At 44.0% G+C, this 57,671-nt stretch carries 43 protein-coding genes (2 of these 43 only partly in view); 24 read left to right on the top strand and 19 right to left on the bottom strand.

What is annotated here, in order from left to right:
• From ZX61_RS11540 to gloA2, 6 genes are all read left to right on the top strand, one after another.
• Nucleotides 1-865, top strand: partial view of an Lcl domain-containing protein gene (locus ZX61_RS11540; protein ID WP_049844770.1) — the 3' portion only. Its footprint begins 623 nt before the window's first position; the window shows 865 of its 1,488 coding nt (coding positions 624-1,488); the start codon falls outside the window, past its left edge; the stop codon is at nt 863-865.
• A 73-nt stretch (nt 866-938) separates the two neighbouring features.
• Nucleotides 939-2,108: a MerR family transcriptional regulator gene (locus tag ZX61_RS11545; protein WP_049844771.1), complete on the top strand. Its 1,170-nt coding sequence runs from the start codon at nt 939-941 to the stop codon at nt 2,106-2,108.
• 81 nt (nt 2,109-2,189) lie between these two features.
• The gene (locus ZX61_RS11550; protein ID WP_049844772.1) at nt 2,190-2,726 is read left to right on the top strand and encodes a GNAT family N-acetyltransferase; all 537 of its coding nucleotides are present in this window, start codon (nt 2,190-2,192) and stop codon (nt 2,724-2,726) included.
• Between the two features lie 167 nt (nt 2,727-2,893).
• A complete protein-coding gene (locus tag ZX61_RS11555; protein ID WP_049844773.1) occupies nt 2,894-3,511 on the top strand; it encodes a hypothetical protein in 618 nt (205 codons plus the stop codon).
• Nucleotides 3,512-3,523: 12 nt separating this feature from the next.
• Nucleotides 3,524-3,952, top strand: a complete 429-nt coding sequence (locus ZX61_RS11560; protein WP_049844774.1) for a VOC family protein — start codon at nt 3,524-3,526, stop codon at nt 3,950-3,952.
• A 7-nt stretch (nt 3,953-3,959) separates the two neighbouring features.
• Nucleotides 3,960-4,346 carry an SMU1112c/YaeR family gloxylase I-like metalloprotein gene (gene gloA2 / locus ZX61_RS11565; RefSeq protein ID WP_049844775.1) on the top strand — a complete coding sequence of 129 codons (387 nt, stop codon included), beginning with the start codon at nt 3,960-3,962 and terminating at the stop codon, nt 4,344-4,346.
• On the opposite strand, the gene ZX61_RS11570 is transcribed toward gloA2, so the two are convergent.
• The 4 genes from ZX61_RS11570 to ZX61_RS11585 form a co-directional block, all read right to left on the bottom strand.
• Nucleotides 4,343-5,143 carry a Cof-type HAD-IIB family hydrolase gene (locus ZX61_RS11570; protein ID WP_049844776.1) on the bottom strand — a complete coding sequence of 267 codons (801 nt, stop codon included), beginning with the start codon at nt 5,141-5,143 and terminating at the stop codon, nt 4,343-4,345. The genes gloA2 and ZX61_RS11570 overlap by 4 nt on opposite strands.
• A 166-nt stretch (nt 5,144-5,309) precedes the next feature.
• On the bottom strand, nt 5,310-6,434 hold the full coding sequence (locus ZX61_RS11575; protein ID WP_049844777.1) for an HDOD domain-containing protein: 1,125 nt from the start codon (nt 6,432-6,434) through the stop codon (nt 5,310-5,312).
• The gene (locus ZX61_RS11580; RefSeq protein WP_049844778.1) at nt 6,415-8,451 is read right to left on the bottom strand and encodes an MHYT domain-containing protein; all 2,037 of its coding nucleotides are present in this window, start codon (nt 8,449-8,451) and stop codon (nt 6,415-6,417) included. The genes ZX61_RS11575 and ZX61_RS11580 overlap by 20 nt, the downstream gene beginning before the upstream one ends.
• A gap of 53 nt (nt 8,452-8,504) precedes the next feature.
• Nucleotides 8,505-9,680 (bottom strand): HD domain-containing phosphohydrolase, encoded by a 1,176-nt coding sequence (locus tag ZX61_RS11585; protein WP_049844779.1) that lies wholly within the window; start codon nt 9,678-9,680, stop codon nt 8,505-8,507.
• Between the two features lie 282 nt (nt 9,681-9,962).
• Here ZX61_RS11585 and ZX61_RS11590 point away from each other — a divergent pair, with 282 nt between their 5' ends.
• The 10 genes from ZX61_RS11590 (at nt 9,963) to ZX61_RS11635 (ending at nt 23,653) form a co-directional block, all read left to right on the top strand.
• Nucleotides 9,963-10,931 carry a helix-turn-helix domain-containing protein gene (locus ZX61_RS11590; protein ID WP_049844780.1) on the top strand — a complete coding sequence of 323 codons (969 nt, stop codon included), beginning with the start codon at nt 9,963-9,965 and terminating at the stop codon, nt 10,929-10,931.
• 258 nt (nt 10,932-11,189) lie between these two features.
• Nucleotides 11,190-11,762, top strand: coding sequence for a hypothetical protein (locus tag ZX61_RS11595; protein WP_235431334.1), 573 nt, complete (start codon nt 11,190-11,192; stop codon nt 11,760-11,762).
• Between the two features lie 89 nt (nt 11,763-11,851).
• On the top strand, nt 11,852-12,370 hold the full coding sequence (locus ZX61_RS11600; RefSeq protein WP_235431335.1) for a hypothetical protein: 519 nt from the start codon (nt 11,852-11,854) through the stop codon (nt 12,368-12,370).
• The gene (locus ZX61_RS11605) at nt 12,367-15,186 is read left to right on the top strand and encodes a CS1-pili formation C-terminal domain-containing protein (RefSeq protein WP_049844782.1); all 2,820 of its coding nucleotides are present in this window, start codon (nt 12,367-12,369) and stop codon (nt 15,184-15,186) included. The genes ZX61_RS11600 and ZX61_RS11605 overlap by 4 nt, the downstream gene beginning before the upstream one ends.
• The gene (locus tag ZX61_RS11610; protein ID WP_049844783.1) at nt 15,173-15,886 is read left to right on the top strand and encodes a hypothetical protein; all 714 of its coding nucleotides are present in this window, start codon (nt 15,173-15,175) and stop codon (nt 15,884-15,886) included. The genes ZX61_RS11605 and ZX61_RS11610 overlap by 14 nt, the downstream gene beginning before the upstream one ends.
• On the top strand, nt 15,852-16,940 hold the full coding sequence (locus ZX61_RS11615; protein WP_235431336.1) for a hypothetical protein: 1,089 nt from the start codon (nt 15,852-15,854) through the stop codon (nt 16,938-16,940). The genes ZX61_RS11610 and ZX61_RS11615 overlap by 35 nt, the downstream gene beginning before the upstream one ends.
• A complete protein-coding gene (locus tag ZX61_RS11620) occupies nt 16,903-17,667 on the top strand; it encodes a LysM peptidoglycan-binding domain-containing protein (protein WP_049844784.1) in 765 nt (254 codons plus the stop codon). The genes ZX61_RS11615 and ZX61_RS11620 overlap by 38 nt, the downstream gene beginning before the upstream one ends.
• A 46-nt stretch (nt 17,668-17,713) precedes the next feature.
• A complete protein-coding gene (locus tag ZX61_RS11625) occupies nt 17,714-17,986 on the top strand; it encodes a hypothetical protein (RefSeq protein ID WP_049844785.1) in 273 nt (90 codons plus the stop codon).
• Between the two features lie 123 nt (nt 17,987-18,109).
• The gene (locus ZX61_RS11630) at nt 18,110-20,548 is read left to right on the top strand and encodes a CBM96 family carbohydrate-binding protein (RefSeq protein ID WP_049844786.1); all 2,439 of its coding nucleotides are present in this window, start codon (nt 18,110-18,112) and stop codon (nt 20,546-20,548) included.
• A 30-nt stretch (nt 20,549-20,578) separates the two neighbouring features.
• Nucleotides 20,579-23,653, top strand: coding sequence for an Ig-like domain-containing protein (locus tag ZX61_RS11635; protein ID WP_082173466.1), 3,075 nt, complete (start codon nt 20,579-20,581; stop codon nt 23,651-23,653).
• A 48-nt stretch (nt 23,654-23,701) separates the two neighbouring features.
• Here the strand turns inward: ZX61_RS11635 and ZX61_RS11640 are convergent, their stop codons facing one another.
• Nucleotides 23,702-25,729, bottom strand: coding sequence for an alpha-amylase (locus tag ZX61_RS11640; RefSeq protein ID WP_049844925.1), 2,028 nt, complete (start codon nt 25,727-25,729; stop codon nt 23,702-23,704).
• Nucleotides 25,730-26,270: 541 nt separating this feature from the next.
• Between ZX61_RS11640 and ZX61_RS11645 the strand changes: the two genes are divergently transcribed.
• Nucleotides 26,271-38,906: a retention module-containing protein gene (locus tag ZX61_RS11645; protein WP_049844787.1), complete on the top strand. Its 12,636-nt coding sequence runs from the start codon at nt 26,271-26,273 to the stop codon at nt 38,904-38,906.
• Between the two features lie 83 nt (nt 38,907-38,989).
• Here the strand turns inward: ZX61_RS11645 and ZX61_RS11650 are convergent, their stop codons facing one another.
• Nucleotides 38,990-39,598 (bottom strand): TetR/AcrR family transcriptional regulator, encoded by a 609-nt coding sequence (locus tag ZX61_RS11650; RefSeq protein WP_049844788.1) that lies wholly within the window; start codon nt 39,596-39,598, stop codon nt 38,990-38,992.
• A gap of 400 nt (nt 39,599-39,998) precedes the next feature.
• On the opposite strand from ZX61_RS11650, the gene ZX61_RS11655 reads away from it, so the two are divergent.
• Nucleotides 39,999-41,246 carry an MDR family MFS transporter gene (locus ZX61_RS11655; RefSeq protein ID WP_049844789.1) on the top strand — a complete coding sequence of 416 codons (1,248 nt, stop codon included), beginning with the start codon at nt 39,999-40,001 and terminating at the stop codon, nt 41,244-41,246.
• A 30-nt stretch (nt 41,247-41,276) separates the two neighbouring features.
• Here the strand turns inward: ZX61_RS11655 and ZX61_RS11660 are convergent, their stop codons facing one another.
• Complete coding sequence (locus tag ZX61_RS11660; RefSeq protein WP_049844790.1) at nt 41,277-42,377, bottom strand: mechanosensitive ion channel family protein; 1,101 nt, start codon at nt 42,375-42,377, stop codon at nt 41,277-41,279.
• 130 nt (nt 42,378-42,507) lie between these two features.
• Nucleotides 42,508-42,948, bottom strand: coding sequence for a DUF2850 domain-containing protein (locus ZX61_RS11665; RefSeq protein WP_049844791.1), 441 nt, complete (start codon nt 42,946-42,948; stop codon nt 42,508-42,510).
• 381 nt (nt 42,949-43,329) lie between these two features.
• On the opposite strand from ZX61_RS11665, the gene ppnP reads away from it, so the two are divergent.
• Both ppnP and ZX61_RS11675 read left to right on the top strand, forming a co-directional pair.
• Entirely contained in the window at nt 43,330-43,617 is a 288-nt protein-coding gene (gene ppnP, locus ZX61_RS11670; protein WP_049844792.1) for a pyrimidine/purine nucleoside phosphorylase, read from the top strand.
• A gap of 411 nt (nt 43,618-44,028) precedes the next feature.
• On the top strand, nt 44,029-44,316 hold the full coding sequence (locus ZX61_RS11675) for a hypothetical protein (protein WP_049844793.1): 288 nt from the start codon (nt 44,029-44,031) through the stop codon (nt 44,314-44,316).
• On the opposite strand, the gene ZX61_RS11680 is transcribed toward ZX61_RS11675, so the two are convergent.
• Nucleotides 44,313-45,470, bottom strand: coding sequence for a GGDEF domain-containing protein (locus tag ZX61_RS11680; protein ID WP_049844794.1), 1,158 nt, complete (start codon nt 45,468-45,470; stop codon nt 44,313-44,315). The genes ZX61_RS11675 and ZX61_RS11680 overlap by 4 nt on opposite strands.
• Nucleotides 45,471-45,751: 281 nt before the next feature.
• A complete protein-coding gene (locus tag ZX61_RS11685) occupies nt 45,752-46,663 on the bottom strand; it encodes a LysR substrate-binding domain-containing protein (RefSeq protein WP_049844795.1) in 912 nt (303 codons plus the stop codon).
• Between the two features lie 88 nt (nt 46,664-46,751).
• Between ZX61_RS11685 and ZX61_RS11690 the strand changes: the two genes are divergently transcribed.
• The 3 genes from ZX61_RS11690 to ZX61_RS11700 all read left to right on the top strand — a co-directional run bounded on the left by ZX61_RS11690 (nt 46,752) and on the right by ZX61_RS11700 (nt 48,683).
• Nucleotides 46,752-47,675 (top strand): DMT family transporter, encoded by a 924-nt coding sequence (locus tag ZX61_RS11690; RefSeq protein WP_049844796.1) that lies wholly within the window; start codon nt 46,752-46,754, stop codon nt 47,673-47,675.
• Between the two features lie 197 nt (nt 47,676-47,872).
• Nucleotides 47,873-48,106 carry a hypothetical protein gene (locus tag ZX61_RS11695; protein WP_049844797.1) on the top strand — a complete coding sequence of 78 codons (234 nt, stop codon included), beginning with the start codon at nt 47,873-47,875 and terminating at the stop codon, nt 48,104-48,106.
• 100 nt (nt 48,107-48,206) lie between these two features.
• Entirely contained in the window at nt 48,207-48,683 is a 477-nt protein-coding gene (locus ZX61_RS11700; RefSeq protein ID WP_049844798.1) for an Lrp/AsnC family transcriptional regulator, read from the top strand.
• Nucleotides 48,684-48,724: 41 nt separating this feature from the next.
• On the opposite strand, the gene ZX61_RS11705 is transcribed toward ZX61_RS11700, so the two are convergent.
• The 4 genes from ZX61_RS11705 to ZX61_RS11720 form a co-directional block, all read right to left on the bottom strand.
• Entirely contained in the window at nt 48,725-49,429 is a 705-nt protein-coding gene (locus ZX61_RS11705) for a DUF445 domain-containing protein (RefSeq protein WP_049844799.1), read from the bottom strand.
• 101 nt (nt 49,430-49,530) lie between these two features.
• Complete coding sequence (locus ZX61_RS11710) at nt 49,531-49,959, bottom strand: acyl-CoA thioesterase (protein WP_049844800.1); 429 nt, start codon at nt 49,957-49,959, stop codon at nt 49,531-49,533.
• Between the two features lie 144 nt (nt 49,960-50,103).
• Entirely contained in the window at nt 50,104-50,439 is a 336-nt protein-coding gene (locus ZX61_RS11715; RefSeq protein WP_049844801.1) for a hypothetical protein, read from the bottom strand.
• A 126-nt stretch (nt 50,440-50,565) separates the two neighbouring features.
• Nucleotides 50,566-51,996: a methyl-accepting chemotaxis protein gene (locus ZX61_RS11720; protein ID WP_049844926.1), complete on the bottom strand. Its 1,431-nt coding sequence runs from the start codon at nt 51,994-51,996 to the stop codon at nt 50,566-50,568.
• 282 nt (nt 51,997-52,278) lie between these two features.
• Here ZX61_RS11720 and ZX61_RS11725 point away from each other — a divergent pair, with 282 nt between their 5' ends.
• On the top strand, nt 52,279-52,740 hold the full coding sequence (locus ZX61_RS11725) for a GNAT family N-acetyltransferase (protein ID WP_049844802.1): 462 nt from the start codon (nt 52,279-52,281) through the stop codon (nt 52,738-52,740).
• Here ZX61_RS11725 and ZX61_RS11730 read toward each other — a convergent pair.
• The 5 genes from ZX61_RS11730 to ZX61_RS11750 form a co-directional block, all read right to left on the bottom strand.
• Nucleotides 52,737-53,633 carry a DMT family transporter gene (locus ZX61_RS11730; RefSeq protein WP_049844803.1) on the bottom strand — a complete coding sequence of 299 codons (897 nt, stop codon included), beginning with the start codon at nt 53,631-53,633 and terminating at the stop codon, nt 52,737-52,739. The two genes, ZX61_RS11725 and ZX61_RS11730, sit on opposite strands and share 4 nt — an antisense overlap.
• A gap of 178 nt (nt 53,634-53,811) precedes the next feature.
• The gene (locus tag ZX61_RS11735) at nt 53,812-54,651 is read right to left on the bottom strand and encodes an energy-coupling factor transporter transmembrane component T family protein (RefSeq protein ID WP_049844804.1); all 840 of its coding nucleotides are present in this window, start codon (nt 54,649-54,651) and stop codon (nt 53,812-53,814) included.
• Nucleotides 54,648-56,333: an ABC transporter ATP-binding protein gene (locus tag ZX61_RS11740; RefSeq protein ID WP_049844805.1), complete on the bottom strand. Its 1,686-nt coding sequence runs from the start codon at nt 56,331-56,333 to the stop codon at nt 54,648-54,650. Before ZX61_RS11740 ends, ZX61_RS11735 begins: the two co-directional genes overlap by 4 nt.
• 6 nt (nt 56,334-56,339) lie before the next feature.
• The gene (locus ZX61_RS11745; RefSeq protein ID WP_049844806.1) at nt 56,340-56,888 is read right to left on the bottom strand and encodes an ECF-type riboflavin transporter substrate-binding protein; all 549 of its coding nucleotides are present in this window, start codon (nt 56,886-56,888) and stop codon (nt 56,340-56,342) included.
• Nucleotides 56,889-57,118: 230 nt separating this feature from the next.
• Nucleotides 57,119-57,671, bottom strand: the end of a protein-coding gene (locus ZX61_RS11750; protein WP_049844807.1) for an HlyD family secretion protein. Its footprint extends 578 nt past the window's final position; only the last 553 of its 1,131 coding nucleotides appear in the window; its start codon lies off the right edge, out of view; its stop codon occupies nt 57,119-57,121.

The following is a 57,671-nucleotide window of genomic DNA, read 5'->3' on the forward strand; positions in this document are numbered from 1 at the left end:
GATTAAGGGTTATGGCATTGCGAGTCCGCGCGGCGGTGACAAAACCTTTTATGTCCTCGCCGTGCGCGGTAACCCAGATTACGGCATCAACCAATTTATAGACAATAACAACGGCACCATCACTGACAATGCGACGAGTCTTGTCTGGCAGCAGTCTGATAGTCAGTTGCAGATGGATTTTCCTCAAGCGTTGGCCTACTGTGAAAACCTTGAACTGGCGGGCAGCAGCAATTGGAGACTACCGAGCGTGAAGGAACTGCAATCAATCGTTGATTACACACGTTCGCCTGCCACAAGTAACAGCGCGGCAATCGACCCAATTTTCAATACGACTGCGATCACCAGTGAAGCAAACCGCGAAGATTACGCGAACTACTGGAGTAGCACCACTCACGAAAATATGAGAAACGGCGGGCATGGTGCGTATGTCGCCTTCGGATCATCCTTAGGTTATATGCGCAATGCTTGGATTGATGTTCATGGTGCGGGTTCTCAGCGTAGCGACCCTAAAACCGGAGACGCGAGTCAATACCCGACTGGACATGGCCCTCAGGGAGACGCGATTCGAATTGATAACATGGTTCTATGTGTTGCTGGTGGTGGTGTCGAATTTGTTCAGCAGCCGACCATAGCTAAACGACCAGTAGAAAGTTACCAAAATAGTGGAACTAATGCTTCTATGTCGTCAAAAGGCAAGCAAAATATGGCTGGTTCGAGCAACGGACACTTTTCGCGTATGGATCGAAATGGAGATGGAAAAATCTCTCGACTTGAAGCAAAAGGAAAGTTGGCGAAAGATTTCAGCCGATTTGATAGAAACAATGATGGTTATCTTACCGAAGGCGAAATACCAGTGAGAAAATAGTCAGCTAGGTTGACCTGTCTATAGCTTTATAGTTTAGAGTTAATGGTATCGACTAGAAGCTATGAGTGGACGGATGTACAAGATTTCCAAATTAGCAGAGCGGGCGGGCATTTCCCGTACCACTCTGCTTTATTATGAAAAGCTAGGTATCATTAAAGGAACGAGACAAGCGAACGGCTATCGCTCCTACAATGACAAAGATCTCCAACGCTTGCTCCTACTACAAAAGTTGCAGGCTGGCGGTTTGACGTTGAAAGAGTGTCAGGCTTGCTTAGACGTACAAATCAATCGTGATTTATTGAAAGACAGGCTGAATCAGCTCGATCACGAAATCTCGCAAAAACAAAAGTCCCGCGAACTGCTCGCTGCGCTATTAGGCGAAAGTTCTCTTAGCGAGTGGCACGATACCCTCGACCAACTTGCCCCTGATGCGCATTTAGACTGGCTGATCAAACAAGGTTTTGATGAGAAACAGGCCATGCGTTTGAAATGGTTATCAAAAGATATGAATGAACATGATCGCTATATGCGAGACTTTGACTTGGTTTTCAGCCAACTCGCGTGTTGGGGACCCGGAAGCCAACAAGATACGCGTTCAGCGATTCAGAAGCTGCCCTTTACACCTAAGCATGTTTTAGAAATTGGTTGCGGGCAGGGCATCGCGACCCGAACATTGCTAGAGCATACCCAAGCGCACATTACAGCGGTCGATAATGAAGAGTATGCATTAGAGAATATCAATCAAATCATGCAGCAACTCGGTGAAACAAAACGTGTGACTACCGTGTGCGCCAATATGGCAAAATTGCCATTTGAATCTAAGCAGTTTGATCTGATTTGGTGTGAGACCAGTGCTTACATTATGGGAGTCGAAAACGCTTTCAAAGAGTGGCGACATCTCTTGTCAGAAGGTGGCTATCTGGTGCTCAGTGATCTGGTCTGGAGTGTTGATGAGCCATCGTCTGATGCCTTGAGCTTTTGGCACAAAGAGTATCCAGATATGACCACAGTAGAGGCTCGCATTCAGCAAGCAAAGCGAGCGGGATATAGGCTAGTTGATTCATTCCCTGTGAGTAATCAAGCTTGGGACAACTATTACCAACCGCTAAAAGATCGGGTGAATGAGCTCGCTCAAGAGTTAGCTGGCTCATCTGCTCTCGCGGATTTGAACCGCGAGATCTCTGCTTATGACAACCGCAATGGTGAGTTCAACTATCAGATATTTATTCTTAAAACAGGGTGAATTTTTTTGATCAGTCAGTGTTGACCTGTCTACAGCTTTACAGTTTAAGCTGCGCGCATAAACTTTAAAGAGGAACACACTATGAACTACGGTCTATTTAAGCCGAAAGAGACAGACGAACTTATTCAGTTATTCACTAAAACCTTTGGAGACTCTGAAGGCGTAGAGGAAGGAAAAGTTATTGGCACTCTAGTGAACACACTAGTAGAGACGACACCAGAGCAAGACATCGCGATTTTTGTTGCGAGAGATGAACAGAAGATTGTTGCGAGCATTCTATTTACTCGACTTGCTTTTGAGGAGGAGCACGCAAGTTTCTTGATGGCACCGGTAGCGGTTAGCACTGAGTATCAAGGACAGGGGATTGGGCAAGCATTAATCCGTCATGGTTTAGAGGAGATGCGCAGCCAAGGTGTGAAGTTAGCTTTCACATATGGTGACCCCAACTTCTACACTAGAGTAGGCTTCAGTCCCACCTCTGAAGAGCAGTTTAAGGCACCGTTAACACTGAGCTTCCCCCATGGTTGGATGGTGCAGACCTTATCTTCAGACATGATTCAAGCGCTTGAAAGTCGTCCAACATGCGTAGAAGGGTTTAGTCATCCTGCGCTTTGGTAATGAGTCAAACGTTAAAAAGCCGATAATTCAGTTGTCGGCTTCTTTTTATTTGATGAGTAATTGTCAGTTAGATAGCGTTTTTCAGCCTTCGCTTCAGGTTTGAATGGTCATCAACAGGGCATCAGTCTATTATTCGAGGCAGTGCATAATCAGGATAAAGGAATCGTATGAAGCTGGCGTTTGGAGTCATACTAAGTTTGTGGACTTGTTTAGCATTTGCAGAGCCCGCAGATGAAGCGCGCGAAAATGCGTTTATCAATGTAAATATGACGTTAGAGTTGGATGGAATCGAGGACGCGATTCAGGATACCCGTCAGTCTCTCGACCAAGTTGGTGTTGCGCTTAACAGCATAGCGCAAAGTGGAAACTTGAATGATGAGCAACAACAGCTATTGACTGACACCGTAGATAACCTTAATCAACTGGTGGTATTGTCTAAACAGTCGGTAGCCGCAATGCCGGGGGCTTTTGAACATTCTAGGCAAACTGTTGCGACAGAAAGTGAGCGCTTTCTCAATGACTTACGCTCGAAAATTTTGCTGGTTATCAGCGTAATAGGATTAGTGATTGTGCTAGTCATTGCTGCGATTGCATGGTTGATTTTACGCCCAATGCAAGAAACACTGGTTCGAGCAACACAGAATATTTCTTCGATGGCTGACGCGATCAAGACAACCGCTCAGGCATTGGATTCAATATCGAACCAACAGCAAGAGATTGCCAAACGTTTAGAGTTGGTCGGTGACCACAATAGCGACAATCAATCAGACTCGAATAAGAACTAAAGGAGAAGGGTTATGGAACCACGTGTCAGCATAATTACTTTAGGGGTGCAGGATTTAGAGCGCTCATATCAGTTTTATTCCAAGTTAGGTTTTCCTTCTTCCAAGAATCCTGAAGAGGGGATCATCTTTTTCAAAACGGGTGGCGTGTGCTTAGCTTTGTATCCGTTAGATGCATTAGCAAAAGATGTTTCGCTGGATATGGCGGTTGTGAAAGAGGGCTTTAGTGGGGTGACGCTCGCACACAATACCCGTTCAAAGCAGGAAGTGGATGAGGTGTTAGCGCTTGCGGTCAGTGCCGGTGCCAAGCTAGAAAAACCAGCACAGGATGTGTTCTGGGGTGGCTACAGCGGTTATTTCTCTGATCCAGATGGTTATTTATGGGAAGTGGCCTACGCCGATTTTTGGCAGTTCAATCCAGACGGTTCACTGGTTATTGAGTAGGGGATTCGTGGAGTTAAAAAGAATACATCATGTTGCGGTTATTTGTTCGGATTACGAGGTTTCAAAACGTTTCTATACCCAAGTTCTCAAGTTAGCAGTTATCGCTGAAAACTACCGCGCCGAGCGGGATTCCTACAAACTTGACCTTGCTTTACCTGATGGGGGACAGATTGAGTTGTTCTCTTTTCCTAATCCGCCAGCAAGGCCAACCAGTCCCGAAGCGCAGGGTTTAAGGCACTTGGCATTTAGCGTTGATTCGGTAGAGCAGTACGCCGCTTATTTGATGAAGTGTGATGTGGAAGTTGAGCCGATTCGAATTGATGAGTTTACTGGTAAGCCGTTCACCTTTTTCAAAGATCCTGACGGCTTACCGTTAGAGCTTTATCAAGCTTAGCTTAGTAGTTCACGCTTAATGACGGTAAACACACCAGCTTCGCGGTTGCTTGGTGCATGAAAGCGCGCAATCTCTTTAATCTTAGGGTGAGCATTATCCATGGCGTATGAATGATAGCTCGCTTCAAGCATCTCCAGATCATTAAGGTAATCACCAAAGCTCATGGTTTGTTCGTGAGTAAAGTTGAGCGTTTTTTGTAGGTGCTCGATAGCTGCACCTTTCGAGGCTTCAGCGTTCATCACGTCTAGCCATATTTTCGCACTAACAACTACCTGATGTGTCTGACCAAACTCTTTGTCGAAAGTAGGGAAAACCAACTCTTCTGTGCCGTCAAAATGGCAGATGGCGATCTTGATGAAGTCGTCATCTACTTCGAGTAGATCTTCTACATACTGGCACTTGTAGTAATACTTAGCGAACTCCTCAAGCGCTTGCGGGTCTTGCGTCTCGATATACGCGGAATGTTTGCCACATAGAACAATTTGCGTACCGGAAATGCCTCTAGCAGCCTCAATAATCGATTTGATCGAAGGTTTATCGATCTCGCAGCTATAGAGCTCCTCACCCTTATGCATCACTAAAGTGCCGTTTTCGGCAATGAACATCATCCGATTGTTAATCGGTGAGAAGGTTTCCATTAGGCTGTAGTACTGTCGCCCTGAGGCCGCAGCGAAGATAACGCCTTTCTCTTCAAGTTGTTGGTATAGGTTGAAAAACTCAGGATTGAGTTGGCTATTTTCATCGAGAAGCGTGCCATCCATATCGGTGGCAATGAATTTGATATCAGGTGTTGACATATATAGGTGCACTGTATGATAAAACAAGGAGAGTCGAGAGACTCAAACCATAACTTAATTAAGCTTATTGTCAACTCGAGCTACTAGAGCAAAGAATACTAGAAGCTTGAGTGACAAACCACACTTAGGTATGTCGGGTAATCGAAGTTTTACTTGCAATTGTTACTCAGGTTTGATGGTTTTGTTCCAACACGGCAACCGTGCTTTCTAATTCAAAGTGAGCCTTGAACTTTTCGTCGACGGGTTTTCCAGTGAGGATACAGGTGGCAACATAGACAGCGCATGCCGAATTGAATTTAGATTGCACCAGTTTTTCAGGATCATCATGGGTTAGTACACCTTCAATGATCGGTAAAGGAAAGCCCCAAAAATAGAGTAGATAGCCGCCAAGTTGTTCTGACTTAGTTTTGAACAGGTAACGCTCAAGGTGAGATTTATCGTTGCCCTTCGTTTTAGGATTAAGAAACGCGCTCATTAGATCTGGGGCTATTTTCATTCTGACATACTCGCCAATGCGATGAAGGATGCCAATTAGAAAAGTAGTATCTCTGAGATCGGGCTCGACCAATGTCGAAGCTAATTTAGCCACCTTTAAGCTGTGAGATTGAATCTTCTCAAGGGGTTTGCTGGGTTCGTTCATAGAAACAGAATACACCTCAAGCATAGCGATAATATTGGTGACGACTTGTCCACCCAAACGAGTAATTGCTTCTGAAATGCTCTTTATCTCTTTGCGACCTCTAAAAATGGCATTGTTTGAGATTTGAATGATTTTGGCACACATTGCGGGCTCTTCACTAATAAGCTTAGCCACATCATGCATTGATGAGTTTGGGTCGGCCAAGGTGCGCTTGACGTCAAAGAACAGTTTTGGCGCTACTGGCAATGAAGTAATCGTTCCAATTGCGTTTTGTATGACGCGATCTGGGAACAGCTCAAGGATTTCTTCTATGCGTTTCACCTCTGCTTTGATGACACTGGGATCACAGGGTTTCATGAAGGCTTGGTGAGCGAAAAAACCCCCTCTAATGGTTATGTCGGGGTCTGAATAGCCAGAGAGTGAAGCGCGTATAATTCCAGGATGCCTTTTACTTACTTCTTCAAGTAACTCTGCACCATTCATTCCGGGCATAAGCATATCCGAGATAATTAAATCGACCTCATGCTCTTCTAAAAACTGCAAAGCCTCTTCACCGCCTTCTGCGGTAAATATCTTCCATCCAGTTCCAAAAAGGGCTCGCTTTAATCCATTTAGGATCATGCGTTCATCATCAACTAGCAGCAGCTTCATTATCGAGCCTCTCTGTTGTACTAATTCTAAAGTCGGTCAACGGTAATGAGATCGTGAATGTGGCCCCTTCGCCTTCGGTACTTTCAGTGGATATTGTTCCTTTATGTAAGTCGACGATCACCGAGTAAGCCAAACTCAACCCTTGTCCTGTGCCTTTGCCAACGTCTTTTGTGGTGAAAAACGGATCGAATATTCTATTGATAATGTCCTTAGGAATGCCGGTGCCGTTATCTTGAATACGTATTAAGGCTGAATTGCCTTCAAGGTGAGTGGAGATCTTAATGGTGCCCAGTGTACCATCTTGACGGCCGTATCTTTCCTCAATGGCGTGAGCGGCATTAATAATGAAGTTGAGCATCACTTGGTTGAACTCATCTCGATAACAAGGAATAGCGGGTAATCTGGAATCAAAGTTGGTTTCGACTTCGGCAACGTAGCGCCACTCGCCGCGAGCGATAGTAATCGTTGATTCAATCGCTTCCGCAATGTCGACTTGATGCATTTCGTGGTTACTAGAGTGCGAGAAAGATTTCATCGCTTTAACGATTTTTCCAATACGTTGTAACCCTTCCAAAGATTGATCAAGTGCGAGTGGGATCTCTTCGGCAATAAAGTCCATATCACTGTCAACGATTTCACTTTTAATATGTTGGCGTAAGTCGTCAACGGACTCATTGTCTGATCTTTCAACGGTTTCTCTAATCTGGCCAATAGTATTAAGGCAAGTTTGAAAGGCGTCCTTCAAAAAAATCGTATTATCAGAGACATACTGAGTTGGAGTGTTAATTTCATGGGCGATCCCAGCAGCGAGTTGGCCCATAGATTCGAGTTTTTGTGCTTGCCGCAATTGCTGCTCTAGTTCCATACGTTTTGAGATGTCACGAATGACACAGTTAAATAGTTTTGTCTCTTGATTACGTATTGCGATTGCCGATAGGCTGACCTCTATCGGGAATGATCTACCATCTTTTTTGATGCCTTCTGTAGTTAAGTTACTTCTATGCTCAAGGTCACTACTCGCACCATTTTGCAGTGATACTTTGTCGAATGCTGGCATCAAGTCTTCGATATTTTGGTTATCGATCATCTCGCGTTGATAATCAAACATCCTTAATCCCATATCATTGACGCTTTCGATCATTCCTTCTTGATCGACGATGATAACGCCATCGGCAAGGTTGTTGAGTATATCTTGCTCACGCAGTTTACTTTGAACAATCGAGTGTTCGGCGAGCTGCAGTCGTTGGTCGACAATAGAGGCGACAAAAGTAGCCGCGCAAATTAGCAGTACAAATAGAGCGACTATCAATGCAATGTTATGGGCGTCGTTCATATGACTCCCCATCATCTCAGGTGTGCTCTCAAGTGCGTAGAAACTTACAGCGCCCATCGCCGTGTAATGCATACCAGCAACCGAAAGACCCATAATAGGGGCAATGAGTGCTCGATTGGTCGCGTTTTCGCCATAATGACGATTTCGAATTTTGATCATGTAAATAGAAATACAGGCAAACAAAAAGGCGATGAAGATAGATAAAATGAACCACGCAAAATCATAGACCATCAGAGCGTCTATTTGCATCGCTTCCATGCCAAGGTAGTGCATGGAGCCAATGCCAAGCGCTAAGTAAAGTGCACTGATCGCAATGTCTAAAAGCGAGAATCTTTGGCTATAAAGTACTTGGAAAGCAAAGTAGGCCCCCACAACCGGAGGGACAAATGACAACGCGGTTATGCCTGGATGATAAGACATTTGAGCTGGAACCATATAAGCTAGCATTCCAGTGAAATGCATTGCCCATACACCTAGGCCAAATACGACACTGCCAAACAAACGCCACAAGCTGACCGTTTTTAATTCATTGGAGCTCCACATTCTCTCTATGACGATTAAGCAAGAATAAGCGGCTAAGCTAGAGACGAGAATGGAAAGAAAAACCAAAGAGTAATGGAACTCTCCTTGGAGTAAATTGTAGGTTTCAAGATCAACAGATTTAAATCGCCAAAACTCAATCATAGCTAAAATCGTCCCTTGGTTTACATGTAGTTATCAACTGGAACTGTGCTCAGTCAGTTTCTTAACGTCTGTTCTTCATCGTTTTGTTGTTGCTCTTCAGGCTCTATCATGGTCACCCAAACTTCTCCAGTCACAGCGTTGTTCTCTAAACAGTGGTGGACAATATTCATTAAAGTTGGTGTGACTCTTTGTCCTTTTCTCGCGATCAATTGATCTCGGTTGGTTCTGATCTCTTGTTCAATGATCATATTCGGGTTGAGGTAACGTACATCGACAAAAGTCTTTGGCGACTCATAACCAAGTGTGGACTTAAAGGCATTGAGTATGCTCGGGTCATAAAGTTGTTGTTCACTGTCAAGTTTCTCAATCGCGTCGGAAACGGTGTAACCTGCATTTTCCAGTTTTATATAGTCACAGACGACTTTAAGCATCCTAGAACCGTAAGGTAGTTCGGTCCCTTGTACACTATCTATAGGGTTGCCTTCTCCGTTGAAGCCTTTCTCCTGGTAGAGAATGGTTTTAGCAATTCCCCCCATGCGTGGAATCTGTTTCAGCAAGTCAGAGGATAAACAAGGGTGCTGATCAAATAGTTGTCGGTCTTCTTCGGTGACTATTTTACCGTTGCTGATGTTTTGCAAAGTACTCTGAGGAAAAATGATAAATCCAAGCTGCGACAGCTGAACCATTGGCTCAAAACTCCAATGAGGCTTGAGATTGAGTTCCTTGCCTAACTGTTGCATATGGAGCTGAACCTTGTTACTTCGTTCACTTATTTCGGGGCTAACCAGAGAAACTACATCGCTTAGGACATTGATTACGCCTTTTAGTGTCTTGTTAAGTAGTATCTTTTCGGCTACAACAAGTTCATATTGTCGTAGCGCGGAGTTTATGAAACTGAGTAACTGTTCCGGTGTGCAAGGCTTATTAATAAAGCGAAATACGTCACCTAAGTTCACAGCATCAACCGCCGTTTGTTGGTCGGCATTACCAGTGAACATCATTCTTACTGTATCAGGCGATCTTTCTTTAACCGTTTGCAGCAATTGCAGTCCATTCATGATGGGCATCTGCATATCAGACACGATAACGGCGTACTGTTTTTGTGAGATAAGCTCAAGGGCTTGTTCGCCGCTGCTTGCAAGATCTATATCAACATGACTCCTCAATGTTCGACGAAATGAATTAAGAATGTTCACCTCATCGTCAACCAAGAGTACAGGCTTTTTCATTGTTCATACTCGTGAAGTTGCATTATTAATTTAGTGTAGTACAGACAGTGAGTTATGGAACTCTACTGATATTTTTTTCACTGTTAGAGTTGTGAAATGTGAAACAAGATTGATATATCCTTCCAATGCGTCGATTTGTTTTGCAGCTTGCTGACATTTCGTCACTTTTAACACTCCTTAGCACAATGGTAGTCTAAGTAAATCTGCGGGCAGGTGAGTTCTTTTAGTCACAGCTACGCGTCTAGGGAAGTATCTAATGTTTAACAACTTGGTATAAGTTCTATGTTTGCAAGTTACCTCAAGAAAAAAAGAAAAGAGCAGAAGGTCACTCAGTCGGAAATTGTCGAAAACTTAAAACAGTTTCAATTTGATGCGTTTGAATCTCTTGATAATGTCACGTTAAGCCGCTGGGAAAGAGGAGTCACTGAGCCATCGCGCTACAAGCAATTGCTGATTACACGTTTTTTTAATGATGATCTTTCTGAGTTTTTATTGGCTCAACACGTAGAAAATGACTTTAAAGAGCTAAGAAAGATTTTCTATGATAGATATGAATCTGTTTACAGCTTCTCGAATCGCCTTAAATATGGAGAACACCAAGCAAACTGCTACCAAGTGTTTGAGATGGAGGCGCTATCTGCTATAGGTCTCCAAGACTGCCTTTCTGAAATTGAAGGAATGCACAAACAATTTGGTATTCCAGATAGCGAAATGTTCAGGCATGATTTTCATGATTTGATAGCAGATAAGTGTGGAGAGTTTCGTGTTTATTTAAATAACGCTTCTAAAGCAGGGCACTACTTAGCTTACTATTTTGAACATGATGAGTTCCTTCAACAAATGGAGCAATCAAGTTGTACACCGGACTACAGCAAAGCTTGTAATAAAGAGCGCAATAGCCATTTGGTGATGTTTAGCAGTAGCCGGTTTTTTGAAGCGCCTTGTTTGCGTTTATATAATGTTTATCGAGAAGTCATTACTGCCATTAACAACCCAAATATTCAATATTTTGCTATGCGAGTAGTTACTCAATCTGCCTACAATTATTACAGTCATCGAGGATTTTCTGTAGTCGCATGTGAAGGAGAAGGTGGTGCGGGCGAGTTTGTCATTGGCGGGAAAAAATATCGCCAAGCAATTATGATGGCGGATATAAATCGTTTGTTGTCATCAGACTATTTGATCGCCTTATATCAACACTATGCGCCAATGGCTTGTGTCAACGAGCAGTTACACAACAGTTTTATCTAATCCTGAAGGTGTAATATTTAGATCCTTTTGTTATCTTTATTCGATTGATTACTAGGTATTCAATCGGCCTTATTGAACCTATTTCTCGAAGAATTAGGCATTGTGGCAATGGTTTAAATGCGGTATGCCTATTGTTGATCTTTGATTGAAGATTAAACTTGTCTCCGACGTCATACCTCTATGGCGGATGATATTTTGAATGAATTTTAATACTGTTATTTGTATCAAATAATAGTATTAGACTTTTATAATTAGGAGATGAAAGTGAATAAAATAAAAAAGTCGGCCATGACCGTTGCATTATTAGGCGGGGCTCTAATGAGCAGTGGTGTATTTGCTGCAGATAATTTCGCTAGTATCGCGCAAGCGCAACTAAACTGGCAAGGCGTTGTTGGTGGCTCATTTTTTTCTAAAGATATTGCACTAACTGGCCAAGGTGGCGGTGATATTATGGATGGTACTTTAAAAGTTGCTAATAGTGGTACTTTTAAGTCATTCAAAGCTATTGTTGTAGAGGCACATGCAACAATTGACAATGGAGATGGTAGCTACTCACCTGATCCAAGCACACTTTATGATCAGGATGTGAATTGGAACTTGGTCTCATCAAACGTGAGCTCAACGGGTAACGGTGACTATGATAGCACACGTCTAAAATTCCAAGTAGACAACACAGAGATGACTCCTGGTAGTGTATATAAAACGATTGCGGGTGATAATATTATCGGTGTGACAACAAGTTATACTGATGCAGTAACAGGAGTGGTTCCAGGAGAAACAATCATTGTTACAGCCAACATTACCGCCGAACCTGATGTAGGTAAAATCTAGCCTACTTATTACTTAGACCCAATAATACTTTTGCTGTTTTACAAGCTGCAGTTTTTCTGCAGCTTATTGTCATGCTCAAGATGTATCAAATGAAATATACAATGTTATTATTATCATTCTCTTTAGTGAATTTTTCTGTCTGTGCGGAAAATATAACTAGGAGCTTTAATGTCTCCACATATATAGATAAAGGGAAAGTATATCCGTATACGTTAGAAATCATACCAGGCGAATCGAGCTTTTTACTTGAGTACGATGAAGCGACAAAAGTATTTTTGGACCACGATGTTCAGTTAAATATCGTTTCAGATATTCCAAATTCTGAATCTTCGATGGGGTTTGGATACAACCTCAACTTGTTAGAAAATCGTTCTGTTTGTCGTCACAGCAGTGACGATACGGTCAGTCAGGAAGGATTTATCAATCTATTGATTGACGGCAATCCGTTTGACCAAACACAGCCAGCTAAGGCTTTGCTATTGTCTCCCTCAACAGAGGCGGGAAACTTATCTGGCCAAGCTGCGTTGACACTTAAAAGCCAGCCAATTAAAGAGACTATGCTGTATTGCTCTGGGTCAATTAGCATTGAGGCAGAGTTATCGCTATGACTTTAAATAATATTTGTCTTGCGCTATCGAAAGTCTGTCTATGTTTTCCTGTGGTTGCTTTCGCTTCAGAAATCCCTTCAGAATTTCAAGATTTAATGCAGTCTGAGCATACTGAAACGAGGATTATGATCAATGATACTGATTCTGTCATATTAATGGCTGATTTAGGCTACGATAGCGTAAAAGTTGATGAAAATGAAAAAGATGCTCTCCTGCGGTTCCTTTCTAAGCAGTATTTAAAGTCACACGCGATTCGGCACGTGTTGACAGATCTTATGGAAGGGGTTTCAACCAGTGAACTGTGTAAAGGGATGAGAGAAAACTGCGTTATTAGCGGCGCTTTACAATATCAATATGTCGTCATCAAAGATAAGGCAACCGTGCGTGTTGTCATTCCAACTTCAGAAATGGCGGAGCGAAAATCGAATCGCCATTACATTGATGACGCAGTGGATCAAAATGCACTAATGATGCACCACCAGTTCAACGCCAATATGGGCTCTGAGAGTGACATTAACGCTTTTTATAAGAACAAGTCGACATTAGGCGCTTTTGGTGGTTACTTTGTCAGTGATCTCAACGTTAGCAATCATTCTGCATCTGGTAACAATGACCTCTATTTTGATCAGTTAAACTACAACTACGCGAAGGAAGACACCCGCTTTCGTTTCGGCTATACGTCAAGTTCTGTTGACTACTACTGGAACAGCAGCGCGATTCTAGACGCACATACCCAGATAGATGCTGTTAGTTTTGACTTAGGCTCAACGTCTGATTTGATATTCAAAAACCGAGATTCAGATCAAAGGCTCTACTTCTCTATCCCTTCTTCTGGGCGACTTATAGTCACTCGTAGAAATGGTGAACCTGTACTCGAGAAAAATGTAAGTGCTGGTCAGAATTACATTTCATATAGTTCGCTGCCTAAAGGAATTCATGTCCTCAATATTAAAGTTGTCTCTGGTGATAGTGTTATCTATCACGAGGTCAGAAAAATTTACAATGCCACTAAGTATGCACTGAATTCAGGTAGTTTTGACTATCAACTCTCGGCAGGTTCTATGTATAAACAAGATGCTGATGAGGTAGCAACAGATCAGTATGATGTTGAAGAATATCAATACAATGGCTTTGTTCAGGCAAGCATAACAAACCGAATTACTGATCCAGTTTTAATTGGGGTCGATGTGCTGAATACAGCGGAAGATTATTACGCGCGCGCCGCCATTCAAATTGATGTAGATAGAAATCTCGCTGCTAACGCGTTAGTAGGCACCTTTAGTGATGACAGCAGTTACCTTCAGTCTGAACTGACGTTAGGTAAAGCCTCTTTTACGTGGAGCAAGTTTTACGACGAGACAAGCCCACTAAAATATGACCTTTCCAATTACCTATATGGCTTTGGCTCTTTTCAGGAGTTTACAGCGAACTATAGCCATCAGTTAGGTTCTGGCAATTTCTACGCTAGCTACTCCAATTACACAAGCGAGAGGGACGGTACTTATTACGAATTCGGTGATGAAGAAGTATTTGATGATTATAAATCAGTGATGGCTGGCTATACATTTTCGAGCTTATGGCACAGTACTATCGATATCAATACAACCTATTCAGAATCTACCGATGCGCTAAGTGGTGAAATGAATGATGAGTGGATGTTTGGCGTTAACTTCTCTGTACCGTTAGGTACGCATTCATCAATGAATTATGCCGCGAGCACCAGCAGTAATAGGTACCAATACCACCGAGCTACCATCAATCATCAATTTGAGACCGATGATAACGTGTCCCTAAGTAGCGAAGTTGGCTTTAGATATAGTGATAGTGAAGCGATTCCATCTGAGACCATTGGTGAAGCGACTTTGTCTGCGGGGTATCACGATCAGCACTTAAGTGGTAGCAGTTACGGTTACTTGGACACAGAAGGTGATTACAACGTATTTGCGGCTTTCTCAGGTTCGACGATAGTGACTGATGACAATACCTATATGACAGATAGAGCGGCTGACAGCTACTTAATCATCGAAAATCAGCAACTTGATCAAAAGCTCCACTCCCTAACTGACGAAAGCGAATTTGTGAGTGTAGTTCGTATTAAAAGTAATGATGACCCTGCTGGGCAAGTACTCGTCGATGAAGATACAGTGATCTACCCTTTTAAACCTTATCGAGAGTACAAAGTCGCATTAGATGAAGCGGCGAGTGATTATCACAATACAGGCGAGTCCTTTGCAGAATCGAGTAGCTATCCGGGAACCATTCTTAAGTTAGATGTTGATTTACATAGTGTTAAATCTTACTTGTCAGTATTTACCGATATTGAAGGGAACGCGGTAGATGACGTGAAATGTAAAGGCGCGGGTTGCCTTGATGTTGAAGAACTTTCCCAAGGCGTGTTCAAGTTTAAAATCAGCCAAGGTTTGCCGTACCAGCTTGTCAGTCGCGGACAACGATGCGTTATTCCCTATTCTGATGAGTACGAAAGTTACAACCTAGGTACCAATTTCTGTATGCCTCAGTTTGACTTGAAAGACGGGCAGCAGATAGCGAAAGGGCGAAATAACAAACTCTATTACTATGTGGGGGAGTTCTCCCAACCATCTGTTATCGAGCAATATGAAGAGCAATTAGCTAACCAGGATCTTGTGTTCGTTAAAAAACAAGTTGGAGAGCATACTTTTGTATTTATCGAGACTCAAGAGCAACTTGCCGATAACCAAGTTCAGTTTATTGATGAATTCAGTGTCTACGCACTGGAAGAGTCAGACCATTTTCCATACGCCTCTGTGCAGGAGACAACCCATGAAATGCAATAGCCTGTTATCAAGTCTTATCGCTACGGCCATCTGTTTTTTTGCTGCTAACACTTGGGCCTTTCAAGTTGATACCTTGATGTTAGCTGGTAATGAGAAAGGAAACGGCATGTTCACCGTTTCGAACTCTGAAGAAGAAACTATCTATCTGAAAGCCGAGGTTTTAAAAGTAATTGTTGAACACAACCAAATTAAAAAAATCCCCCTTAATAAAAATAACTTTATGCTCTGGGATCTTGCTGTTAATCCGGCTAAGGCGATTCTTCACTCAGGCGAGATGAGCAACTTTTCGGTTCGATATCTGTGCCGGAGAAATTGCGATCGCAGCCATGACAATGTTTATCAGGTCAGATTTACACCAGTGGTTTCTCCTGATGCGGAAAACCAGAATAAACTCGATATCCGTTTTGGAATCGCGCCTTATTACATTGTTCCTGCACTGAAGTCTGATGTGGATTATGACATTAATTTTGATAAACAAAACAAGAGGTTAACTGTTAGAAATACAGGTAATACCTTCATCAAAATTAAAATTGATAGCTGCGATAAATTCAGTATGGATCAAAAAGGATGCCGAGCGCTCTATTACGTTTTAGCAGGGCGCAGTAAAACCATTAAGCTTTCAGACAAACTCTACCGTGAATCACTTAAAGTTATCGTAGGTAACCATGATCAGTCATATAACGAGACCATCACTCTATAAGTTAGCGTTATGCCTGTTCAGTTGCTTGTTGCTACTGCCTTGTGCCGAAGCGACAACGATTAGCGGCTTTGTGAAAGGTGGCAGGCTAACGTGGTTCAACGCATATAACCAAAGTGGCTATTTAACGTCGACTAATTGGCAGCCACTCTCCGGATTACAGCCAACAACAGAGTGGGTTCCGGGGACTTTTCTTGGGCAGTCGGTCAGTACAATAAAACTGAGGAACAGTGAAACAGGCGAGAGTGTTGATCTTGATTTTCGGGTTATCGGTATTCAATACAACTTAGGTAAAGCGAGCGCTCACTTCGATGGCTCTGAGCCTGTTAACGGCAGTTATAAAGTATGTGAAACCGCTATGGGTGAGGGTGGAGTGGTTACACTGGCGGATACAGGTATAGGTTTTTGCATCAACAGTAATACCTATAAAACGGCGGCTGCATTTACCCCCTTTCAATTTGCTCGACCATTAATAAAAACTTCTGATATAGCTCAATCATTACGTGAAGCGGGAGTAAGCAGTGGGCAATACACAGGGTCAGTCATGGTTCGCCCTGCATATGGTTTTCGCTCTCCTACGGGGAGTTGGACATATCGAAGTACAACCGGAGTTCCGGTGACATTGTCTATCCGCTACGAGGCGGCAAATTTGGCCAATATTGAAGTCAGCGGCAGTGGGGTTATGCCTGCGAAATATGATCAGAAGAAGTTAACGGCTTCCGGGCAAACAGATTACTTAATAACGGCTCATGGCTTTTTTACCAACGGACTTAAGTTAAGTTTCCCTGAAAATGAAACTGATAGTTTTAATCTAGCCTATGTTGATGAAGGCAGTGCCAAACCAATTCCATATAGCATCGATTGTAATGCCTGCGAGGATACTTCGCTTGTCAGCAACGGAAAGCTCAACTTAAACAATAGAGAAACGGTCGTAGGTGGAGAAGGGGACACGGTAAGCATGATGCTTAATGTTCACTACGACAATATCCCAGCAGATGATTTAACTACTGGTAATTACTATGACCAATTTACCGTATATTTCGAAGAAAACCTGTAAACAATCAGCAGCAGCTAGCTTATTGATGTGTGCTTTAGTGGCTTCTCATAGCTTAAAGGCTGAAGAAGTAGAGTCATTGGGCGGTATGTCTTGGCCTGATAAGCTCGAAAGCAAGGCTTATTTTGGGGACACCACAACGTTGGGTATAGACGCCGTTCATAGCTGGGATAACTTTAATCTTAAAGCTGGTGGGCAGTTCCATGTTGCAGGAGAGACAAACCTAGCACCTGGTGGCTATCATCGAAATACCTTTTCTGTTGGAGTGAGTCAACAATTTCAGCTTGCGCAAGATCTGAATTTAGAACTGGGAGCAGGCTACGCGTACCGTTCTGCCTTCGTTGATTACGGTTTAAGGTGTCAGTTGCCGGGCAACATTACCGCGTTGGCAGGGTATCGCTTTAGCTTTGATGACACTGAAGTGAACAAAAACCAGTTTTACACTGGGCTGAGTATTGCGTTTGATCACCCCAAAGCATGGGAAGAACCAAACACCTCAATCCTAAAAGTAGAGACAGCAATTGTCGCTCAACAATCAGAAAAAAGTGGCTTAGAAAATAAGCCAGACAAACCGTTAAGAAAGTTGCATCAATATACGGTTAAGAAGGGAGACTGGCTAATTAAAATTGCTAGTAAACATAATGTTTCTCTATCAAGTATATTAGAAAGCAATAACTTTAAAAATATAAATTTAATTTATCCTGGAGATACTATTTATTATCTTAAATAGAAAATATCTCTAATGATTTAGTTATACAGGAAGGGAGGATGTTTGGATGGCCAGTCAGCCTGAATGTCTCAAGAGAGGCAGCGAAAGAGAGTTGTTAAATATGCTGAAGATGAAGCATATTAATCACTTTCACGTTAAGCGAAAAGGGTTTAGTTACTTTTGCTTCTATGATGATGAAAATGAGGGCTTTTCAATGTTTAAGATTAATGATGGCCAGCAAACAGTGAGTAGAATGCTCATCAAAGCGAACTCAATTTCTGAGTTTTTAAACTCAGATATCATTAGTGATATTGAAGATTTTAAAAAGATTTATTTTTAATCAAATATTTTAGCTGAATAAGATTAATTATTTTCCGATAAGGGTTAACTCTCTTAGTGGGCGGGCTTTTTGTCGCTTTTTTTAGGAGAGTAATGCAAGCTAATTCTGGAATAAGAGGAAAGTATGCGGCTCAATAACAAACTATTTGTTTATTTATTGCCACTAGTGCTATTTGGTTGCGGTGGAGAAACGAGTGAACAGAATCAACAAAGCTCACATCAAGAAACGGTCAGTTCTCCAGTAGCAACAGATAACTACTCACAGTTTCTGCTCGATAATAGCCAGCATGTTGTGTCTTTGGCAGAGCATGTGAGCGATCCTCAGGGATTACCGCTAACACTAGAGCGTGTTGAGCCTCTTAGTCAGTCTTGTGGTACGCCAGTTGTAGATAAACAGCACCTATCTTTTATGGTCGCTGAGTCTATTCCCGAAACATGTGTCTATCGCTATGTGATTCGAAACCATGCAGATAATCCGCAATTAGATAAGGAGTCCAGTGCCGAAAGCGTGGTGTTGCTCAGTAACGAAACAGATTCTTCGCTAATTCCCCCGATATCGAAGTCTGTAAAAGTAGATTCTGAATTAACCATTGCTCTTAGGCAGGAGCTGGGCTCCACCTATCCTGATGGCTACACATTAAACCAAGATGTTGTGCTGCTCGGAGACGGAGTGGCGAGTGCGGATGTTAGTTCGGATACGATCTTATACCAAGCAAGCAGTACACCAGGAGATACCCGTTTGATTTACTCCTTATCGAGCGACGATGGTAACAATGTGAAAGCGGGTTATGTCGATATTGCCGTTTCTTCAGATGGTAACAGTATGCCTACTGCAGAAAATATCGCGGGGCCAGAATCGTTATATCCAAACACAAATATTACGATAGATGTTAGTGACTCGGTGAGTGATCCTGACGGCGACTCGCTGCAACTAACCGACGTGTATGCCTATAACGCTAATGTAGCGATTACCGATCCGCTCGATGTTAACAACACAAAGTTTAGCTTCTTGGCTTCTCAACCTGGTATTTACAACGTGACTTACTATGTGTCGGATCATAGAGGCGGCTACGCCGTAGCAGTGGTACGTATTGTGGTGTCTGAGCCGCCTCTTCCTTGGAACGATATTGTGCTAGCAAGTGGTGCCCGCTATACCGCGCCGTGGGAGAAAAGTAGTGCCGATACGGCAGGTATTTACTATCAGGGAACCGAGCCTGAAATCATCAATGGTACAGAATATCTCATTCCACTGTTTAGCGCTGATGCGGCTCAAGCATTGTGCCAGTCTAGAGGGATGGCGTTACCGAGCTTGGATCAGATGAATGCACTATTTCAAGCGAGGCCTGATGTCGCGAACTCTGATCATTGGCCTACCTCTGTTGCGTATTGGACTTCCAGTAAAGCTGCTGCCAACCAGCAATATGGTTTTAATATGAGTAGCGGTGCCCAGATTCTATTGCCGACATCAAACCCCTTAATCGTTACCTGCGTGTATCCCGGTGAGCTTTCAACTTTAGTGAGTAAAGACAACGCTTATCAAACCGAGCTTGCTGATGGCGATTACAACACAGTGGAAGCCTATGCCAAGCAAGAAGATGGTTCTCCTATTTCTGGACAACGTATCTATGCGTTTAGTGATGACGAAAACCTAAGGTTCGAAAGTCAATCCGCTCTAACGGATAGTGATGGTAAGGCAATATTCAATATCCGTAGTGAGTTAAGCGGTGACTTTGATGTTTTTATTAATTACTACACGCAAACTAAGAGTGCTTTAGTGCATTTTATTGATGACCTACTGCTTAGTATTTCACTCAGTGGAGAGCATGAATTGCAACTAGGTGATACCGAGACGTTGACCGCAATGGGCAAATATCAGTCGGGAACCGAGTCAAATATTTCGCGGCAGGTGGAATGGAAGTCTGATAACCCGAAAGTTATTCGTGTGACAGGAACAGGAGAAATTTTTGCTGAAGGTATGGGGGCCGCGAACATTTCGGCCACATCAGGCGAAGTCACATCTAATGAGTTTAAGGTGACCGTTCCTTTTGGAACGCTCGAAGCTGTTGAAGATGCAACAATTAGGGGAGGATCCCATAGTAATCAGAGTTTTGGGTCGGATTCTTCGCTGATCGTTAAGCGGGATAACGCTGATAGCAATGGCTATTACCGGAAGGCATTACTCAAGTTTTATGTCGGAAACAAGCCAGTACGAACCTTTAGTAAAGCAACATTGAGAATGTATCTAGCTGGTGTTAATTCAGGCGTTGGGGAGACAGGAAGAAATCTAACGGTTTATTCACTTTCTAGCAATGATTGGTCTGAAGATGAAGTTACTTGGAATACTGCACCAGAGGTTTTAACAGAAGGCAATACGACCACGATTAAAAAAAGCGATGTAGGGAAATGGATAGAGTGGGATGTGACTGAACTCATCAAAGCCGAACCGAATAATACATACCTTTCGCTCTTACTCGATGACTTAGGCAGCTTTGGGCAACAAGTGGATATGCACTTTCATTCTCGTGAATCAGGTACGGCTCCTCAGCTCGTTATCCTGCCTTAATCTTCAAAACATACCCATATGGAATTTCCAATGAAACGAAGTTTTTCATCTGTTTTGCTACCTGCAATTTTACTGCTTCATGGTTGTGGTGGCGAAGGTGGTAGTGAACCTGAAAGCACTAAAGACGCAGATAATATTAGTTCTCCTATAGCAGTAGAGAATTTTGCACAACTCTCTTTGCAAGATGGAGCCCATCAGACGGTTTCTCTTAGACGTAGTGTCAGTGATCCTGCTGGTTTACCATTAAGCTTAGAATCGGTGACATCTTTAAGCAGTGACTGTGAAGATCCGAAGTTTGATTCACAGGCCATGAGTTTTCAGGTTGATAAGAGCACACCAGACACCTGCTTATATCAGTACGTAGTTCAAAACCACTCAGAGACTCCGCAGTTTGATAAAACCGTTGCAAGTCGCAGCTACGTTTTATTAAGCGAAACGACGACATCTGCGGTAATTCCACCTCTGTCTGAGGTTGCTCAAGTCAATGATAGTTTATCAATGTCGCTTGAGGAAAAACTCGCCACTAGCTTTCCAGCAAACTATGGGCTTGATGAACAGATTGTGGTACTTGGAGGTGGAACTGCCACGGCGGATGTTTCAACCAATACGATTCAATTCCAAGCAGGTTCTGAAGTCGGGGTGTCAAGGCTGATCTATTCTATGAACAGTGAAGATGGTAGCAATGTAAAAGCAGGTTACATAGATATTGCGGTATCAGAGAGACTGGATGGCATGCCAACTGCTGAAAATTTTGCTGGCCCCGAAGATCTAAAGCCCGACTCTACGATTACGATTGATGTAGCCGAGCATATCCAAGACCCTGATGGCGATAGCTTGCAATTAACTGAAGTCTACAGCTATAACGCGGAGGTATCCGTTGCTGATGAAACTGATCCCGCGAATGCGCGTTTTACATTCTCAGCTAAAACCTCCGGCACTTATGATGTCAGCTATTATGTGACTGACCATAATGGAGGCTTTGCTGTAGCTACTGTTCGCATTACTGTCGCAGAGCTTGCCAAACCTTGGCAGGATATCGTCTTAAGCAGTAGCCAGAGATACACAGCACCGTGGGAAAAACAAAGTGCTGATGTCTCGCAGTTGTACTACCAAGGCATAAAAACTGAAGCTATCAATGGCACCGATTACGACATCACTCTATTTGACCACAATACTGCCAGTTCACTGTGCCTTAGCCGTGGAATGGTACTACCGACAAGCGAGCAAATGGAGGCGCTGTTCAATGCGAAACCTGATATTGTTAGCAGCGATCATTGGCCTGTCGCTGCCCGTTATTGGACATCTTCATCAGAAGCGGCCACTAGCTACCAAGCGATTGATATGAGTACGGGTGTGCTTACCGCTTCCAGTTCAATAACACCACTAATTGCAACGTGCGTATATCCAGGAGATTTATCGACTCAAACACTCAAAGACAAGGCTTACGTAACCCATCATGGAGAAGGGGACTTCGATCAGATTCAAGCTAAGGTTATCGGTAAAGACGGAGCACCACTTATCAATCAGCAGGTTTACGCTTATGGAGATAGTCGTGCCTTGCATTTTGATAATCAAGGCGGTTTAACCGATGGAGGTGGCTTGGCTACATTCAATGTCAGTAGTGATACAAAAGGCTCTTTTAAAGTATTTGTAAACTATTATTCGCAAACACTGGAGACAGTTGTCAATTTTTTAGATGACATGCTAAAGAGCATCACAGTTTCAGGTCAGCAAACCTTATATCAAGGAGATAATACTAGTTTACAGGCTATAGGTTTTTATCAATCGGGTTATAGCGAAGACGTTACAACTCAGTCGAACTGGCAGTCAAGCGAGTCTTCTACGGTTTCTGTAAATTCACAAGGGGTGATTTCCGCACTCAAAGCAGGCACAGCTGCCGTTAGTACTAATGTGAGTGGCGTTAGCTCTAACAGCCTGTTGATTACTGTGAAGCCATTATTGACGTCATTGGTTGTAGAACCAGGTTCTTTAGTTTTAAAAGTTGGTGAAGACAAGGCACTAGTTGCTACGGCTCATTACAGTAATGGGTCATCAAAGGTAGTGACGAGTCAGGTGAAATGGAGTTCTTCAGATAGTTCTATGGCTTCAGTTAATAGTAATGGCGTCGTTCACGGCAAAATCGAAGGGACCGTCACTATCCTTGCTTCTTATACTGACGGTGAAATTACGAAGACAGCAACAGTCGATCCAGTTGATGTTTATTTGCCCGTTAGTTTTACTTCGTTAACTCTTTCGCCTACATCAGCCACCCTTGCCGTTGGTAAGAGTCAAACATTTACAGCTACTGCCCACTATAGTGATGGCACCTCAAAAGTGGTGAGCACCCAGTCTAGCTGGGCTTCCTCAAATACGGGAGTGGCAAGTGTTAGTGGCTCTGGTGTAGTCACTGGCAAAAAGGCTGGGAATGCAAATATTACAGTTTCATTCACTGATTTAGGTGTCAAAAAGTCAGCTTCAGCTTCTGTAGCTGTCAAAAAAGCATTGTCATCGGTGACGGTTACACCGGCATCTGATGCAATACTTGTTGGTGGTAACACAACTCTAGCAGCCCAAGCACACTACGACGATGGCAGTGTAATGAACCTGACGACACAGGCAATATGGACCTCATCTAATAACAATGTTGCAACGGTTGGCGCTACTGGCGTGGTTTCTGGCAAGGCGGCAGGTAGCGTAAACATTACGGTATCTTATACAGAGCTAGGTATCTCAAAGAATGCAGTTTCAACAATCAAGGTGGATTCTGACATGGATTATGATGGCGCCAGTGGGGCGGCAGATAGCGATCCATACCACCATGACAGTTTAAATGCCACAGAGGCTATTGGCGCTACTAATTGGGGACAATACTATAGAAACAGCGGTGATAGTAATACCAATCTTCCGACGTCTGATGCGCAATATTATGCTACAACCGTGGACAATGGCAAAAGCTACGAGATCAGAAAATGCCCAGGTATTACGGTATTAGATGCTAAGAATCATTACTGCGTTCGTTCTGATAGTATTGGAATAGATGAACAACAGAGGAGGTATGAGCAGAGTTTGCCAGACGAACTTAAGAAGCGAATACTTAACTTGTAAAAAAGCTTTAACGCCTCCAGTTATGGAGGCGTTATAATTATCAATTAGTTACTTACCTAAATAGACCACAATGACTTTATCCTCACCTAGTGTTCTCGAGAACACATAAGCATTGTCATTGTCTATTTGCTGATGTTTGCCCGCCCCAATTGCTGGGTGGTTGTGACGGAACTGACCAACGGTTTGCCAGTGAGAGAGCAAGGCTTTCCTTTTATCGTCGAGCTGCCAGACCATATCGGAGCGTGTACCCTGATGGAAATCATCTGCGTATGGACCAAGTTCACGACCGACTTCATCACCATAGTAAACCTGAATAGCACCAGGGCTTAGGAGCAGGGCATTAGCGGCGTTACGCTGCATGTCGAAAGATTTAAAGCGGTTGAAGAACAGCTCTGTATCGTGGGATGACATATAGCTGACAGGGGTATAGTCAGGGGTAGAGTGTATTGAATCTGCGTAGTTCTGGTAGACGTCTTGCATCTGGCTAAAGCAGGCTGCGCCTTTATCGAGTTTCTTCTGCATATCGAAATTGATCAGAGCATCGAAACCTTGATCCGCATAAGGTGAGCGGTAAGCCGAGTGTCCCCATACTTCTCCCATCATCCAGAACGGTTGACCAGACTTGCCATTTTCACTGCGCCACTGCTCTAGGTTCTCGCTTGCGGCTTGTTTTAGCTTAAGCCAAACGTCCCCTTCAACATGTTTTACGGTATCGACCCTGAAGCCATCAATACCAAAACGTTTTACCCAGTCCGACTGCCACTCAACCAAGTAATCAGCCACTGTGAAGTCAGGCTTAGCAACAACGCGAGTATCTGGGTTGTCGAGCAGCCACTTAGGAGGTGTTACTGGTTTTGTTGATTCAGTAATAAAGTCTGGTAAGCCTGCTAAGTTCATTGTGGTGTCGCTGCTACCGGGTTGTGTATAGCCCGGTAAACCTGCGCGAACCCAATCTGGTCCCCACCAGTTTTGCCACTGTTTGCTTTGATAGTCGATGGCGCTATTGAAACTGTGCCAGTTTTGACCTTCTTCAGGAGTCCATTTTGCCCACTGTTTAGGCATTTTCGAATGATCGACCACCTCTAGGTTATCAAACTGCATATCTGCAAGTGTGCCATAACCCGCATGATTAACGACGGCGTCGAGTAGGATCTTGATTCCGCGTTTGTGTGCTTCCTCAACCAAGGTTTTCAGATCTTGTTCGTTACCAAAGTTTTGGTCGATTTTAGTGAAGTCACGTGTCCAGTAGCCGTGGTAAGAATAGAATGGGAAGCTGCCACTTTCGCCGCCGCCAACAAATCCATGTACTTGCTCAACAATCGGAGAGAGCCAAATCGCGTCTGTACCGAGGCTCTTTATATAATCGAGCTTTTCAATCACTCCTTTTAGGTCGCCACCGTGGAAGGTACCGACTTCCTGTTTGCCGTCTTTCTGGCGACCGTAACTCTGATCATTACTGGTATCTCCATTGCTGAATCGGTCGACCATCACAAAGTAAATATTGGCGTTCTTATAGGTAAACTCAGGCTGTGAAATTGGGGCTTCGGCAGGCGCAAGCAGGACGAGTCCACCGCTTTGTTTTGACGGCTGAATAGTGACTGAACCATTCTCAACTGTTACGGTTTGTCCACTTAGTGCATCTTTTAATTGGGTTCCATCTGCGAAAGTGCTGCCTAGGTTGATCGTAACTTCTTTGCCCGAATAGGTTTCACATTGGACGTCAGGGATAGGTCGGCTAAAGGCCTGTTTGCTTTTCTTGGCTTCACGCGCAATGGTCAGTGTGTTGTTTTCTTTATCATAAGCAAAAGAATAATCGCCACCAAAGCGAATCTTCAGTGGCAGTACAGTATCTGCTCCACAATTGAGCGCTAATGGGCGACGAAACTTAACTTTTTGGCCTTCAACATTAGCACAAGTGCCATCGATACCCGAAACCGTAAGCTGATAGGTCTCTTTAGACAGAGACATTACGGTGGCTTCTGATGTGGAAAGGGGAATATCTCTACTTGTTGTTGTCGTTGATAAGGTGAGTGTAGGACTCGCTAGCACGGGCAAGCTAAGGATCGTAGCAAGCATGATCGCATTGGGTTTAAACAGACTATTCACGTTACATCCTTGATGTTGTTGTTTTTATACTCATCTACCCTAACTTAGCCAGAGACTCGCCACATCATTCTCTCTTTCTACGCCTCAAAGCCTGATATTAGTCACAATCTTGACCCGTAAGGGAGGAGTGCTAACTTGCGCATTATAAAGGGGGTGTGATCTTCGTTCAGGTTTATAGATTTGTTCCTTGGCGAACTGAGGTACACATTATTACGAAATCTGATTAAATTCCGTTCAAAGATAAATAATGTGCTTCAAATTGGTGTATTCATTTCTCACAAATGACATAGGTGACAATATTTTTCATGAGAAAATAAGCTTTTGTCACCACTAAACGGCTAATTCCCTTGAACAACCTATACTTACAGATCAGCAGTGACTGTTTTGAACATATATAAACTACTGGAAATGCGAGCAATATTTGATATTTTGTGCGTATATTTTGAGAAAAACTATAACAAATCGTTTCTCGCCTCTTGCTAGGCCAGCATGAGTGTGATTAGGAGACCTTATGGACGTAGAAGTAGTACGCCAAGCCGCGATAGTAAAAGAAGTTTCTGGTGATGTTGTTGCTGTCAAACCAGATGGAAGTGCAAAGAGAGTTGCTGTGGGTGATACGATTGCCAATGGTGAAATCGTTATCACTGCCAACCATGCCGCTGTTTTAATGGAAGCGCCTGACGCTGCTGTTAATCTAGATGCGAACACTGTCGCTACTGAAGATGAACTCGGTGGCTGGGGAGTTGCCCCTGTTGCCGGAGAGGTCAACTTCGACCTCGCTCAACTGGGTGAGGGTGCCATTGGTGAAGATGAGTTAGCCGCGATCCAAGGCGCCATTTTGGCGGGGGCTGACCCGACAGAGTTGTTAGAAGCAACGGCTGCCGGAGCTGGAGGCGCAGGCTCTGCTAATAGCGGCTTTGTGACTATCGAGTATAATGGTGCAGAGGTTCTGGCTAGTACCTTCTTCGAAACATCTGGGTTTTCTACAAGCACAGTCGATCAAGCCGATGATGAAATCCGACCGATTATTTTTGCTGGTGGTGGACAAAATATTAGTGAGTTTCTTTTTGAGGGCTCTTTATCTGGCGGAACGTATCCTCAGTCGATTACTAGTACGGTGACTATCTTTGCTGGTGATCTAGCTCTCGAGCCTACCTCTTTTGTTCCGGATCCTATCTCGTTAGCGTCTCTGTTAAGTGAATTAAATTCGGATATCACTTCCAATGGAGAAGCGGTTTCGTTTACCTATAATGCAGCAACGAATGAAATTATAGGTCTAGATACCGATGGCGATACAGTATTGACTATTGATATCAATGCAACAAGTATCGGCAAAGACGTAAGTCTTGAGCTTACTACAACAATTTCTCAACCGATTGACCACACTCCTTCGGTCGGAGGGGGCCAAGTGGCTTTCTCGGGCGACCAAATTACCATTTCTTTTAATATCACCGGTACAGATACGGGTGGAAACTCAATCCAAGCTCCGATTGATGCTCAGGTAACCATTGGGGATGGTACCGATCCTAGTGTTGCCAATATTACCGAAGCCAATGTGTATGAAGCGGGGTTGGACGATGGTTCAAAGGTTGGCGATACAAGTACTACGGCAAGCGGAACAATCACTTTTGCTGCGGGAAGTGATGATGTCACTCAAGTACAGATTGATGTCGATGCCTTCAATGCCTCTCAGCAAACATCACCAATTACTTCGCAAGGCGAAACCGTTGTATTAGAAGCGGTTGCAGGCCAGCCTGGCGTATATGTTGGCTATATTACGTTAGAAGGAAATCGAGTAGATGTACTTCGCGTGACGCTTAATGATGTCGTTAAAGCTGGGCCTGACACGTCACCAACTTTTAATGCAGGTTATTCGATTGAACTGCTTGAAGAGGTCGATCAAAGCCAACAAGGCGGTGCACTAGACCAAGATTTCGTGGCGATCTCATTACCAGTCTTTGGGGTAGATGCTGATAATGACCAGTCATCGCGTTCGAACCTAGTGGTGAATATTGGCGATGACATCCAAGTCATCACCGATGGCTCAATCAGTGCGGTTGAACCAACGGTAGGTCAATCGGCGCAAAGCAACGAGATTGATGTCATTACCGAAGCGGGGGCTGACCAAGGTAAAGTGTCGACGGTGACGTTTGACGGCCAGAGCATCAACTTCAACGAAAATCAAAGCGAATACCCAGTTACCGATGGTAAGTTGGTGGTGTCAGCGGACGGTAAAATTTCCTTTATTCCTAACAGCAACGTCGACCATTCAACGAGTGAAGAGGTTAAACATACCATTGTTGTAACCGTGAAGGACAACGACGGTGACGAGCTAACCAGTACCGTCGACCTGACGATTAAAGATGGCGCTGACCCAGTGATTACTAATATCACTCAAGTCAATGTGTATGAAGCGGGCTTAACGGATGGCTCCAAAGTCGGCGATACGGCGACGACGGCCACAGGTGATATTAGCTTTACCACTGGTAGTGACACTGTAGTGGCAATGAAAGTCGATGTGGCTGAGTTCAACCGCACTTCGACGTTAGAGTCTGCAGGTCAAAAGGTAGTACTAGAAGAAATCACAGGTCCGAATGGCGAATCCACAGGTCAGTACGCTGGTTACATCACGCAAAACGGGGTTAAGGTTGAGGTGCTCAATGTAACTCTCGACCAGAGCAACTTAGGCAAGTACACCGTGACCTTGTCGCAAGAAGTCGACCATGGTGCACAGGGCATGGATTCACTGGCGGTGAATGTGCCAGTGTATGCGGTGGACCAAGACAACGACAATTCAGCGAATGTGAATCTGAAGGTCAATATTGGTGATGACATCCAAGTTGTCACCGATGGCACAATCAGCGTGGTTGAGCCAATGATTGGTCAATCGGCGCAGAGCAACGAGATTGATGTGATTACCGAAGCGGGGGCTGACCAAGGTAAAGTGTCGACGGTGACGTTTGACGGTCAGAGCATCAACTTCAACGAGAATCAAAACGAATACCCGGTTACCGATGGTAAGTTGGTGGTGTCAGCGGACGGTAAGATTTCCTTTATTCCTAACAGCAATGTTGACCACTCCGCGAGTGAAGAGATTAAACACACTATTGTTGTGACAGTGAAGGACAACGATGGTGACGAGCTAACCAGTACCGTCGACCTGACGATTAAAGATGGGGCTGACCCAGTCATTAATACCATTGACCAAGCCAATGTGTATGAAGCGGGCTTAACCGATGGCTCCAAAGTCGGCGATACGGCGACGACGGCCACAGGTGATATTAGCTTTACCACTGGTAGTGACACTGTAGTGGCAATGAAAGTCGATGTGGCTGAGTTCAACCGCACTTCGACGCTAGAGTCTGCAGGTCAAAAGGTCGTACTAGAAGAAATCACAGGTCCGAATGGCGAATTCACAGGTCAGTACGCTGGTTACATCACGCAAAACGGGGTTAAGGTTGAGGTGCTCAACGTGAACCTCGACCAGAGCAACTTAGGCAAGTATACCGTGACCTTGTCGCAAGAAGTCGACCATGGTGCACAGGGCATGGATTCACTGGCGGTGAATGTGCCAGTGTATGCGGTGGACCAAGACAACGACAATTCAGCGAATGTGAATCTGAAGGTCAATATCGGTGATGATATCCAAGTCGTCACCGATGGTAGCTTGAGCGTGGTTGAGCCAACGATTGGTCAATCGGTGCAAAGCAATGAGATTGATGTGATTACCGAAGCGGGTGCTGACCAAGGTAAAGTGTCGACGGTGACGTTTGACGGCCAGAGCATCAACTTCAACGAGAATCAGACCGAATATCCAGTTACCGATGGTAAGTTGGTGGTGTCTGCGGACGGTAAGATTTCCTTTATTCCTAACAGCAATGTTGACCATTCAACGAGTGAAGAGGTTAAACACACCATTGTTGTAACCGTGAAGGACAACGATGGTGACGAGCTAACCAGTACCGTCGACCTGACGATTAAAGACGGCGCTGACCCAGTCATTAATACCATTGATCAAGCCAATGTGTATGAAGCGGGCTTAACGGATGGCTCCAAAGTCGGTGATACGGTGACGACAGCGACCGGAGACATTAGCTTTACCACTGGTAGTGACACTGTAGTGGCGATGAAAGTCGATGTGGCTGAGTTCAACCGCACTTCGACGTTAGAGTCTGCAGGTCAAAAGGTAGTACTAGAAGAAATCACAGGTCCGAATGGTGAGTTTACCGGTCAGTATGTCGGTTACATCACGCAGAATGGGGTTAAGGTTGAGGTGCTCAACGTGACCCTCGATCAGAGCAACTTAGGCAAGTACACCGTGACCTTGTCGCAAGAAGTCGACCATGGTGCACAGGGCATGGATTCACTGGCGGTGAATGTGCCTGTTTACGCGGTGGATAAAGACAACGACAATTCTGCGAATGTGAATCTTCAGGTCAATATTGGCGATGACATCCAAGTCGTCACCGATGGTAGCTTGAGCGTGGTTGAGCCAACGGTAGGTCAATCGGTGCAGAGCAACGAAATTGATGTGATTACCGAAGCGGGGGCTGACCAAGGTAAAGTGTCGACGGTGACGTTTGACGGCCAAGACATCAACTTCAACGAGAATCAAAACGAATACCCGGTTACCGACGGTAAGTTGGTGGTGTCTGCGGACGGTAAAATTTCCTTTGTTCCTAACAGCAACGTCGACCATTCAACGAGTGAAGAGGTTAAACACACCATTGTTGTAACCGTGAAGGACAACGATGGTGACGAGCTAACCAGTACCGTCGACCTGACGATTAAAGATGGGGCTGACCCAGTCATTAATACCATTGACCAAGCCAATGTGTATGAAGCGGGCTTAACCGATGGCTCCAAAGTCGGCGCTATCGACACCAGTGCAAGCGGTACTATCACCTTTACAACAGGCAGTGATACGGTCACAGCCTTGAAAATTGATGTCGACGAGTTTAACGGCCGCTCTGATGCTGATGGGCTATTCTCGGGTGGTCAGCGTGTCGTGTTGGAAGAGACCACGGATGGTGTTTATCGTGGTTACATCTTAGTGAATGGTGCAGAAGTCGATGTACTAAGTGTGACGCTTGACCAGTCTACTTTGGGCAAATACTCAGTGACGTTACTTCAAGAGTTCGACCATAGCGCTCAGGGGAAAGACAACTTAGAAGTTCACTTGCCTGTTTATGCAGTAGACAGTGACAACGATAAATCAGCTAACAGTGACTTAGTGGTCAATGTTGGTGATGATACCGCTACTATTGATGGCTTCAAAATCGGCAGTACCTTCTCGGTTAATGAAGATGATACCAATTCAGGATCTTCTCCGGGTACTGCAACAGCAACAGGCAGCTTTATCACCACTGAAGGTGCAGACACCGTTGTTAAGTATGAACTCGTTAATATCAATACAACGGAGAGCGGACTCAAGTCAGGTGGTTATGATGTTGATATAACCAAACAGACAGGGACTGCTGGTTCTACGATTTATCACGGTAAGGCAAATGGTGAGCTGGTCTTCACTTTGGAATTGAACAGTGATGGCAGTTACACCTACACCCAAATTAAGGCCCTCGATCATGCGGCTGGTTCTGATTCACTAACAATTCCTTTTGATGTTGTGGCGATTGACAGAGACGGAGATGTTTCTCCATCGGTTCCTCTTGCTATTGAAGTGAAAGATGACAAGCCAAGCCTAACTGGCACGACGGGTGAGAAAGTCGTCGATGAAGACGATCTGATTGGAATTGGCTCGGATCAATCTCAGGATACTCAAATCTCTGGCAACTTCGTTGTAAACGAAGGGGCTGATGGTGTCGTTGAGTATGAGCTTGTGGATGCAGATAATACGCTAAATGGGCTTGAATCTGGTGGTGAAAGCTTAGCGTGGGCGGCTGTTTCAAATAGCGGAACAACCTTTACCTATACGGCGCAAACAACATCAGGTGTACCTGTTTTCACTATCAAGTTTGATACTGCAGATAACAGTTATACCTTTGAGCTACTCAAGCCTCTTGATCATCCTGACGGTAATGCGCAAAACTCAATTGATATTAACTTCAAGATCATAGCTACTGATTTTGATGGCGATGAAAGCGGAGAAATTACGTTACCAATCACTGTCGTAGATGACGTACCAAAACTCACTGACCAATCGATAACCCGTGTTGAAGGCCAAGGCTACCGTGGCTCTGTGGTTGATATGTTCGCCGATGAGACGGACAAAGGTGCGGACAATGCAGCATTAACTAAGATTGAAGGCACAACCGATGCGAGTGGCGCGACGATAGTGTTTGGAGGCCCAAGAGGTACTTATTTAGACTCTGTCGATCTACGCGATGGTCGTCAAAACGTTCGTGTTTACGAACAAACGGATGACGGTAATGGCGGTACTGATACTCGTCAGTTAGGTATTTTGAGAATTAACTCGAACGGTGAGATTGAGTTCCGAGCAACCAACTATCTTGAGCACAATGGTGACGAGATTAACTTCAAGGTCAATGTAACTGCGACGGATGGGGATAACGATACATCGGTTGCGCCTCTAGATATTACTATTACTGACCGAGATGCTCGCCCTATCGCACTTAAAGTGACGACTTTCGAAGATGCGGGTCGCGACAGCAGTATCAATTATGCACCTGGCGATGAACCCGCTTGGGAAAACGCTCAAGACAACCAAGCAGGTCTACCAAATGAGCCTGCTAAGGTCTCTTTGTCAGTTAATCTATTCGATAGAGATAACGCCGAAGACATTGGTCAATTGACGATTAAAGCGGGTAATCATCGTGGCACTTTCTACTATGAAGAAAATGGTGTGCTCCACGAGCTTACGGCAGATGCTAATGGCGACATTATTTTTGATGGAACCGTGTTACAGCAAAGCTTTACGCAAAGTGGTAACAATACAATAGCGACAATTGATAACCTCTATTTTGTTCCAGATCGCAACTACTCAACCGGTAATGGCGGCGTCCGCATTAACTATCAATTGCAAATTGACAATAATGGCTCTGCTAATCATACCGTTGATTCAAACTTCAGAATTGAAGTAGAAAGTGTTGCAGATATTGCAACATGGAACGACAGCCGTAGCACTTATCAATACCAAGTGGAAGAGGATGGCGACAATGTACGCATTCAGCTTCGCGCTGAAACTCAAGACACGAGTAGGCCAGAGACAATCACTTATGAGCTGAAAGTCACGGACGGTGAAGGGAACTTTGAGTTACTTGACCGTAATGGAGATCCGATAACACCTGTTAACGGTGTCTATACCATTTCGGCCCAAGACATTAATCGCATTCAGGTTAATCCAGCAGATAATTACTCAGGCCAAATTCGATTTGAAGCGACAGCAGTGACAACTGAACGCGCCAATGCCTATAACGACGGCAGTCTTGATAAGACAAGCGCAAGGTCTGAACCGCAAGAGATCATTATAGACGTCACTCCAGATGCCGATATGGGCAGCTTTAGCGTCAATCGTATTCAGATTAATGAAGACAATATAGCTAATCCTGACTACACAGGTAGCGATCCAAACCACGAACCTTTCACGCTCAATGAAGTCATCACGATGAACCCTTCAGTTGATACCGATGGTTCTGAAACTCTACATGTGCGTATCTCAGATATTACGGAAGGTGCAAGTTTGGTTTGGGTTGGTCCTGGAGCGAGTCAAATCACTACAGTGACCGTGAATGGCGTGACATACCAAGAAATTCCCTATGACCAGCTTGGCAACGTCGAGGTCGTGCCAGATTTGCACAGCAACCAAGATTTCACCTTCAACGTGACTGGTGTGGTCAAAGACTCTGCTCTTATGTCTGATGGAACGGTTCACGTTGATGAAGCCATTATGGGCACCAAAACTGTCAATGTTGCTGTTAAAGGGGTTGCTGATGTTCCAGAAAACAACACGGGCAACTCAGCAGATTGGAAAGAGTTCACCGATGGCAATGTTTCTGGTGTAGAAACAACGATTGATGAGAATGGACATGCGGAGATCGAGTTCTCGGTCGTATCTGGCGAATTTGCCCAGCGCCCGTTAGATGCATCTGAATCGATTACCGTTCTACTGTCAAATATTCCCGATGGTGTCGTAATCGAAGATGGTAGCGGTAACGCAGTGAATCTAAACTTCACTGGCTATGATGCTAACGGTCAGCCTATTTACGAAGCAAACATCACTAATCTAGGTGCTGGGGCTAATTCTGGCATTGTGATTCGTCCTGTTACGTCATCGACAGAAAATATCCATATCAAAGAGACCATTATCGTCACGGAAAACGATGGTCACTCATTGACGTTTGATCGAGAGATTCGCGTTAAAGTTGAACCTGTGATTGACACCAAAATCAACTATTCAAATGAGTCTACCGGAAATGAAGACTCCAGAATAAATGTAGAGTGGCACCCTAAAGTGGGTAGCGATTACACTGATACAGATGAACATTTCACGTCGATAGAAATTAGTGGCATTCCAGATGGAGCCACTGTTTATGTAGATGGAAACGCTGTCGCAGTCACTGGTGGGACTATTGAAATAAACCCAAGTGCTGGTCAGTCTGCAGAGGCATTCACCCAGGCAGCGTTGCAAAATGGCTTTATTCAAATTGTTCCGCCAAAAGACTCGAGCACCGACTTTACCTTGAACACGACGGTTAAAGTGGAAGAAGTTAACCATGAGCATGCAATAGGGCAGCCAACTGACGAGGTTGAGCGGGCCGAGGCGACCTTAAACGGCACGATTACCGTCCATGTCAATCCGGTTGTTGAACCAGTAGATGCAAACAACCGATTGATCGTCGAAAACGAAGCTGGCACCGAAGTTGGCTCTGTGACCAATCAAGTTAAAGCCGATGCCAGCGGAGCTATCTTGTTTACCACCAATACCGCTAAGGATACTCAATCTGGCGAGTTCGTGATCCGCTATTTAGAAACAGATGACTCAGGGCCTGCGGGTCAACCGAATGAAGTGGTTACACAGCTAGTGGTACAGTTTGATGATACTCGTCAGGAGATCATGGATCAGCTCTTTATTGAAGGCGCCGTTTATGAAGGTAATGGCCGTTGGGTGATTACCAATGAGAGTGAGTTCAGCATAAAAGCGCCAAACGGATTAGACTATACGCCAACGACTGCGGGTGATCCTAGTGTCTTCAATAACATTGGCCTTACTATCTATGCGCAGGTCGTCGATATTGGTGATGATGGCAGCAAGCAAAGTGTTGTTGAACAACGTGAAACCAAGGTGACCTTGTCTTTCCCAGAGCATGTTAGTGGCAACGACTACAAAGCGGGTGAGGTTGATATTGTTGATAACAGCATTATCACAGGGACAGAGGATACGAATATTGACTTGGGCAGTCAGCTCAAGCCGATCATTTCTGTCACCTCGCACGATGGTCATGAAGATACCATCACGATCGTTATTGATAGCACAGTTACTGTTGGGGGTGAGACCTTCTCGATTGGCATTGGCGGATCGAATGTGGATTTTACCAATGGTCAGTATGTGTTTAAGGCCACTCTAACCGCTGATGGTGATATTGAGGGTCTAGATGGACTAACACTTACACCACCAAAAGACTATTCTGGTGACTTTAGGTTGCCCTTGACGGTCATCACGACAGACAATAGTTCGGGCCACGAGGTGTCTAGACCTGAGTCAGTAATCGTGAAAGTGGACCCTATTGCGGATGTAAGTAGTGGTAGCAATCCTGAACCGGAGATTACATTAGAAGTGAAAGGTTCACTTGATGATGCGATGAACCCGATTGATCAAGATGGTCAAGGTGGGCCAGATAAAGTGGGTTACGAAGATAGTTACATTCAACTAGACCTAGGTTATGACATCGCTGATAAAGTATCAGGCGTTGAAGGTGGCAATGAAGTTCTTTCTTCAGTAACGCTAACTTTGGCGGACACAACGATTGGCGAATTTTATGACCAAGCAGGGACGAGTTTGGGTACATCAGTGACCTTTACTCAGGCTCAGATCGACGCAGGCGCGCTAGACAATATTTTGTTTAAGCCGAAAGCGAACTACCCAACGGGCAACGATGATAACAAAGTCACGATCAACGTAACAGGGACAGTCACCGACACCGCAACTTTTAACGAGCTGGGCACATCCTCTAGCCATTCAGATAATTTTACAACAAGTGTGAGTTTTGAAGTCACTCCTGTTGTTGATGACGTCAAAGTGACTGGGCCAGGTGTTGACCCTAGCCAAACTATCGAGGTTACGGGCAATGAAGACGAAGCTATTTCACTTGGCAACTCTGGAGCAGTCTCTATCGAACTGACCGATACCGACGGCTCGGAGTCCTTTGTTTCGATCAAATTTACCGATGTACCTGATGGTTTCTTGCTTATAGCTGATCCATCTAGCGGTTACACGGTTAAAAACAACGGAAATGGCGAGTGGAGTGTTAAAGTGCCTGCTGGCACAACAGATACTCTCGACTTAAGTGCGATATCAGTGCAGCCACCTAAGCACTTTAGTGGTAGCGCAGAGTTTGGTGTGGCGGTCTTTACTCAGGAATCGTTACTTGGCGTGCCTACTGCAGCGAAAGATTTGCCGAACTTCAAGCTTACGGTTAACCCTGTTGGTGATATTGTCGATACTGACCCTACAGACTCGGCAACGGGATCTGAAGGTCAGAATATCGATATTGCTATTAACGCTTCTGTGATTGATAAGGCGATGTCCGCAACAGGAAGCGGCACATATACCGAAAACGCACCAGAAACGATTCGTGTCGAAGTAACCAATGTCCCTCAAGATGCGAAGATCTTCTACCCAGATGGAACAACACTGGCGAGTTACGATCCTGCAACTAAGGTATGGACGTTAGATATTCCTGCGCAGCAGATCGACAAGATTGTGTTTAATTCGGGCGAGCATAACAGTGATACTGGCAACGCAATGGGTATCGATGGACCCATTCATATTTCAGTGCAGTCAGTTGATAACGGTGCGTTAGGACCGAAGTCTGAGTTTGATGTCGATTTAGTTGTTGACCCAATCAATGATCAACCTACTTTCGTGAACGTTGTAAACCTAGAAACGTCGGAAGATGTTGCAGGTGGTTTAGCGATCAACCAGTTGTCTATTGCTGATGTTGATGCAACTTACGATGATCCCGATGCGACTTACACACTCACGTTACAAGTTGATAAAGGCTCGCTTGAGTTTGTTAATGACGCGAATGTTAACTTTACTCTTGCTGCTGATGGCAGTTTAGTCGCGACAGGTAAGTTGGCTGATATCAACGCTGCAATCGCTGCGGGTAAAGTCATCTTTAAACCAGATGCCGACAGTAACGATATCAACTCGGGTGGTCCTGTGACGGTGACAGCGACAGTGGATGATGGTGGCAACAACGGTGCGATCGACCCAAGTGATAGCAGCACATCATCGACTAATCAAACCACCTTCTTGATCAACGTAACAGAAGTCAACGATGCGCCAGAACCGAAAGATTTCAACTTAGCTGATCTGCCGGAAGAGGGCAGCATAACCATCAATGTGCAAGATCTTATTGATGGAACCTTCGACAAAGAAGGTGACACCATTAGCGTTGAAAGACTCACCTTGGTCGAAGGCCAAGGCACCTTGACACAGCAGGGGGGGAACTGGGTATTTGAAGCGGCTAAAGACTACAATGGCCCAGTGAAAATCAGTTATGTTGTCAAAGATGACGGCTCGACCAATGGTCAACCGGATCACTTAACTGGAAGCGCTGAAATAAACTTTGATGTGACTCCAGTTAATGATAAGCCAGTATTGGATATTGACGATATAACGACCTTGATTAACGAAGCAGCAAGCCAACAGATCAGTGGTATCAATGTTTCGGATGTTGACTATGTCGGGGCGTCTGCCAATGACTTAATGACGGTGACACTTAATGTAGATTACGGAAAACTGTCATTAGTACTGCCTGCAGGCTCAAGTGTTACTGTTACCGGAGAAGGAACCAGCACACTGACGCTATCAGGAACTCTTACGGATCTTAATGCGCTACTTGATACGCCGACAAGCACGACTGGCGTGTTTATTGACGCGAGTTTAGCGCCTTCAAATACCATTGCGCTTGATGTTACAGCGAAAGATAGTTGGAACCCGTCTGGTCTCCGATTAGAAGCTGAACCTAAGCACTATGATATTACGGTTAATCCAGTGGCGAATGCGCCAACACTGACGTTTGACAGTAAATATGCTTTCAACAAGAACATTACCGCGACGCAAAGTGCCAGCACCAGCGGTATTGCGGTACTCGGTATTATGGCTGCGCTAACCGACACTACAGAAGCACTCACTCTAGAAGTTAAAGATGTGCCTCCAGGTGCTACGTTAGAAAGCTCTAACGGGACCGTATCTTTCGAGAATGGGGTGTGGCATGTATCGCAGGATGCGATTGACACATTGACAGTGAAAGGTGCGACGGTAGGTGAGCATACTTTGCAAATTACCGCTGTGTCGGAAGAGCTTGATGGCAATGGTCAACCTCTCGATAGAGCAGAGTCGATCAACCATATTGCTATCGACCTTAATGTGGTAGACAACGTCAATGCACTAGAGATTGATAAGTCATCGCAAACTGAAGCGGTACACCTTGATGGCAGTGGATCGAATAGTATGCTAACAGGTGGTAGTGGTGATGACTTACTGGTTGGTGGAGCCGGCAATGACACCCTCATCGGTGGTGCGGGAGACGACACACTAATGGGGGGTGAAGGTAACGATATCTTAGAAGGTGGTCTGGGCTCTGATATTCTTGTCGGTGGCACAGGAATGGATACCTTTGTTTGGCGAGAAATAGATGATGGCTCACTTGATACCATTAAAGATTTCAGTGTCAGTGAGGGCGATAAGATCGATCTGCGTGAGGTGCTTCCTGAGCTGAAATCAGGTTCTTTGGATATGGATACGCTGCTTGAACATCTTGAAGTCAAAGTCGATGGTAACAATGTTGAACTGCATGTTCACCCAGGTGGAGATGGAACCCAAGACCAAGGTATTTTGGTTGAGAATCTTGTGCCTCAGCTCGACAGTGGCTTTAGTGGCATGTCTCATGAAGATATGGTCTCTTCACTACTGCAGCATGTTATGGTTCATGACAACAACTAGAACCGCTTAGTTAGCGATGAATACAACAACGCCCCTGATTAGGGGCGTTGTTTTAATTTATTGTTGATTCAACATATATATAGTTACTTCACCTTGTAGGTTGCAACAAAACTCGTCACGGCGTGTTTGATAGCACGCTGTACTTCTTCGCAGCTTGGAGGAGGCAAATGAGCCACGAGTTGCGGCCAGAAAACTACCGCTTTAATGCCACCAATGTATTGCTCTATGGCAATAGAGACGTCAGATATTTCAAGAGCGCCCGCTTTAATCCCTTGCTGTGCCCAATTCTGCAAACCACAAGAGTCTCCAAGTGATGCAAACTTAGACACCAATACCTTTGAGGTTTCATGGCATCGGATACACTCTGCCATCACTAACCTCGCTGTCATTTGGTAATCTTCATTGTTGATGAAACACATCTGCTTCAGCGTCAATTCGGCGAGCTGCTCTTCGATTGAGACCATAGGTTTAAATGTCACCTCACATTGGTCATCAAAACGGCACATTAGCTTGTCGACAATGACTTCAAATAGCGCTTCTTTGTTGGGGTAGTACTTGTAGAGCGTCCGTTTAGATACCCCTGCATGCTTGGATATACCTTCCATACTTGCTTGCTCAAAGCCTTTTTGAGAAAAAACTTCGATGGCAGATTTAATGATATCTTCTTGTTTTATATCGCTTCTTTTTATCATGAAAAATATCCAATAGACCAGAGTAAACGGTAGTGTCTATCTCCTATTAGGTAATTCATAAAGTATACAGCATCGTTTACTTTTGTGGCTAGATGACAGATCAGGAAAATGTCATTGTGATTGAGAATATTGATCTACCTTCATTTGTTGAGAGGTAAGATATAAATAACAAGAACAATGTAAGTTTTGGCTGGTTAGTACGAGAAGTTAGACTCAAAATATGGCTGATTGACTTCCCAAATTGGTGGTATTAACTACCTATTTTTAAATCCCTTTTCTAAGTAAATCTCTTGTTTATAGGCTTTAATGTAATCAATTCAATAATTCCTTTTGTTTTTATTGATTATTTGTATACTGACTAAATAACAATTATGCAACAAGTTGGTTTGAGGAGAGTCGTATGGAAAAGGAACAAAGTTTGTTTCAATGGGAGCGGGTGAGGCGGTTTAATCTTCCTGTCTGGACTGTGCTTATTGGTGTTCTTATTGCCCGAACCAGCTTCTTTATGGCTTGGCCTTTTTTGGTGGTATTTCTTTATCAAGATTACGCTGCGTCAGCGGTAGAAGTGGGAGGCATGCTCGCCGCGTCGGCATTTATTGGTTCATCTGCTGGCCTTTATTCTGGTTATCTTTCTGACAAGTTTGGCCGAAAGTGGCTAATGGTAGCAGGATGCGTTATTGCCTTCTTTGCTTATAGTGGAATCGCTTTAGCGACGGAGATGTGGCATTTCTATGTACTGGTTTTGCTTACTGGGTTAATGCACCCGTTAATTGATGGGCCAGCAAAGGCGGTGCTTGGAGATTCCTTGTCGGATCTAAAAGATCGAGAATTGGCAATGAATACGCGTTATTTCTTGCTAAATATTGGTGGGGCTGTTGGTCCTTTGATTGGTGTCACTCTTGCTCTTGCTGACCCTCAAAGCTTGTTTTTAATCACGGGCTTTACTCATCTTTTTTATGCCTTTTGGATCATGTTTGGCATTGAAAGAAAAAAACATAAATCCGGTAACGTAAAGGAATCTTCGGTACTGCCAAACTTTAGGCAAACGTTAAAGGTCATCAGCCAAGACAAAATATTTGTGCTGTTGCTATTTGCCAACTTGTTGTTGATGTTTGTATACGCTCAGTTAGAGTCCTCCGTTCCCCAAGCCATTGTCCGTAGTGGCGTCGAAGATGCCGCCAAACTTATCGCGATGTTAATGGTGGTTAATACAGCTACCATTGTTATCCTCCAATTCCCATTGTTAAGAATAATGGAACAGCTTCCTTTATTCAGTCGAACTCGAATTGGTATGGTACTGATAGCTTTAGGCCAGGTAGGATTTATCGTTTCGCCTAATGATTCCGCACTTGGTTGGGCTATTGCTTGCTTTATTATCAGTGTCGGTGAAGTGATTACCTTCCCAACGATTAATGTACAAATTGACCGTTTAGCGCCAGCTCATCTGCGCGGTTCGTATTTTGGAGCGACAGCGCTCTATACCTTAGGGTTTGCGATAGGGCCATTGGTAGGCGGGGTTATGATCGAGTGGTTTGGATCAACTTGGTTATTTGCCCTGTGCTTTGTAGCCTGCTTAAGTATGATTTGGCTATATCATGTCGCCTCGCATATGGAAGATGATATCGAGCGCGAGGTAGCGCTGCAGTAGCCCAATGACTTGGGCTACTCAGTATTAGGGTTAGATCGCGACGTTGGGAACTTTGTCTTCTCCAGCGTGTTGAGGGTCGAGTTGAATCGTTTGGGTTGGGAATGCGATGTCGGCATCGTGCTGCTGAATGATTTGATAAATCTTTAGTAGTACGTCCTGTTTGACTTCGTGATAACGGATCCAGTTGACCGTTTTGGTAAAGGTATAAACCATTAACGTCAAAGATGATGGGGCGAATCCGTTGAAATTAACGATCAAGGTTTGCCGTGTATCAATATCAGGGTGGTTTTCTAGCATGCTCTTGATATCAGAAACGATAATCTTAACTTTGGCGCCATCTTTATAACGTATCCCTATGTTCTCATTAATGCGTCGATTGAGCATTCTAGATGGGTTTTCTACCACAATATTGCTAAATACAGAGTTAGGTACGTAAATAGGTCGCTTATCAAAAGTGCGGATGATGGTCATACGCCAGCCGATTCGCTCAACTGTGCCTTCAATTTGCCTGTCTGGAGAACGAATCCAATCGCCGACTTTAAAAGGGCGATCAAAGTAAATCATCATCCCGCCAAAGAAATTAGAGAGTAGGTCTTTGGCCGCTAGACCAACGATTAAACCACCGACACCACCAAACGTAAGTAACCCGGAAAGGCTTAGGCCAAACGCCTGCATGACCGTCAGAGCACCGATGACAATAAAGAACAACCTTGCGACTTTGGCGACGGCTTGCACCGTCGTTTCGTCTCTAGTGCCCTGTTTAAGTACATACTCTTCGATGTTGTTGATCAAGCGCATAGTGATCCAGACGAAGATCCCGATCACCAAGATTAGCTTAAGTGTGCTTAGCCAATTTAGCTTTGAACCCATGTAGTCTTGAAGTAAGAAACCAGCTGATATGGTAGCTGGCCAACACCAAATTAAGGCACTAACCGGTGTTTTTAGAGCTTCTAACGTTAAGTCATCCCAATGAAAACTGGTTTTACCGACTAGCACCTCTAAACGGCCATAGACGATTCTCCAGACGATCCAAACAACAAAGCTAGCTAAAGTGATAAGCAAGACATTGGTGTCCCATGTCTGAAGCATATTCAACAAAGGTTGAGGAAGATGCGTAAGTAACTCGTTCATTTATTTGATTCTAATTTGAGTGCTCTGGACCAAGTATATGCGCTAAATGATAGTCAAACCAGTCGTTTAGCCTCGCCCAGTGGTGGAAACCATTTCGAACGTGACAAACAAGAAAGGTGGAACGGAAAGGCTATTTGTTTCCAAAGTGGTCAGAGAGTGCTGCGCGACGGTTTTTGGCTGAGCCACCACCTTCCATATCTATGGTATTTTCGTAACCTTCTTTGATAAACCTTTGTGTAGGGCTATTTGGCTCTAACCGACGTAATTGTGGAGAGCTAAATGTTCCTGCTATTTGATAAATGGATTCACCACCACCAGTATGAACTATGATGCGCTTACCGTCGAAGTCAAATTGAGTGGCAATTAATCTCTCATTACGGAATACACCACGAGAGTTAAGTGTCAGTACCTCAGTTTGGTATGGTGGCGCGCCTATTTCAATCCATCTGCCATAAACGTGTTTTGGGTGAACATAGTCTTGATAGCTGAAATAGAGTAAAGCGCTAAACGCGAGCGCGAGAGTCACGAAAACAACGACGAAGGCGGTTTTAATCGCAGAACTTTTAGTCATATCAACCTGTCTTCATCAAAGGAGTGAATTTACGGCGGACACATAGATTGTCGGAGATTGATTCTCAGCGCAATATAGGCGTAGAGAATTTTGACCTTTACCCCAGATTTGTTCAATCATTTTGTTCGCCTTTTACTCTATTTTAGCTGACTTCGAGCTAGATAACGAATATAGCCACATTCTCTGATTTTTGATTCAACTGAAGAGCACAATAATAGATTGAGTAATGCTAACGGAATTATAGTTTGAATACCGTCACTAGGTTGGAGGGCTATTACGCTGTTTTGTTGAACTGAAGAAAGTAAGTGGTTGCTGAATCGGTATAATTTCGATAAAACAAAGCACATTGATGGAAAAGATGTTAAGCCCAAGGAGAATCGTGTGATTAAGGCAAACAGTTATTTTGAAGGTCAAGTCCAGTCATTAGGTTTTACTCAGCAAGATGGTGATGCGAGCGTTGGAGTCATGGCGCCCGGTGAATACACTTTTGGTACTGCTGCCCCAGAACGTATGACAGTTGTAAAAGGGGCACTCACTGTAAAGCAAGCAGGTGAGCTAGATTGGATCACTTTTAGAGCAGGACAATCGTTCAATGTTAAAGGGGATTCATCATTTGACTTGCGAGTGGAAGAATCGACCGCGTATTTATGTGAGTACCTGAGCGAATAATCGTTACTAAAAACTAAGTAAAGCCACGCCGTCGCGTGGCTTTTTTGTATATATGATTGGCGTGTTGACCACCTTGTTTGCGATCTTAAACGGTTTGGCCAGCGGCAGGTGTTTTAATCGGTAGGGGCATGGCTGATGGGTTATTTGCAACGAATTTCGCACAATGATTGTCGAAATGAGAGACTGATTCTGCACGTCATGGGTTTAAGTTTGTTCAGGTAGGCAGCTCAATGACTTAGCTTTCATCTATTGGTTTGGAACAAATATTGCTTAGAATTAGGTGAGCCGGAACATTGATATTTGTTCCAACTGGTTTCGGAAATCCCGAAGATTTCAACAGTAATTATCAGATTTATTATTGTAAGTCTTGGCTATACTTAGATATAAGTGGTCAAAAGAGAGGAGGTGCTTATGGCTGTTGTCCCAAAACACACTGACTCCCATAGTCGATACGACCCTAAACAGGAGTTAACTGCGGACCAACTTCATCGTTTTGGTAAGACCGCGCAAAAAGCGCGTGAGCGACGCAAAGAGGAGATTGAGAGAGGTACAGTGTCTGCTGTTGCCAGGGCAGCAAAAGATGCGGCCTTTAAGCCCGTTGTTACTCCAAAACGAGATAAGCGCAATACGGTGCGATATGCGGCGTGGATGTTGGTCGTGATGGCTGTTTCGCTATGGCTTATGTATATGAATGGCTAACCTTGTTTCAGTGGCGTGACGCTAGCTAACGTTGCCTTACTACCTTCCTTTATGTTAACTGGGCCGTCAACACGATAGAAGCGATATTGATTTTTGCCGCCGTGCTTAGCGGCATACATCGCTTTATCTGCACATCGAGTCAATTCAGGTAAAGTGGAGGCGTCTTCCGGATAGAGAGCCACGCCAACGCTGACTGTCAGTTTATTGATACGTTCTGATGCTTGATAGCTATGTGTAAATAATCCACAAATCCGCTTTAGAATGTTTTCAAGGTCCTGCTTCGATTTTACGTCGTAAAGCAGTAGTACAAACTCGTCCCCCGCAAATCGAGCGATAGAGTAATCATGCTTATCGGTATTGCGGTCTTTATTGCGAACATTGTTTTTCAAGCGTTTTGCAAAATGTTGGAGTACACGGTCGCCGACATCGTGACCGTAGGTATCATTGATGAATTTGAAATTATCAATATCGAGAAAAACCATTGCAGTCAAACCGTCACTGTTTTGCTTCTCTTCTAACTTTCCGAGCGCCCAGCTTTCAAAACTCCAACGATTGGCTAGACCTGTTAAGTGGTCCAGATAGGCCAGGTCTTCTATCCCCTCTTGATAAAGAAACTGAATATAGCCCATGACTTTTGAATATTGGTAAGCGTAAATATTACACAGCAAGTAAAACGTGAACAGACTAAATAGGAATATGCTCTGTGAACCGCTCGAGGCATTTGGATCAGCACTAGATAGTAACACTGCAAGTAAGATAACGCCGAAGAACCCTGTACTGATTATCGCGCTTGCTTTGAAGTCATTTGCAAATATGACGGCTGCCATAATAGGGTATAGCCACAGCAAGCGAGCATCTAAGCTTTGCCCATAAGAAAGTAGAATGGCCCCTTGAAAAACGAGCACACCACTCAATATAAGATCGCAATACTTGGGTGTGGGGTGGCGTACTAAGTAGATAATGTTGAGTGTTAGAATCAAAGAGGTCAGAAAATTAATGGCAGCGAAGAAGTAATTTTGTTCGATAAATCGAACCAAGCAGAATGTAAAAATCGTCACTAAGGAAAGGACTGAACAAAGCAAGACAACTTTGCGTTTTCTTGTCGCGCGAATGTCAGCCATTTCTTCAATCTGTTGCCCTGCGAGCTGTGGCATATCTTACCTTCACTAAAAATACAGTCTCTCAAGCAAAGTCTAGAAGAAATTTTAAAGTCTGAACGAGTAAAGAATTATTTAGAATTGAATCACTTCAGTTATCTTTATGAGCTTTGATGAGTATGTAGGTGTTACGGTCATTAACACATTAAATTTGACGCATAGGTAACTTATTGTGCTGCTGCCTAAATTTGTTTGTCCGGTAGAATATTGACACTGAAGAACCGTACGCTAATAGCTCATATTAGGTATGTAACTTTGAACTCTTATAACAAAAAAATCTATTGCTCTGATTGTGGGCTTTCGTTGAACTCTCGCCTTATCCAACTGCGCAACTGCAAGATATTCTCATTCTTTAGTTTGTTTGGTGGGCAAGCAAAATAAAACATTTGATGCGGGTTCTGTACGGGTTTACCAACCTCAACCAAATACCCTTGCTGTACGTCGTCACGAACAAAAATTCGATGAGTAACAAATACCCCCAGATGACGAATTGCTGCCTGAACGGCTTGAATAGAAGCGCCAAATTTTAAGTTGTTTGCTGGGTTAGGTATCGAGGTATTGTTTGCCTCACACCATACTTGCCAGTCATGCTTTCGTCTATCGTTGGCAGCGATGATCGCAGGATGTTTCGCAAGAAGAATCTTAGGGCAATCACTATCAGTCGCCAAGTCTGGGCTAGCTACCATGACTAGTTCATCGTCTGCGAGCTTTTCACAGTAGTACTCTTGCCAATCTTCTATGTTGCCGTGTATTACAGCGACATCAACACCTTCATCTTCCAGTACGAATGTACCAATTAGGGTGGAAATACGAACATCGAGATTTGGTGCATATTGGTTTAACTGGTTTACTCTAGGTATCCACCAATGCATGGCAAGTGAGTTGACCATATTCAGAGTTAGGCGATGTGACTGTTTATCATCAATAAGTTGGTGGGTTGCTCGGGTAATCTGCTCTAAAGCAGGAGCGATACTTTTATAGTATTGTCGCCCAGTGGCATTGAGCGTCACATGACGTCCTACTCGATTGAAAAGAGCCTGCCCTAGATACCTTTCTAACGATTTAATTGCTTGACTAATGGCAGAGTGACTGACATTAAGCGCCGATGCTGCATCAGTCATGCTGCCTGTCTCTGCGACGGCAACAAAGGCATAAAGTGATTTTATTGGGGTAGGAATTCTAGGTTTCATCTGTAAGTGTTTCTTACTGTTTGTGTCAATAATACTCGTTAGTCATTTTGGTTCAACTTCCCTAGACTTGAGATAAAGGGAGGGGATTATGTTGAACCAGTTGTACCCAGTTTTGTTTATGTTGGCTTCTACTTTTAGTTTGTCATTAACCGGGCTATTTACCAAATACTTAGGCCAATATTTTGAACCGAGTTTACTCAGCTTCCTAAGATTTATAGTGCCCTCGTTCATCATACTGGTCATAACCAGAAAGCTCTTTACACGACCGCCAGGTGCAATTGATAAGATGATTTGGATTCGTGCATTCTGTATAGCTGTCTGTCAGGTGTGCTTTATCTACTCTTTGAATCATCTTAGCTTAGTAGAGAGCGTCGTCTTGTTTGGCACAGGTCCTCTGTTTTTGCCTATGTTAGAAAGACTAATCTTTTCCACTCCGCTCAATTGGATATCGGTATGGGGGTTAATGCTGACTTTTTCTGGTGTGATTCTTTTAGCCGGGGATGTCTCTGGAGTTAACCTGCGCGTGGAGCTGTTAGTGGGGCTAGCATCAGGGTTATTTAATGCAGGTTCTCAATTAAGTCTGCATCGCATTAGTCGATCTGATATGGGCGCATTTGAAATTAACTACTGGACATTTCTATATGCGGCGATTGTATTGTCACCTTATGTTGGTTACCGTTTCTTTACCACTGAACAGATGGTTGATACGCACGGTTCTACGCCGCTCCTCCTTACTGTTGTTATATTTGGTGTTTCTTTTCTTATTATTAACACTCAAGTATTTCGCGCCAAAGCATACCGGCTGGTTGAATCGGGCTCTCAGTTAGCCCCACTGATTTTTACCAATCTAATGTTTACTACCCTATGGCAGTGGTTGTTTTATGCACAGAGCTATAGTTTCTCTCAGTTGACGGGGTTAGCGTTTATTGTGCTTGCCAATATGTTTGTAGTGTTTGCTCCTATAGTGTCTACATGGCTAAGGGAGCCATCGCTGAACCAAAGATCAAGCTAGGCAATTAATCATGTCGTTTTGGAAGAAAGTGCGCTGCCAAAGAGAGTTAAGTAAGGATTTTCCATCGACTACTGGTTTAACACGGTTATTTTTTGAACTTACCTCACGTTTTGTAAACTAACGTTTGAATTGAATGAACTCTCGCTTCCAAAATGTGTCGATTATCAATAGCGCACATTTTTAAAGGAGAGAAGAAAATGCCACATATGCACTGTCACTGCTGCGGGAAAAGCACAGCTCATAAAATTGTCATGAGACGTTGTGAAATCCAGCATGACTCGATGGTAAAAAGTATGGCGTGTTTCTTTTCAACCCTGTTTCAAGGTGCGCACTATGTGAAAATGGAAAAGCAGGCGTTTTGCCGAGTTTGTAATACGCAATCTGACGTTGTGTCGAGACAAGATGCTTTTTCAGCCGTAAAAATCGCATAGCATCACAAAAATTCTATTTCGTTCTCGCTTAGCGATAAGGTCAGTTAGGCTTTTCGCTTAAGATGATGGAACGTTTCCCGTCACTTACTATGAGCGATAAATGGATTTAGACCGAATCGACCGAGAGATACTTCGCACCTTAAACCTAAAAGGTCGACTGCCGATTGTAGAGCTTGCTAAGCAAGTTAATTTAACCACTTCTCCGTGCTCTGACCGCGTTAAGCGGCTAGAAAAAGAAGGATTTATAACTGGCTACCACGCTGAACTAAATCCGGAAAAACTTGGTCTTGATGTCCAAGTATTCATTCATATCAGACTTGATCAAACCAGCTTTTCTATTTTCGAAAAATTTGCCCAAGCGGTGGCCGATATGCCAGAGATCGAGGAGTGTTACTCCTTATCCGGAGATTTTGACACCATGATCAAAGTTAGAGTTAAAGATATGAAAGCGTATCAAAACTTTATGTCGACAAAGCTAGGTACTCTACCTGGTGTGATCCAAACCCGAAGTGAAGTGGTTATCGAAGAGCATAAGAGCAGTTTTGGTGTCAATGCCGACCTGATATCTAAGTTGTAAAAAAGGGAAGCCAATGCTTCCCTTTGCAAATCCTAGTGCTGTTAAGCAATAAACGAAGACACAACCCCAATGAGGCCACCAAATACGCCACCCCATACGACAAGCCAGCCAAGGTGCTCTTTGATCATCTTTTGTACCATCTCTTTTACCAACTTAGGTGTTAGTTCACTTAATCGTTGATCGATGATGTTTTCAACATTGGTTCGAATTTCGTCTATCATCGCGGGGGCTTCAAACTGCTCTTTTAGAGCGTCTTTGATTGTATCGCTTTGGCTCATATCGACGATGGCTTCTTTCATCTTATCCACGAACGGTTGTTTCATCGGTTGAAGTGCTTCCGTGCCACCGAACATTGCTAACATGCCGCCAAACTGGGAGTTGGCAATTACATCAACAAGTGAGTCAAAAGTTGGATTGAAGTCGATTTTCTCAATAACGGGTTCAAGATTGAGAGATTGACCACCAGTCATTTCTTTACTTAGAAATTTGTCGATATTCTCTTGGGTGAAGAATTGTTCCATCATTAGATTTTTGATCGCGGCTTTAAATTCTTCGAAACGGGCAGGAATGACTCCAGAGCCATACAATCCTGGTACTTTTTCGAACAACATGTGAATAGCCAACCAATTGGTAATCGCGCCAGAGAAAGCAAATAAGCCCGCGTAGAATGCAATTTGATTATCTACTTGATGGCCGCCCGCAAGGAGAGCGAGTGCAATGATGTTAGTAAGTAAACTCTTGTTCATGTGAGAAAAGTAGCCGATCTATTGACAATGGAGCGAAGTATATAACAAGTTGATCTTTAAACGACACTCCTTTGGTGAGAAAAGGCGTTAGCTATTCAATATCACTTTTCTTCCGTTGCTATGATGGCTCGCTTAATGTGCTCAGGAATAGACACTTTGACTTGGTTCTTGAAATCGAACATGACACATGTAGCGGTGCCGATAGTGGTTACCTTGCCGATTTTTTTGCTGACGATAACGTACTCCATAGTAAAGCGATCCTCTTTTAGTTCTGCGACTTTAGAGCCAATGATCAAAGTATCTGGGTAGGTAACTGGGATTTTGTATCGGCAATCAGTATGACCTAATACAGGGCCTATATGGTGTGTTTTTAAGTCAACGAGCAGTTCAATTTTCTTAAAGTATTCAAGGCGGGCTGTTTCAAAATAGCGAAAGTAAACCGCATTGTTAACGTGTTGAAGCGCATCCATTTCCCCCCAAGCGACGGGCACTTCGGTGATGATAGGGTATTCGGCGAGAAACTCTTCCATGTTCTTCCTCCATTGGTATGAGTAATTAGTCTAAATTGAAAGAAGAACAATGTGTTTTTGATGTTATCAATTTGTGATCGGAATTTAACTTGCGTGGCTAGACCTAGCATCGTGCTAAATCAATCGCTGGACTCTAGGGGCGCTTTAGTTATCGTAAGGAACATCATTTAGCCGCCACATCTTCAATGTATGCGGGGCATCGTCGCACTTTCCAAGCAATATTTGGTATTTAGGATCATACGGATCACCAATATAGGTTGTACGAATAAGTTCACCAGTCTTCATATCGACTTGTGTTACCGTTCTACCCTTAAAGTTTTGCAACAGAATAAACTGCTCGCTCTCATAAACGAGCTGTTCTTTGTAGAACCAAAAGGTGTCTTCGGTGTGAAGAAGCTTACATTTTAACGGCAGTGAAGAAGAGTGTTGCGCTGAGCTTGGGTTGGTCAACAGCAGCACATACAGGAGTAAAGTGCTCATTTCGTCGTCCTTATCCCACCTAAAAGTTAGATTAAGTATAGATAAAGGAGGCTCGATTGGCTGAGAGTTTTGTCGAGATGAAAATAAAGGGCATTTAAGCCCTTTACTGATTATCTAAATTGGTTATTAAGTTCGATAGCTTTTTAGAATATCGGCCAACGACACAGATGCTTGTGTTAAATTTGCCACCCCTGAAGAAGATTGCTCAGCAACATTACGAATGGTGTTGGATTGGGAGCGTATATCGCTGAGCTCTGAAGCAATATCGTTCGCAACCGCGCTTTGCTCTTCTGCTGATGTGGAGATTTGGATACTCATGTCCATTAGTGAACGGGCTGATTCAGAGATCGATTGAACATCGTTACCAATATCTGCGACCAAGTCGCTACTAGTTTGCGCTTGGCTAACCGTTTGTTCAGTAATCGAGGCGATACTGTGGGTTTCAGACTGCAGTTTTTCAATCATTGATTGGATCTCTACTGTCGCTGATTGAGTACGACTGGCTAAGGTGCGAACTTCGTCAGCGACCACGGCAAAACCACGTCCTTGCTCGCCAGCACGTGCAGCTTCAATTGCTGCGTTCAGAGCAAGTAGATTGGTCTGCTCAGAAATAGCATTGATTGTGGTGATGACCTCATTGATTTGAGTAGTGTTGTCGGTGAGGGTAGCGACTGACTCAGAGGCCTTGCCTATGTAATCGGAAAGTCGAGCAATTTCGCTAATAGCCGACTGAACTCGACCGTGGCTTTGCTCAATATGCTCTGCGTCAGTCTCAGTTTGCGATGTAGCTTGCTGAGCAATACTGGTCACTTCTTTTGCTGACGCTGTCATTTCTTCCATCGCAGTTGCGACAGAGTCGAGTGAAGAATACTGCTGGCTAATCTGAGTCTCGCTCAATTTCATTTCTTGTTCGAAAGATGAAGATGTCTCACTGAGAGTAGTTGCGTTTTCTTTTACGGTAACAACCAACTCTGTCAGAGTATCCATCGCTTTATCCAGTGCACAGCCGATGGTTCCGAATTCGTCACGGCCAGGGTGGAAACCTAAACGCGAAGTTAGGTCACCTTCACCAATACGTTGTGTGGTTGTGTAGAGTACCCAGAGAGCTCCGCCTAAGAAGGTTGCGACCCAGTAACAGAATACGGCAAAAGGTACAGCCCACAGGAAGCTCAAACCAAAGCTAGTGAGGGCCTGAGATTTGAAATCTTTTGCTTGGCTTTTCGCATTGACAACCAGTTGATATGCTTGGCCAGTTGAAGCTTGCCCGGTCACAGTAGCAATGCCGTCTTTGTACTGAGGTGCTTGTACAGAACTTACCAACGAGATATTTGGTAATTGACTGATACTTTGTACAGTCCCGACACTTAAAATTCCGTTGAGTTGTTGCTCTGCGGCGTACAGGGTACTTTGCTCGAAAGTGTTCATCTCATGGTAATATCTACCACCTGCAAGTGTCGCCACTGTAACTAAGAACAGAGCAAAAATAACCCACACCTTGTCGTTAATAGACATCTTGATAAACAAACGGTCTATCGTTCTAAATTCAACTTCTTTCATATCAGGCATCCTACTCCGTCTATGCCGAATGGCTTATTCGTCATTTTGTAAAAATATGTTTATAAATTTATCGGTCTGAGAGGAAGAATTATGAGCCTTAAGTCCCACTAATTTGTAATCATTGGGTATATTAATTCGAAAACTGTGAGAAGGATCTGAGTTTGATGACTATTTAACCTGCTAACCACCGCGACTAATTCGCTAAATTTACTGGCAAAGCGCTTCTGATTTGAGTTGGTGCCAATTTTGCTTATTTAGAGTGTCTTAAAGCAAGGAGCTATTATGGAAATAAAAACGGGCCAGTTGGACCACCCCGAAATACGTAAGCTGTTAGAGGAGCACCTAGCAGACATGAATGCAACATCACCTCCTGAAAGTGTCCATGCTTTGGATGTGAGTTCTTTACAACATGAAAGCGTGACGTTTTGGAGTGGTTGGAGGGAAGGAAAGCTCTTAGGATGTGCCGCGATAAAGCGATTGGATGATCGCCATGTAGAGATTAAATCGATGCGCACGTCATGTAAGGCGCGAAACCAAGGTGTCGCTTCGTTTATGTTGAAACACGTACTCGATTTCGTATACGAAGAGGGGTTTAAACGTATCAGTTTGGAAACGGGCTCGATGGCGTTTTTTACCCCAGCGAGAACCTTGTACGAGAAGTTTGGCTTTGGCTATTGCGAACCGTTTGGTGACTATACACCCGATCCCAACAGCCAATATATGACGTTAGAGCTGCGTCGTTAATTCTGTTCAACCATTTTGGTGCGTTGGAGAATCTGGCGTGGTGAAAAGCCTGTCACCATCATGGTGCCACTGAGTACCAACATGGTGCCCACTATGGTGTTCCACCCGATCGGTTCTTCTAATATTAGTGTTCCCCATAGTATCCCAAAAACGGGTATCAAGAATGTTACCGATAGGGCTGACGCGGCACCTTCGTCTGCGACAAGCTTGAAGTAGAGTAGGTAAGCTGCTCCTGTACATATTACGCCTAGCGCGACAACAGACAACATTTCTTGTTGAGTCGGTTCACCTCTCATGGGAATGAAAGGAAGCAGGGGCAAAATAATTAACACCGCAGCCCACATATTGCCATGTGCGTTGTCAAATGCCGCAATTCTGGGCGCGGTTTTAGTGTAGTTTGTCGCTATACCATAGCTAAATGTTGCCAAGATACTAGCGAGAATTGGGTAGACTGAATCTAGGCCGATATTGATTGCATCCACCCCGACTAAAGTAACGACACCTATAACCCCAACTAGCATTCCAAGACTTACTCTAGGTGTCACGATTGCTTTATGCCAAAAGATTCCTATGACGGCTCCCCATATTACAGCGGTTGAGTTCAATACTGACAACGTAGAGGCGTTGAGCGTTTGCGCCGCATAGGCAAACAGTAGGAAAGGAAGCGCGGTGTTAAACAGCCCAATGATCATGAAATGTTTGAAATGACAGCGGAACGCTAATTTACGCTTTAGATACAGTGAAACAAACAGCAAACTGATTGCAGCGAATCCAACCCTAAATTCAATTAAGAATGCAGGGCCGAAGGTATTAGCGGCTATGCGCATAAATAGAAACGAGCCACCCCAAATAGCGGCTAAGCAGATTAAGCGAAGAAAGCTAGCTGTACTCATCATTATTCCCTTGTTATTTGTTACGCCAATGTGAAGCAAAGTGAGGGAATAGGCAATAGTAGAAAGGATTAGAATTCCGGAAGTGGCTAATATTATATATTGTTGAGTAGCCTAAGCGGGTTGAATGCAACAAGCCCAGAGCGAACGCTGGGCTTTAAATGACTTTTAGAGTGCTATGTCAGAACGGATACCAAAATAACTCACTCTCTAAATAACGCTTTACGATCGCCATTACCACGATTGCCGTAACCATCGCGAGACAAATCTTATCGATTTTATGCAGTGGCTTAGCGCTATACCAAGTCCGAGTTGCATGTCGGCCAAAGCCGCGCAGGGTCATTGCATTAGAAATTTCATCAGCACGATCAAGGCTGGAAAAAATCAAAGGACCTAGGATTTTTGCTACGTTCTGCATGCGTTGAAACAAGGGGGTATTCTGGGAAATATCCAACCCACGAGCTTGTTGGGCATGCATGATATTAACGAAATCATTTTTCACTTCGGGCAAGTATCGCAGGGTCAAACTCACCGCATAGGCAATCTTATAAGGCACGCCAATTCTGTTTAGGCTGGCAGCAAACTCGGTTGGATGGGTAGTAAAAACAAACACCAAAGCAATCGGGAACATACTGAAGTACTTGAGTGTTACTGTGACCAAATAAAATAACGTCTCTTGGGTAAGAGAGTAATCACCAGGTAGGACGAGCAGAACGTTATGACTGCCGATGAACTCTGAGCCTTGTTGAGGTGCGAGTAAAAACATAAATAGGGAGTTAAGGAGTAGAACACTCGCCGTTCCGATCAATAAAGGTTTATACACCTTAAAAGGCACTTGAGTGAGTTTAAGAAGATAAAGGCCAGCTAAAATCAACACACTGATCATGCGCAGATCAAAGGTAGTAAGAACAACCGTGACCCAAGCCATGAATAAAGCAAACTTGGTAATTCCGTTTAACGCATGTAGCGGAGACTTGGTATCGACATAGCTAATGCCAAACTTCATTTTAGAGGCATTCATGCGACATTCTTCTCTTGTTGGATAAAGTACTGCATAAAGGCGTTTTTGTTTTCCACCTCTAAACTTTCGGCCAAATCGTAAAGGCTGGTGGTAGTTAGGTTAGCCTTATCTAATAGCTCTGGTTGGGTAAACACATCGGTCATTGGAGCATCAGCGATGAGCTTGCTGTCTGAAATGACAATCGAGCGGTGGGTATACTCCAGTACTAAATGCATATCATGAGAAATGATGATGACGGTAATACCCAATTTTTGGTTGAGCTTGCCGATGAAATCTAGCATCGATGTGTAGTTTCGGTAATCTTGACCTGCCGTTGGCTCATCCAGTATTAATAATTGCGGTTCTAACGCGAGAATTGAAGCAATCGTAACTCGCTTTTTCTGTCCGTAGCTGAGAGCCTCGATTGGCCAGTTTCTGTACTTACTGAGACCACATAACTCTAGAGTATCAAGAACTTTCTTTTCGATTTCTTGCTCTGTTAAGCCTTGGTTACGCAGGCCAAATGCCACTTCGTCAAAAATCATATGATGAGAGATCATATGATTCGGGTTTTGCATCACGACACCCATCTTCTGACTGCGTTCGAAAATGGATAAAGTGGCAATGTCTTGACCTTGAAAAGAGATAGAGCCGGAATCTTGACTCAATACACCCATGATGAGTTTAGTAATGGTTGACTTACCTGACCCATTCTTACCTAGAATAGAAACGAACTCGCCTTGCTTAATGTCAAATGAGATATCTTCAAGCGCATTTTTTTCACCGTCGTAAGAATAGGTTAATCCCTGAATGGAAAGCAGAGAGTCGCTGTTCAAACTTGTGTTGATAGGGAGAGCTTGCCACTCAGAAAACAAGGGCTTGTAAGATTCAACGGGCATTGTGCTCAGGGAAGCACAATGGTTTGCATCTACTGGGCAACAAGCCGCTTTAAGCGCTGATAAATACAAAGGTTCACGAATACCATGACTGTTTAATAGAGAAGACGAGAGGATTTCGTTTGGTGACATGTCGGCAACGATTTCACCTTGCTCCATTAAGATCACTCGATCAACGTGTCGATACAGAACATCTTCAAGGCGATGTTCGATGATGATGATGGTTTTGCCTGTCTCTTTATGCAGTTGGTCGATGATATCAATCGTTTTGCGGCCGGTTTTTGGATCTAGCGCAGCCAGAGGTTCGTCAAACAGCAACGTGTCAACATCATCAATCAAGATTCCAGCTAAAGAAACACGCTGCTTTTGCCCACCAGATAGATCATGCGGTGAGCGGTCAAGCATGTTTGCCAGTTCAACCATCTTTGCAGTGGACTGTACCAGCGGGTACATATCAAGGTTAGAAGCAAGCTGGTTTTCCAGTGCAAAGGCGATGTCTTCGCCCACACTGAGCCCAACAAACTGGCTGTCAGTATCTTGTAATACGGTGCCAATTTGTTCGGTGTAATGGTGTAGGTCTAGATCTGAGATACTTTGACTGTTTAGAGTCAACTGCCCTGAAATTTCGCCTTTGATAGCATGAGGAATCAGTCCGTTTAAGCACTGACCAAGGGTAGATTTACCACTACCACTTGGCCCGATAATGACGATTTTCTCTCCTTTCTCTATCCTTAGATTGATATGTTTTAATGTCGGTTTATCCAGTGACTCATATCTAAAAGAGAAGTCAGAAAATTCAATTGTCATTGATGATTAAGCCTCAGTCAGATTGCGGCTTTGCTTATTGCGTTTCGCAACAGATTTAAGAATAAAGTAACCCACTACGGCAATGAGTACGGTGTTGCCTGCTGCGATGATTGATAGCTGAGTGAACACTTTGGTGAAGGGTTCAGCGTAAAGAATTGTATCGAGGAAGGCCGAGCATCCATAACCGATGATATTGCCAAACAACGCGAGCACGACAAAAAGTGAAAAGTCTTTTAAATTAAAGTGACCTTCAGCTAGGCGATTTTTGGTTAAGGTTGGGAAGAAACCTAGCACAAGACCTACGATACCTGAGCCTAGTACCCATGTTAGCCAAACGCCCCATCCTGCAAAAAGGTCGGTCACCCAGTGACCAATGAATCCCACTAAAAAACCGACCATAGGGCCAAAAAGGACAGAGAATAATGCGAGGACTGCCATTGCCGGTTTTAAGGTTGTGTTGGCGAATACAGGAATGCCAAACATCGGTAATCCACCAATACCGTATAAAGCAGCACCGATCGCTATAACTACAACAGTTTTAGCCGTAAGATTCATAGATAACCCTTTGTCGAAATCTTTAAAGAACTTAGTCAATAAGCGGTTATTTTGGTTGAATTTTATACGCTTGAGACGGTGAGGCGCAGATTATACCTGCTAAGTGAAGGCATGGAAAGGTAACAGGCTAGGCGTCTGGATACCTTGTGTGCAAATGGCCAGTTGTAGCCCACTCGACGAGCAAACATTGCCCAAAGAAACCTGTTCTGTCTCTTTGGGCTAGGGGGGTACTAATGATCTAGATAGAGGTAGTTTTGCCAACTTTTCATACGAATAAGCACTTTACGCATAATTGAGACATGGGTGAACTGATCTGAGTACACCGCAACTTCAACCGCAGTACCTAAAGGTAGATGGTAGCCAGAAAGGTCGTCGGTGATCTTCAATTTGGCAAAGACTCTACCGCTTGTTTTTAGCGCTTCGGTGCCCAGTAACGCGCCTCGAGCTTGAAATTGACTCTCGCCAATAGCGGGCAGTATTTCAATCACTTCACCCTTAAACACTTTTCCTGGCAAAGCTCTAAAGAGAAACTCAGCCTTAAAGCCTGGTTGCAAGCGTTGCAGAGAGTTTTGCCTAAAGGCGGCGGTATAGAAGATCTCTTCAGTATGGACAAAGGTCATGACTGGCGCTAGTGGCAATGGGACAGCCATAACACCTGGTCTTAGAGCCAACTGTGTTGCAAAACCGTCGGTCGGTGCACGAACGATGGTTTGATCTAAGTTGAACTCTGCTTGGCGCAGCTCTTCAATCAAACGCGCAACTGTAGTGTTTTCACCACCAATC

The organism is Vibrio sp. VPAP30, assembly GCF_001188205.1.
GTDB lineage: Bacteria > Pseudomonadota > Gammaproteobacteria > Enterobacterales > Vibrionaceae > Vibrio > Vibrio bivalvicida.

Bases quoted from the DNA above. Each gene is read 5' to 3' on its own strand.
- ZX61_RS11675 (WP_049844793.1), top strand. From the start codon at position 44,029: ATGGCTGTTGTCCCAAAACACACTGACTCCCATAGTCGATACGACCCT.
- ZX61_RS11580 (WP_049844778.1), bottom strand. From the start codon at position 8,451: ATGATTGAGTTTTGGCGATTTAAATCTGTTGATCTTGAAACCTACAAT.
- ZX61_RS11705 (WP_049844799.1), bottom strand. From the start codon at position 49,429: ATGAACAAGAGTTTACTTACTAACATCATTGCACTCGCTCTCCTTGCG.
- ZX61_RS11725 (WP_049844802.1), top strand. From the start codon at position 52,279: ATGGAAATAAAAACGGGCCAGTTGGACCACCCCGAAATACGTAAGCTG.
- ZX61_RS11595 (WP_235431334.1), top strand. From the start codon at position 11,190: ATGAAAGTGAATAAAATAAAAAAGTCGGCCATGACCGTTGCATTATTA.
- ZX61_RS11550 (WP_049844772.1), top strand. From the start codon at position 2,190: ATGAACTACGGTCTATTTAAGCCGAAAGAGACAGACGAACTTATTCAG.
- ZX61_RS11610 (WP_049844783.1), top strand. From the start codon at position 15,173: ATGAAATGCAATAGCCTGTTATCAAGTCTTATCGCTACGGCCATCTGT.
- ZX61_RS11700 (WP_049844798.1), top strand. From the start codon at position 48,207: ATGGATTTAGACCGAATCGACCGAGAGATACTTCGCACCTTAAACCTA.
- ZX61_RS11710 (WP_049844800.1), bottom strand. From the start codon at position 49,959: ATGGAAGAGTTTCTCGCCGAATACCCTATCATCACCGAAGTGCCCGTC.
- ZX61_RS11640 (WP_049844925.1), bottom strand. From the start codon at position 25,729: ATGCTTGCTACGATCCTTAGCTTGCCCGTGCTAGCGAGTCCTACACTC.
- ZX61_RS11575 (WP_049844777.1), bottom strand. From the start codon at position 6,434: ATGAAGCTGCTGCTAGTTGATGATGAACGCATGATCCTAAATGGATTA.
- ZX61_RS11585 (WP_049844779.1), bottom strand. From the start codon at position 9,680: ATGAAAAAGCCTGTACTCTTGGTTGACGATGAGGTGAACATTCTTAAT.
- ZX61_RS11655 (WP_049844789.1), top strand. From the start codon at position 39,999: ATGGAAAAGGAACAAAGTTTGTTTCAATGGGAGCGGGTGAGGCGGTTT.
- ZX61_RS11740 (WP_049844805.1), bottom strand. From the start codon at position 56,333: ATGACAATTGAATTTTCTGACTTCTCTTTTAGATATGAGTCACTGGAT.
- ZX61_RS11635 (WP_082173466.1), top strand. From the start codon at position 20,579: ATGAAACGAAGTTTTTCATCTGTTTTGCTACCTGCAATTTTACTGCTT.
- ZX61_RS11645 (WP_049844787.1), top strand. From the start codon at position 26,271: ATGGACGTAGAAGTAGTACGCCAAGCCGCGATAGTAAAAGAAGTTTCT.
- ZX61_RS11660 (WP_049844790.1), bottom strand. From the start codon at position 42,377: ATGAACGAGTTACTTACGCATCTTCCTCAACCTTTGTTGAATATGCTT.
- ZX61_RS11695 (WP_049844797.1), top strand. From the start codon at position 47,873: ATGCCACATATGCACTGTCACTGCTGCGGGAAAAGCACAGCTCATAAA.
- ZX61_RS11625 (WP_049844785.1), top strand. From the start codon at position 17,714: ATGGCCAGTCAGCCTGAATGTCTCAAGAGAGGCAGCGAAAGAGAGTTG.
- ZX61_RS11685 (WP_049844795.1), bottom strand. From the start codon at position 46,663: ATGAAACCTAGAATTCCTACCCCAATAAAATCACTTTATGCCTTTGTT.
- ZX61_RS11630 (WP_049844786.1), top strand. From the start codon at position 18,110: ATGCGGCTCAATAACAAACTATTTGTTTATTTATTGCCACTAGTGCTA.
- ZX61_RS11680 (WP_049844794.1), bottom strand. From the start codon at position 45,470: ATGCCACAGCTCGCAGGGCAACAGATTGAAGAAATGGCTGACATTCGC.
- ZX61_RS11735 (WP_049844804.1), bottom strand. From the start codon at position 54,651: ATGAATGCCTCTAAAATGAAGTTTGGCATTAGCTATGTCGATACCAAG.
- ZX61_RS11545 (WP_049844771.1), top strand. From the start codon at position 939: ATGTACAAGATTTCCAAATTAGCAGAGCGGGCGGGCATTTCCCGTACC.
- ZX61_RS11730 (WP_049844803.1), bottom strand. From the start codon at position 53,633: ATGAGTACAGCTAGCTTTCTTCGCTTAATCTGCTTAGCCGCTATTTGG.
- ZX61_RS11715 (WP_049844801.1), bottom strand. From the start codon at position 50,439: ATGAGCACTTTACTCCTGTATGTGCTGCTGTTGACCAACCCAAGCTCA.
- ZX61_RS11555 (WP_049844773.1), top strand. From the start codon at position 2,894: ATGAAGCTGGCGTTTGGAGTCATACTAAGTTTGTGGACTTGTTTAGCA.
- ZX61_RS11560 (WP_049844774.1), top strand. From the start codon at position 3,524: ATGGAACCACGTGTCAGCATAATTACTTTAGGGGTGCAGGATTTAGAG.
- ZX61_RS11745 (WP_049844806.1), bottom strand. From the start codon at position 56,888: ATGAATCTTACGGCTAAAACTGTTGTAGTTATAGCGATCGGTGCTGCT.
- ZX61_RS11650 (WP_049844788.1), bottom strand. From the start codon at position 39,598: ATGATAAAAAGAAGCGATATAAAACAAGAAGATATCATTAAATCTGCC.
- ZX61_RS11690 (WP_049844796.1), top strand. From the start codon at position 46,752: ATGTTGAACCAGTTGTACCCAGTTTTGTTTATGTTGGCTTCTACTTTT.
- ZX61_RS11665 (WP_049844791.1), bottom strand. From the start codon at position 42,948: ATGACTAAAAGTTCTGCGATTAAAACCGCCTTCGTCGTTGTTTTCGTG.
- ZX61_RS11605 (WP_049844782.1), top strand. From the start codon at position 12,367: ATGACTTTAAATAATATTTGTCTTGCGCTATCGAAAGTCTGTCTATGT.
- ZX61_RS11720 (WP_049844926.1), bottom strand. From the start codon at position 51,996: ATGAAAGAAGTTGAATTTAGAACGATAGACCGTTTGTTTATCAAGATG.
- ZX61_RS11570 (WP_049844776.1), bottom strand. From the start codon at position 5,143: ATGTCAACACCTGATATCAAATTCATTGCCACCGATATGGATGGCACG.
- ZX61_RS11600 (WP_235431335.1), top strand. From the start codon at position 11,852: ATGAAATATACAATGTTATTATTATCATTCTCTTTAGTGAATTTTTCT.
- ZX61_RS11615 (WP_235431336.1), top strand. From the start codon at position 15,852: ATGATCAGTCATATAACGAGACCATCACTCTATAAGTTAGCGTTATGC.
- ZX61_RS11620 (WP_049844784.1), top strand. From the start codon at position 16,903: ATGACCAATTTACCGTATATTTCGAAGAAAACCTGTAAACAATCAGCA.
- ZX61_RS11590 (WP_049844780.1), top strand. From the start codon at position 9,963: ATGTTTGCAAGTTACCTCAAGAAAAAAAGAAAAGAGCAGAAGGTCACT.